Source organism: Oceanispirochaeta sp. M1 (assembly GCF_003346715.1).
Taxonomy (GTDB): Bacteria; Spirochaetota; Spirochaetia; order DSM-2461; family DSM-2461; genus Oceanispirochaeta.
The window spans coordinates 57,672-107,318 of the sequence record NZ_QQPQ01000020.1 but is presented as its reverse complement, the minus strand read 5'-3'; the positions used below and the strand labels follow the sequence as shown (position 1 = coordinate 107,318).

Sequence of the window (49,647 nt, the reverse complement as noted above, 5' to 3'; positions counted from 1 at the left end):
ATTCCGGGAAAACCCACATGAATTTTGCTTTTCCCAAGAAGCATTTTGATGCGATTGGTTTGTATTCGTTTGTTGACAATTTGTTGTTGTATCGTAACGGTCTACGAACCGCCGTGGTACGGAACCGAATGCCCGGTGGTGTGAGAGGACGGAGGGCGTGAGCCCTCCTCCTACTCGATTAAAGCAGAGACGCACTTTATTTCCAGAATTAAAGGGATATTATAAATAAAAAAAGGAATACGTGGAAGTACTCCTTTTGATAGGCGTTGAGGGACTTGAACCCCCGACATCCTGCTTGTAAGGCAGGCGCTCTCCCAACTGAGCTAAACACCCGAAAAATAATAATAAAAAATGGGCGTTGAGGGACTTGAACCCCCGACATCCTGCTTGTAAGGCAGGCGCTCTCCCAACTGAGCTAAACACCCGAAAAATAATAATAAAAAAATGGGCGTTGAGGGACTTGAACCCCCGACATCCTGCTTGTAAGGCAGGCGCTCTCCCAACTGAGCTAAACACCCGTCAACCATCTTTTTAACGTTTGGCAATTTATCATAATGACTTTGTCAGGTCAATAGATTCCTGCAAAAAAAGATAATAAGATTGATCTGCTTAAAACTCTTCGATAAGCAGGACTTCTTCCTTTTTTATATCAAGATCAAAAAGATAGATTTTCCTTCGTTCCTTTGTAAATGCCACCATATCGCAAATTTTAAATACTCCCTGAATCATTACTTCTCTACTCTCCAGAGGCATAAGTACTTCCCCTTCCAGTATCTCCTGACGTTCTGAAGAACTCTGATCTATCAGGTATATCTCTGTAAGTTCCTGATCTGTCTCATTCTGAAGAACTATTATCATACTGTTAAGAACACTGTAATGATCCGTATCATAGAAAACCATAAAGTCTGCTTCCAGAGGAGTCTTCAGAACTTTTGTGAATTTTTTATCATCCGGACCAAGAAGATGTATTTTGTATGATTTTCCCTCTTCCAGAGGGAGAGGGAGTGTACGGCTTTCCGAAGGAAGGAGAACACCTTCTGTGAGATAATTATCCTCAAGAACGGTTCCGTCACTCTCAAGATAGATACGGAAGACAGGTGAATTGGTATAGTTGAATATCTCCATATCCACCAGCCCCCTTGGTTCAAAGGAGTCTTCGTTTACAAGTTCTGGTGGATCTGAAAAATGATCATCCCTGCTGAAAGGCTGAGCACCGTATACGGCATCGGGATCCGTTAAATCAGAATAAGCGTCAGGGAACTCAATATAATGTTCAGGTAGTATATAGACTATGCTGTTCTGCTCAATGGCTACATTTTCGATAATGTAGCTTTCCTGTGAAATACCGTAGAAATAAAAGCTGCAAAAAAGGATTTCATCGGGACAGTAAATATGAATATTATGCCGGGCTCCAGGTTCAAGACCGAGAACACCGAAATTATGGTAATAACTGTTTCCCTCGTCTTCTGTCTCAATAAATATTTCCTGAAATATTATCTCACCCTTGTTGATGATCGAAAAATCAAGAGATGAAAGCCCCATGGGTATGAGGAGCATGAGTAAGAAGATGTAAATCAGCAGTTTTCGAGAGATATACATGCCCTCTTTTTAATTAATCGAAAGGCCCCATAATTTGGGGCCTTATAAAACATCAGCCCGGAGGCCAGCTCATTTTTCTGTCGCCCAATATATGGGCATGAAGATACTCAACGGTCTGCTGACCATCTTCACCACAGTTCAGAACAATACGGTATCCATTCTTATCAAGCTCCAGAATAGTAGCTACTTTAGATACTGCCTTGAAAAAAAGACCTGTTTTGCAGGCATCGCTGTCCTGTAGAGCAGTAAAATCTTTCACTTTTACCTTAGGAACAACCAGTACATGAACCGGTGCCTGAGGATTGATGTCCCGGAATGCCAGAACATGTTCATCCTCATAAACCTTGTCAGAGGGTAGTTCTCCGGCAATTATTTTGTCAAAAATTGTTTCTTCTTCCATAGAGAGTGACCTCCGAATTAAAGCATATTTGTTGAAAATAATAGCCTGTATCCCGAAGGCCGTCCACCCTTTATGAACATTTACTCCAGCCGCACTCAGGACATGTCACACAACCATCACGGAAAATGAGCTTTCCTTCACATTCAGCACATTTATTTTCGCCGGCAATAACCTCTTCTCCATCAATAATATAGCGTTTAAGGACCCTGGACAGAGCTCTTTCAAAGTCTTCAAAGTTGGTATCTTTATTCAACTGGTCGATAATAAACTGCAGAGGAGTTCCGTGGCGGAGTGCCATTGAAAGAAATCTGGACAGTGATCCATTGGGAGAATCAAAGGTTCTGGTGAAGTCTTTGATTGTAGCCTCTACAGGACCGGATTCAACATGCAGATCATATCGGCCTTTTCCAGCCTTTTTGACCAGACCGCCAGAATATTTTTTAAGATCAATATGATTTTCCGGATCATCAATGGCAAACACTTCATAAAGACTCCCGTTCAGAATCCCTACCAGAATAATATATTTCTGCCCCTTCACTTTTATCTGATGAATCTCACAGGGCAGTTCCGAAGGACGCTCTGGTCCCAGAACTCTTTTTATTGTCTGATTATCTTTCTTCTCGGAGTATTCCAGTATACCTTTCATACTTCCATCGGGATTAAAGGTGGTAAAACCCTTCAGCCCCTGCTTGTATGCATACATATAGAGGTCTTTATACTCTTCAAATGTAGTCCCGGGGGGAAGGTTCAGTGTTTTTGAGATGCTGTGGTCAATATATTTCTGGAATACCGCCTGCATATCTACAGCTCTTCTGGGATCAATATCGACGGTTGTCACAAAATAATCAGGAGCATCTGCTACGGCAATATCTTCATCCTGAAGAGCAAGATACTCCATCCAGGAATAATCATAGACTGTTTCAGATCTTGTTTCATCATCCACACCGGTACGTACATTTCTATCGTACTGCAGGGCAAACATCGGTTCGATCCCTGAAGAGCAGTTCTGGCCTACAGAGAGTGAGGTAGTTCCTGTGGGAGCCACTGTATTGAGCTGTATGTTTCGCATACCGTTCTTTTCAATTTTCTTTCTGATATCCGCAGGAAGTTCTTTAATGAAATTTGCTTTAATCAGTTTTTGAATATCGCAGGCAGGAAAAGGCCCTTTCTCAGCAGCCAGATCAGCACTGGCACTATAGGAATTATCTCTCAGGGCCTTAGCGATTTTCTCACCCAGTTTAAGGGATTCATCACTTCCGTATTTGGTTTTCATCATGGCGAATGTATTGCCCAGAGCGGTAAACCCGAGTCCTATACGTCTCCACTGTTTTGAAAATTTTTCAATTTTATCCAGAGGATAATCTGTTTTATCAAGAACATTATCCAGAAAGCGAATACCAAGACGAACAGTCTTTTCAAATTCGGGAAAATCAAATTCAGCCTTGTCTGTAAAAGGTTCTTTAACGAACTTGGAGAGATTTATGGCAGACAGACAACAAAGTGAATAAGGAGGCATAACAAGTTCACCACAGGGATTCACACGGTCCATTTTAAATGCCCAGTAACCATTGTTATATTTTTCAATAAGATCCTGGTTGAAAATTCCCGGCTCATTATGAATAAAAGAGTTGCGCGAAACCAGATCGTTGAGATAACGGGCCTTTACGGTTTTGTAAACAATACCATTAAAAACCAGATCCCAGTCTGCGTCATCTTCAACGGCCTTGATAAAGGCATCAGTGATTTTGACTGAAATGTTAAACTGTGTCAGTTCCTTGTTATGATCACCCTGTTTTACAGTGATAAACTCCTCGATATCGGGATGGGATATATCAAGAAGAGCAATATGTGCTGATCTTCTATGACCCCCGGTAATTATGGTTTTAGCTGACTGATCAAAAATCCGCAGGAAGGATATTACTCCAGATGCCTGCCCGCCTTTGGAAAGAGCTGTGCTTTTAGGACGTAGTTTGGAGATATCAAAACCGACCCCTCCACCCATCTTACTGATCATTGCATCTTCTTTGAGTGAGTCGTAAATACCTTCCATGGAGTCTTCAACATCAATAGTGAAGCAGTTGTTATAGTTTTTCATGGGGCTTTCAGGCCGTGCATTTGCCAGGATACGACCGGCGGGAATCAATTTACCGCTAGTGAGCTGTTCAAAGATTTCCTCTTCAATTTTTTTCTTCTTATCCGCTTTTTCTGTTGATGCAATTTCCTTGGAAATACCTTTAAATACTTCTTCCGGTGTTTTTTCACCATGAAGCATATATTTCGCCTTAAATATCTCTTCACTCAATTTCTGATTCCACTTGAATTCGCTCATTAACCTTCTCCTGACATATATATGCTTGTTCGTTTTGATATCTTTTATTAAGTTATACAGCGCTGTTCCTGAAAAAGACTGTGCTGTTGTTTACAAATATATAATGCATAGAAGCGTTAATGACAAGGCATGTACACCACATATTGTGTGATATTTGATCAAAAGTGCAAAAGACTACTATTCGAGTGTTTAATAATATTTCTTCTTTTTAGATATTACGATTGATACCGGAGAGGGCTTTATGATAAAATCACGCGGAATTTGACAGGAGTAATGATATGTCCAGCCAGAAAATAAGAAATATCGGTATTATGGCCCACATTGATGCCGGAAAAACGACAACTACAGAAAGAGTCCTCTATTATACAGGTAAAAGCCATAGAATCGGTGAGGTGGACGATGGAAGCGCCACCATGGACTGGATGGAACAGGAACAGAACCGCGGTATAACAATCGTCTCTGCGGCAACCACATGTTTCTGGAAAGATCATCAGATCAATATTATCGATACTCCGGGTCATGTAGACTTTACCGCTGAGGTTGAGCGTTCGCTACGCGTCCTTGACGGTGCAGTGGCAGTGTTCTGTGCTGTAGGCGGTGTGGAGCCCCAGTCTGAAACAGTATGGCATCAGGCCGATAAATATAAGGTTCCCAGAATCGGTTTTATCAACAAGATGGACCGCATCGGAGCCGATTACTTTGAAGTAGTCAAGGAGATAGAGGAGAAGCTTAAAGCCTCTCCCCTTCCTGTTCAATTCCCCATCGGAGCAGAATCCGATTATGAGGGAAATATTGATGTAATTCAGATGAAAGAGATTCACTGGAATACAGCTGACAACGGTACGACTTTTGAAACCAGAGAGATCCGGCAGGAACTTCTGGGGCTTGCCGAAAAGTGGCGGGAAAACCTGATTGATAAACTTTCTGCATTTTCTGATGAAATGACAGAGCTTTATCTCGAGGGTGAAGATATTCCAGAAGAACTGATTCATTCAGTAATGAGAACAGAAACAATAAGTCAGAATATTCTTCCCATATTTGTTGGCTCCTCACTGAAGAACAAGGGTGTTCAACCCGTTCTTGATGCGGTGCTCTCCTATCTTCCAGCTCCTGAAGATCTACAGGACATTGAAGCGATATCAGTTAAGAAAGAAGAGCCGGTAACACTGAAACGTAGTATAAATGAAAAACCTTCGGGGCTGATCTTTAAGATTCAGCAGGACAAGGAAGCCGGACCCCTATGCTTTATAAGGGTCTACTCAGGAGAATTTAAATCCGGAACTCCTGTTATGAATGCCAATAAGAGAAAAAGGGAGAGGATCAACCGTCTCCTTAGAATGCATTCAAATCATCCAGAACAGATAAGCTCTGTTGCCGCAGGTGATATCGCCGTTATCGTAGGTTTGAAAATGGCACAGACAGGAGATACCATCTGCAGTGAAGGTTATCCAGTGATTCTTGAAAACGTGGATTTCCCTGAGCCTGTTATCTCTGTGGCCATTGAGCCAAAGACAATGAGTGACCAGGATAAACTACGGGGTGTTCTGGATACTCTCCAGAAGGAAGACCCTACATTCAAAGTAAAAGAGAATGATGAAACAGGACAGCTGATCATTTCAGGAATGGGTGAACTTCATCTGGATGTTCTGGTTACAAGAATTACCAATGACTACAAAGTTGAAGCCAATGTGGGTAAACCACAGGTTTCCTACCGTGAATCTGTGACAGAAACAGTATCTCACAATGAATTATTCAGCAAAGTCCTTGCAGGGAAGGAAAATCAGGCAAATATAACTCTTAAGGTTGAATCTCTTAAGAGAGGCTCAGGTAATAAGTTCACAAATGAAGTTCCCAAGAACAAGCTTCCCAAGGCAATGGTAGCTGCCGTTGAACGAGGTGTACTTAATGCAATGCAGTCGGGAACACTTATGGGTTATGCCACTATTGATATGGGTGTCACACTGACTGCAGCCGTTTATGATGAACTAAATTCAAGTGAACTGGCTTTTGAGACAGCCGGGGCTCTTGGATTTGACAATGCATGCCGTAAGGCCTCTCCAGTACTTCTGGAGCCGGTTATGGAAGTTGATGTTATGTGTCCACCAGAGTATGTGGGGGATGTCATCAGCCAGCTTACACAACGGGGAGGAATGGTCAGTTCAATGGAATCCAGACCGGCATTTGAGCTTGTAAAAGCCCAGGCTCCCATGGTTAAAATGTTTGGATATACGACCTCATTACGGAGTCAGACACAGGGAAGAGGAACATTCTCTATGGAATTTTCCCATTTTTCTGCAAAAATTGATTGATTTAATACAAAAATAACAGTTTTTAAAACAAACTGCTGCTGTAAAAGAGTTTAATAACAAATTTTCAGCAGCAGTTTCTTTTTTATCTCCTCATTACAGCTCTAAAAGCACAGAAAAGATTCAAATAACATTTGACGGCCCTTGATTACGGGATCTATGATAAAAGTATCATTATCCGAATTAAGGAGGACTAAGGTGGCTTTTACAACCGATACCATCAGAAACATTGCAGTTTGCGGGCACGGTGACACCGGTAAGACGACTCTGGTTGAACAGATTCTATTCAATGCCGGTGTAATTGCTAAAGCGGAGACAGTAGATTCAGGTCGTACTGTCAGTGATTTTACAGAAGAAGAAATTGAAAAAAAGATTTCTATTCATACTTCCCTAACCAATGTTATTTGGAAAGATACAAAAATCAACATCTTTGATACTCCCGGTGCTTCTGACTTTGTAGGAGAGGTCGTCTCTTCTTTCAGAGCCGCAGAATCGGCAGTTATGCTCATAGGAGCCAGATCAGGTGTACAGATTGAAACCGTAAAATTATGGCGACGTCTGAATGCCCGTGATATGCCGAGAATTGCGTTTGTAAATAAAATGGAAAAAACAAGAGCCGATTTTTATAAGGTTCTTGATGATTTGAAGGAATTTAAGATTACGGCAATTCCACTGACTATCCCCATGGGACAGGCTGAAGATTATCAGGGTGTTATTAACCTGATGACCATGAAAGCCTACAAGAAAGACGGGGGCGGAAAAGAAGAGAATGCCATTGATATTCCTGAAGAATATAAGGAAATTGCAGAAGAATATCATCTGAAGATGATTGAAATGGCCGCTGAAGGTGATGATGGTCTGACTGAAAAATACTTTGATGAAGGAACTCTCTCAATAGAAGATGCGATCAAGGGACTCCGTGAGGGGCTGTTTTATAACAGATTTGTTCCGGTATTTTGCGGAAGTGCTGTTTATAATTCAGGAATAACCCCCATGATGGACTTTATCGCCATGGAATCACCGGCTCCCGGCCGTGTGGAAGAACCCTGTATCAGCGGTGAGAAATCAAAGATGGTCTCCATTGAAGGCAGTACATCCGGTGTTATTTTCAAGACTATGATTGATAAGTTTGCCGGTAAAATGTCCTATGTTAAGGTTATTACCGGAAAACTGACTTCAGGTTCAGATATTTATAATGCACGAGAGGAGAAAAAAGAGAGAATCAATAAACTCTTCCTCTGTGAAGGCAAAGATCTTAAAGAGACAAATGAAGTACATGCCGGTGATATTGCCGTTCTGACTAAAATTGAATCTCTTCAGACTAATGACAGTATCTGTGCATCAGATGATATCATTCATTACAAATCATTGTCCCTTCCCCACCCTGTATACAGCCTGGCAATCAATGCAGAGAATCAGAAAGAGGAAGACAAGATGTCTGCACAGCTGCATAAAGTGGCAGAAGAAGACCTTACTTTCACTATCAAATATAACGAAGAGACTAAAGAAACTGTAATTTCCGGTATGGGTGAACTACATATAAACATCATTCTTGAAAAACTTCTTAAGAACTTCAAGATCAATGTAAACAGAAGAACACCCAGGGTTCCCTACAGAGAAACCATCACGGGATCTTCCGATGCTGAATACACTCATAAGAAACAGTCCGGCGGTCATGGTCAGTACGGTAAAGTCTGCATCAGGATCAAACCACTTGAACGTGGAAAACACTTTGAGCTGAGCAACGATATCAAGGGAGGATCTATCAGTAAGGGTTATATGCCCGGCATTGAGAAAGGTCTACTTGAGAGTATGGATGAAGGCTTCCTTGCGGGTTACCCTCTTATGGATATAGCTGTATCCGTATATGACGGAAAAGAGCATCCTGTAGATTCATCTGAAATGGCTTTTAAACTGGCAGCAAAACATGCCCTGAAGGAAGCTGTTGAAAAGGCAAAACCAACCCTGCTTGAACCTGTTATGAATCTGACCGTCTTTATTGAAGATCAGTATATGGGTGATGTACTTTCCGATCTTTCTACAAAGAGAGGCCGGGTACAGGACCAGCAGCCTGTAGGCGGAGGAATTCAGTCAATTCAGGCTCAGGTTCCACAGGGAGAACTGATGCGTTACAGTATCGATCTGAAATCAATGACCTCCGGTACAGGAGCATTTGAGGTTGAGTTCAGTCATTATGATTCTGTGGGAGGAAAGATTGCACAGGATATTATAAAATCTTCTCACCCAATGTAATTCTGGAATAAAAGTTTAATTATTACGGTCGGGAATCTTCATGATTTCCGGCCGTATTTTTTTTCAAGAAGTGTTTCCATGCCCTCTACGGCATAACCTCTCTCCAGAATAATATTATCTAAAAGATCAGGCAGCATAAATGCGGTGCTCTCCAGCTCATGCAGTAGAAGAACACCTCCGTTTTCCTGTTCAGAAAAAAGAGTTTCCATCCTCTCAAAAAGAGTCTCTTTGTTCCAGTAACCCGTCTCTTTATAGGCGTAGTCGTAACTGTCAAACTGCAGTGATATAAGATACTGCTTTTCAGATATAAGCCAATTATCCAGATCTTCCGTACGTCCGGGTTCCGCATAGGGAGGACGCACCAGTATCAGAGGATATACGAAATCCAGCAGATTGTTCATGCTTTCCTGAGTGAGAATAAATTCACTTGCTATATCATCCTGATCATGTTCTCCGTCTGAATACAGACCCTTAGCCAGGTTATGGTGACTGTAGCTGTGATTACCGATCAGATGACCCTCATTTATCATTCTGAAAATTATTCTGCGGAGTTCGTTTTTTTCAGCAGGATTAGAGTATTCCAGATTTTTACCATTTATAAAAAATACTGCCTTGAGATTTCTCTCCATAAGAATATCTAGAATAGTGTCGCTGACAGTTTCTGAATTCAGGGGAGACATATTCGGACCGTCATCAAAACTCAGATATACTGTGGAAGCAAAATCCTGTTCTCTCCAGAAAACTCCATGAAGTTTTTGATCTGAATAATCAAGATTGAGAATGGAAATTACTTTTCTGAGATCTGGATCCGGCTTTTTGGAAACAATGGTATTAAGAACTTCGGGGGTCTCGGATTCTACTGTCTGTTCAACCGCTATTCCCGAAGGGGCAGTACTGCAGTAAACAAAGAGGAAACCGGAAATAATTACAAAGACCGAAATACTTATGGATTTGTTATGTCTGATAATAAAGGAGAGAAAATTATAATTATGTCTCTTTTTATTTACTTTCCCCGGAGCTGAAGGCTTAATTTTAAACCCAAATGAGCCTCCGGGGTATATTTTATGATTTATCTTTGCCATCTTCTCCCATAATAACGGGAGAAGAGAAATCATCCTAGTCTCTATTCTCTACTTTCCAGAGCTGAATATGGCATTCGAGGGCTTACATTCTTATAAGCAGGACGAATGATTCTTCCTCCGCTGACAATTTCTTCAACCCTGTGTGCACACCATCCGGGAATACGGGCGATGGCAAAAATAGGAGTATAAAGATCTTCGGGGATATTCAGAATGCTGTAAACAAAGCCTGAATAGAAATCCACGTTGGCACAGAGGGGTTTATCATTATTTTTGATCTTCTGGAATATTCCGGGAGTCAGGCGTTCAATGATTTCATAAAGAGTAAACTCATCCATTCTGCCGGCTTCCTCAGCAAGCTCTCTGGCCTTTTCCTTAAGAACTTCCGCCCTGGGATCCGAGAGTGTATATACAGCATGTCCCATTCCGTAGATTAGTCCCTTCTTATCAAAGGCATCTTTCAACAAAATCTTTGAAATATGGTCTGCAACCTCTTTTTCACTGTTCCAATCTTTAACATTTTCCTTGATGTTATCCATCATTCTGGCTACCTGGATATTTGCACCGCCATGGAGGGGACCTTTCAATGAACCGATTGCCGCTGCGATTGCGCTGTAGGTATCGGTACCTGATGATGAAACCACATGTGTTGAAAACGCTGAGTTATTACCACCACCGTGTTCAGCATGCAGTACAAGTGAAAGGTCGAGAATTTCAGCTTCTATAGCCGTATATTTTTTATTATGACGTATCATGCGCAGCAGGTTTTCCGCAGTGCTGAGCGTGGGGTCCGGCTTATGAATAAACAGACTCTTTCCTTTATAGTAGTGAGCCTTTGCCTGATAGGCATAAGCAGCCATCACAGGGAGCTGAGAAATAAGTTCAACACTCTGCCTGAGAATATTCATTACCGAAGTATCTTCGGCATCATTATCAAAGGAATAGCTGGCGAGTACACTACGGGCCAGTTTATTCATGATATTATTACTGGGAGCCTTAAGAATCATATCCTCTGTAAACTGATCGGGAAGATCTCTGTAATCACCTATTTTTTCATTAAAACTCAAAAGCTCTGATTTACTGGGCAGATAACCGAATAAGAGTAGAAATACTGTCTCTTCAAAACCGAATCTTTTTTCTTTCTGAAATCCTGTACAAAGATCCTTAACATCAATTCCGCGGTATCTGAGAATACCCTTTACCGGAACCTTGTCTCCCTCTTCCATGATATAGCCATGAACATCTCCAATTTCTGTCAGGCCTACAAGAACCCCTGTGCCGTCACGATGACGCAGTCCTCTTTTTACATTGTATTTTTCATACAAATCCAAAGGAATCCTGTTATGAGTATCCATGATTCCAGAATACTTTTTCAGGAACTGATCGTGATGTTCATTCTTTACCATTTTGTTCTCCGCTTCTTCTCATTTTTTAATATATACAAGCTCAAAAATCTGATGCGATTTTTCCTTACCCTTTCTCTCAAACTTCGTGAAAGGCCTCCATTGCTGAGGTTCTGCGAAGCCCGAATATTTATTCATCAAGGCTTTTTGATCCTCAAATACGGTGAGCATCTGCTCAGCATAATCTTCCCAGTCTGTTACGGCGTAAATATATCCGCCCTTTTTAATCTTATCTTTTAAAAGCGATACAAAATCAGGTTTTAGAATTCGCCTTTTATGATGTTTCGTCTTTGGCCAGGGATCCGGAAAAAATATATGAAAACCCTCTACTGATTCATCGGGAATCATAAATTTAAGAACTTCAACCGCATCATGCTCAATAACTCTGAGATTAGTGATTTCGTTCTGTTCTATACGATCCAGCAGCTTTCCGATACCTGGTTTGTAAACTTCGATTCCCAGATAATCCTTATCAGGATTTTCCATGGCTATTTTATAGGTTGCATCACCCATACCAAAACCGATTTCAATTACAAATTCCTTATGTGAAGATTTTTCTTCTCTTTGCAGAATTTTATTGGCAAAAGGATAGGAAAAAGTATCGTATAATCGTATATAGGCAGACTGTTGTGCCGGGCTCATCCGTCCTGCTCTGAGGACATAACTTTTAATAGTTCTTAATTTTTTATCCATAGTGGAATTGTAATGATCTGTGCATCATTTATCAAGATTCAAATTAAAAAGAAATGATGAATAAATATACAACTATATGTTATTATATCGTATTATTATTCATCAATAAAAAGGTATTGTCAAGTAGTGGCCTCATAGACATTTATGTTGTGAGAAATGCGGTAAAAAGAGTATAATTCATATCATGAAAGGCCATTTATTTCTGCTGTTCCTGCTGCTGATTACAATAATGAATATATATTCAAGTGATGATCTTATTCTAGGCAGTTTCAGTTCATATGCTCCCTATGTTGAAAGCGGCGCACAGGGTGATCTAAGAGGAATAGAAAAGGATATTGCAGAACTTATTTCTGAAAAACTCGGAGAGACTGTGGGGTACAGAAATGACAGCTGGCAGAATATCCTCTCTCAGTGGAATGATAATGAGTTATCCGGGATATTCATTTTTTCTAATACACCCTCCCAGGTAAACGATTTTAAGAGAAGCCGTGAAATTTTTGATCTGCCCCTGGCTGTTTTCAGCTTAAATCCTGATATTGGATTTAGAGATTTTCAAAAATATAAGGATATAAGAGTTGCCGTACCCGAACAGTTTGGAAATTTGATTGATAATCTGGAATCTCAGAATATCAAAATTGAAACTTTTTCAGATGAAGCTGAAGGTCTGAAAATGGTCTATTCATCAAAGGCAGATATAATCATTGGAGATCTTTACAGGCTTGATTATCTGACAAGAAAAAATTCTGAAGAAAAACTGTATCTTATGGAGATCCTCGACAGTTACAAGTCGACATACACACTGGCTGTGAGTGATGAGAATAAAAAGCTGTTTCAGCGTCTTAATGAGGCTATATCAGAAATTTCTCAGAATGAAAAAGACCGACTGCGGAGGAAGTGGGCAGAACTACCGTTGACAATGAGTGAAAAGCAGCAGGACTTTGATGATAATGAGCTGCTGTGGATAGAAGATCACAGGAATATAAGCTATGCAGCAGACTTCAAACTGCCTCCCCTTTTTATTGACAGTGATTCAGAATCAGCAACAGGAATAATTCCTGATATATTCAGCCTTATTTCCCAAAAGACCGGAATCAGCTTTATTTCATCCTCCACAGATTCTGTACTTCACCCCCTGGGTATCGGCTCAAACATTGAATTTAAAGACTATCTGCTGACAGAACCATATTTTTCTGTTCCGAATCTTATCCTGGCAAGAAACCCCAAGCGGACATACTTTAACAATCCTTCAGAACTTGCAGGACATACTGTGATTCTTGTTGATACTCATCCTGTCAGATTTTATATGGAAAATACTTATCCTGACCTGGATTATCTAATTGTAGACAGCGTCGAAACAGCATATAAATCTCTGCTCCTTTCCCGGGCCGATTTTTTTATATGCGATATGATAACTGCAGGATATTACGGGAGCAGTTCCGGCTTCAATCAGCTTGATATGGTTGGTGAAATTGAGGAAAATTCTCAATTTCAAATTGCTGTTCCTCCTGAATATGCTGAGCTTGTAAGTATTCTGAATAAGGCGTTGAGTGAAATCCAGTTATCTGAGCTCTCCTCAATTATGCAGAGATGGACAGTGGTTCGTGAGAAGAGAATAGTGGATTACAGGCTTCTAGGACAGATTCTTACCGTCTTTATTGTAATTATACTGGTGATCCTGATCTGGAATCAGAAACTGAAACAGGAAATTCAGGTCCGGATGGAATCAGAGATAGCATTAAAACTGAGTGAACACAAATCCAGAGAGGCAGAAGAGCATTCAAGGTCAGCCAGAAAGAGAGCCGAAAAACTTGCAGTGTTAGCAGAGTCCGCCAGTCAGGCAAAATCCCAGTTCCTGGCTAATATGTCGCATGAGATAAGAACGCCCCTCAACTCTATAATAGGTTTTACAGAACTGCTGGAAAGCAGCACTATGGATGATTCACAAAACCAGTATCTGACTTCTGTTAAGACTTCAGCAGAGGTACTTTTGATGCTGATAAATGACATCCTTGATCTCTCAAAAATTGAAGCGGGGAAAATGGAACTCGACAGTTCTCCTGTCTCTATAAAAAAGATACTTAATGATATGAAAGTTATTTTCAGTCAGAAGGCCGAGGAGAAAAAACTGGATCTGATCATAGATGCGGATTCCTTACCCGAAACAGAATTTATTCTTGATGCTCTGCGTCTTGAGCAGGTGCTGATAAATCTAATAGCAAATGCACTGAAATTCACCGAAAAAGGCTCCATACAGGTCAGGGCGTCAGTTCTGAACCGTGAAAGCTCTCCATGCGGCCTTGTTTTCGTGGTTGAAGACAGTGGCATCGGTATTGTACAGGACCAGATAGACAGAATTTTCAACATGTTTGAGCAATCAGAAAACCAGGATACAAGAAAGTTTGGAGGTACCGGTCTGGGACTTGGTATCAGCAGCAGGCTGGTTCATCTGATGGGGGGGACACTTTCCGTAGAAAGTAAACCCGGACTGGGTTCCCGCTTTATGGTAAATCTGCCAAATGCTGAGTGTACTGGCAGTTCTATTGCATCTTCTGAAGGAGAGAGTTCTCTGCCTGAAAAAGCTTCTTTGATGGAGAAGTATCCCTTTTCGGATAAAACCTGCACCCTTTGGAATGAAGTACGTGACAGCGGGGATCCCGATGCGATTGGGCAGTTCTGCACTTTTATACTGGAAAATGATTATTCCAATGGCGATGAAAGTCTTATGAGCATTTTAAAAAAGCTTAAAAATGCTGCTGAAAGTTTTGATCTCTCTAAAATTATTGATTTATCTTCAGTTCTGGATAACTATTTTCAGGAAGAGACACACAATGAATAAACGCAATACAATTCTTATCGTTGATGATATTCCTCAGAATATTCAGCTGGCTGCACAGCATCTGAAGTCTCTAAATTTAAAATTACTCTATGCTACATCGGGTAAAAAAGCGCTGCAGCTTCTGACAAAGAATGGGGTAGATCTGATTTTACTTGATGTGATGATGCCTGAATTGAACGGCTATGACTGCTGTCGACAGATCCGGACAAATCCCCAATGGAGGGATATACCTGTAATTTTCCTGACTGCCCGGAATGAGGTAAATGATATTATCAAGGGCTTTGAGGCCGGTGGTTCTGATTATATTACAAAACCGTTTTACGGACAGGAACTTGTAGCCAGAGTCAGGACACATCTGGATTTAAAGAATCACAGGGACCTTCTTGAACGACGTGAGGTTCAGTTAAAAGAACTTCTTCATATACTGTCTCATGATCTGAGAAACAGTCTGTCGGGAATTACCATGACCATGGATCTGGCAGAAATTGAAAAGGCTGAGCTTGAACGGTACAGAGGAAGATTGAGAGATCTGAGTACAAACGGTCTGGATATATTGGATCTTGTCCGGACGATGCTGCTCCTCGAAGAGAAACCGCTGCAGCTTAACCCTGTACTGCTCAATGATTGTATTCACCATTGTCTCCATCTACTCAGTACAAAAATTAAGGAAAAAAAGATAAATATTGTTCTGGATTTGAAAAATGATTACCGTGTAATGGCTGAAGAGACTTCATTGATCAATTCGGTTGTGATGAATATTCTGACGAATGCCCTTAAATTCTCATACAGCGGTGGGACTGTCCGGATAAATCTTAAAGAAAATAAGGATAAGATAGAACTGATTGTTATGGATGAGGGAACTGGTATTCCCGACACTCTTCTCCCCCATCTTTTTGATGTGAGAAAAGGACATAGTCTCAGGGGTACAGAGGGAGAAAAAGGAAGCGGTTTCGGACTCCCCCTGGTTAAAAAATTCATGACTGCCTACGGAGCTGAGCTGCAGGTGGAGAGCAGTGAAGCGGGAACAGCCATACATCTGCTGTTCCCGGCTATAGATCCTCTTCAGGGATCAGAGTAAAACGCTCAGTTTCTCTTTCAGAAATTCTGATTTCTCCTCCAGTCCGATTTTACCTGTTTCAATAATCATTCTCTCCGGATGAGCCGGAGAGAGTTTCACAATGCCCCGTGAAGTAGTGATCAGTTTCATCACCTTATCTACTGAGATCACAGCAACCTTGCCGAAATCTATATAAACCAGACCTTTCCGTTCTTTAAGATTTGATATCCAGAGCTGCTTACAGATAATCCTTATTTCAGACATGGCCATAAGACTCTGTACTTCTGAAGGGAGAGGACCGAAACGGTCATAGAGTTCAGCGAAAATCTTCTCCTGTTCACTCTTATCAGTAATTGAGGCTATCTTCTTATAGACTTCCATTTTTTCGGTGGGATCATTGATATATGTCTCAGGAATAAATCCTGTGTAATCCAGCTCCAGATAAACATCGGGAGCTTCTTCTTCCTTTTCACCTTCGCTGCGCTCTTTAACTGCATCTTCCAGAAGTCTCAGATACATATCAAAACCGACTGCCATGATCTCACCTGACTGTTCACTTCCAAGCAGATTACCCGCACCCCGGACTTCCATATCCTTCATGGCGATCTTAAAACCCGATCCCAGGTCGGTGAAATCCGAGATAATCTGCAGCCGTTTCATAGCCAGGTCGGTAAGGGCCTTACTTTCCGGATACAGCAGATAGGCATAAGCCAGCCTTTCACTGCGCCCTACACGTCCTCTCAGCTGGTAAAGCTGGGATATACCGTACATATCTGCACGGTCGATGATAATTGTATTTACATTAGGAATATCAATTCCATTCTCTATAATCGTAGTGGAGACGAGAACCTGGAATGCTCCGCTGATAAAACGGTGCATTATCTCTTCAAGTTCACGGGATGACATCTTTCCGTGAGCGATCTCGACGAACACTTCGGGTACAAGATCCTGTAGAAAGACCTGGATACTCTCAAGACTTTCAACACGGTTATGCAGGAAGAAAACCTGACCGCCCCGTTCTATTTCTCTGCGAATGGCACGGGAGACGGTACCGGGATCAAATTCCTGAATAAGAGTTTCAATGGGCTGTCTGTTTTTAGGTGCGGTTTTTAATACTGACATGTCCCTGATCTTAACCATGGACATATGAAGAGTCCTGGGAATAGGAGTTGCTGATAGTGTCAGACAGTCAATATTTGTCTTTATCTCCTTCAGTTTCTCTTTGTCTTTAACACCGAAACGCTGCTCTTCATCGATGATCATAAGACCCAGGTTCTTGAATCTGATGTCCTTTGACAGAATCCTGTGTGTTCCGATCAAAAGATCAATCTCACCCGCCTCCAGTCTCTTGAGCACCCCTTTCTGATCTGCCTTTTTAACAAATCGTGAAAGCATTGCAATACGGATGGGAAAACGTTTGAAGCGTTCCAGAAAATTTTCATAATGCTGTTCGGCAAGAATGGTTGTTGGACAGAGAAAGGCGACCTGTCTCCCCCCCATAACACCCTTGAAGGCGGCTCTCATGGCAATTTCGGTCTTTCCATAGCCCACATCACCGCAGACAAGACGGTCCATGGGACGGGGTGATTCCATATCACCCTTGATCTCTTCAACGGCTTGAAGCTGATCCTTTGTCTCCTGATAGGGAAATGAAGCTTCAAACTCGACCTGAAAATCATCATCCCTGGGAAAACTGTAACCCTGAGCAGTCTGACGGCCCGCATAAAGTGTTATCAGTCTGTCCGCAAGATCTTCGACAGATTTTCTTACCTTCTTCTTCTTATTATCCCAGGTTTTTCCGCCTATTTTGTCGAGTCTTGGATTACGGCTCTCCTGACCTATATACCTCTGAACAAGGTTCACCTGTTCGATAGGAACAAAAATCGTATCACCCGCGGCATATTTCAAGGCAATATAATCCCGTTCATTGCCGGCGGCACGAATTCTTTCAATCCCCTTAAAGAGGCCGATTCCGTAATTGACATGTACCACATAGTCACCGGGGTTCAGCTCTACAAAAGAATCGATGACTTCACTTTTTGATTTCTTTACAGAGCTGGGAACCTTCTTACGGCGTCCGAATATCTCATTTTCCTGAATTACAATGATATTATTATCCGGTAGAGCAAATCCTGATGAGATGCTATGGGGGATCATTACAGGTTCATATTCCCTGAGCATATAGCCTATTCTGTCAGACTGGGACTCGGATTCAGCAAATATATAAATCTGCATATTCCGGTCTCTGTATTCCTGCATCTCCTCTTTAAGATAATTGATATTACCGAAGAAGGAGTGTCCGGGATCACAGTTGAACAGTATGCTCTCTTTATTTTCATCCTGTGTCAGGTTATGGATTTTAAAAAGCTTTCTATGGAGTGGAAGTATATTGTCCAGGCTGTTATGTATTCTTCCAGGCTCAGGAACAGTAAGCTCCTGATCAACTGCCTGCAGATAGAGCTCATCATATTCGTTGATAAGATGCTTCTCACCGGATGAGAGGCTCTCTGTATCCACCATAAAGACAAGATCATCATCACTGAAGTAATCCAGCAGAGTAGCCGGTTTATCAAATGCCAGGGGATAGAAAAGCTCCTCCCCTCTGAACTCACCTGTTGTTCTTAATATCTCACAGGCTTCAAGAGCTTCTTCGAAGTTGTTTTCAAGAGTGGATATAAGCTCTTCATCCCATATGACCTCTTTTGTCGGATAGAGGGTAAGATTCTTCTTCTTATCCCCTGAACTCTGAGAGACGGGATCGAAATATTTGATCACTTCTATATCTTCAAACTCAAAAACGACCCTTACGGCATCTTTATCTCCCGGCATAAAGACATCCAGAACTTCACCTCTTAAGGCGAATTCACCGGCCACAGTGACCCTCGGGACCCTGAGGTATCCGAATTCCTGAAGTTTCTTTTCCAGAAAGACAGGATCCAGAGAATCACCGATCCTCAGATCAATCTTCAGATCCTCAAGATATTTTCTTGGAGGGAGATATGAAAGAAATGAGCGCAGAGAGGCCACATAGAGGGTCTCCTTCTCCTCCATAATAGAGAAAAGGGTATTTACCCTGTTTCCGAACACAGAGGCCTGAGGGGACACACCCTTGTAGACCATGGTTCCCCACCAGGGGAAAAGGAGTACATTGTCGTGAAAGATAGAGAGGTCAGTCACCATTTCGGCGGCTTCAGCCTCTGTTCCGGTGATAATCAGGCCATTACGGCTGCCAAGTTCCTGTATTTTTCTAATAAATCCGGCAAGATAGTTGCCCCGGATTCCTGAGATATTCACAGGATAGCTGCCATTGTTCATACTGTCTAAAACAGCCTGATACGAAGTGTTCTTAGTAAAATGTTCTCTGATGGTATTTTGGTATAATGTTATCATTTAAAAAAACCGAAACTTATAATAAAGATTATTCGGGAGATCCAATGGCCAGACAGCGTATGTGCTTATTAATTCTGATCACATTTTTCACAACCCTATCAGCTTGGTCTGCTGATCCGGTATTCAGCATAAGGTATTATAATAAGAAAATCTATTACCCTGACAGTCCTATACAGGTGAAAGTTCTTCTTTCAAACCCCGGATCTGAATCTTTATCATTTAGAATTGCCGAGAACAGAACCTATAACTTTCTGTTTACACTCAAAACAATGAAGAACGAATTTCTCCCTGCTTCCAGGGAATATCTTGTAAATTTTGACCGTAATGAACCTGCTTTTTATAGGATGATAACCTTGGAGCCCGGTGAAGAATTCGGGTTTATTCTTGAACTGGATGATTTTGTGATTGCCGATGATCCGGGAGTCTATGTTCTTGACGGAATGTTTTTTCCCGAACTTAAAAATAGAGATCAGGGTTCGGGTATTCAATCCAATCAGCTCTCTCTCACTGTACGCCCCGGAATGTATGAAGGTGAATACAAGGATATGATTGATCTGGAAACAGGCAGTATTCTTGCCTCCTCGAATATGGCTCCCGATGAAGTTGTGGAGTATACACTCAAGGCACGGCAGAAAAATCAGTGGAATAAATTCTTTCTATATCTTGATTTAAAAGAGATCCTTCTCCAGAGCAACATGACAAGACGTCAGTTTGAAAAAATGTCTCAGGAAGAACAGACTGCTTCAGTTGAGGCCTACAGGTTGGATCTTGAACTTAATCGTGTTCCTGAAAATCAGGGCATTGTCGATATCCCCGTAGAATATGAAATCCTTCAGACAAGCTATACAAGCAATGAAGCAAAAGTAATTGTAAGAGAAGTCTTCCAAAATACAGGCTTCAGGGAAATTAAAAAATATACTTATTATCTGAACAGATTTGAGAATATCTGGAAGATATATCGCTACGAAGTCAAAAACATAGGAACTGAATAATGAAAATAGTGCTTATTTCCGGAGACAGTGCTGCTGCATCCCGTATAAACAGATATTTCACACCCGCAGGTTACGGATTTATTCACTATGTGAATCCTCTTAAAGCCATGGATAATTTTTCAGAAATAAAACCCGATGTTGTTTTATTTCATGAAAGTGAGTATCCAAGGCATTGGAAATTGGCTGTAAAATTCCTCAGAGAGAATTTTTCCAGGGAATCCTCCCCTTTCATTCTTCTGGTGGATCCACTTTTCAATGAAGAGGATGCCCATAAGGCTCATTTTCTTGGAGTAAACGGATTATTCAGTATTGAAGATACAATTGAGAACCTGGAGTCCATGATTCTACGCTATAAAGTGGCACCTGAAGTTAGAAAATCACATCAGCTGATACCGGTTGGAGAAACACGCATGGATTTCATGTTTATGAATCCTACCAATCTGCAGCTGATTAACACTCATGTACTGGAACTCTCTACATTCGCTGCGGTTCTCAAGGTTGAAGAAGCCTATAAAACAGCAGATCTTGAAAAAGGGACAATATTGAAGAACTGCTCTCTCAAGACTCAGGACGGTATCATCAATGTGAATGCAAAGATTGAGCAGACTGGTGTGATTCTTGAAATTACTTTCCTTGACGGAACAGGGAACTGGCAGAGGGATGTTCAGGAATCTATTGAGGCGTTACAGTAACAGAACTGCTTAACATAAATCCTCTAAAAGATTACAATGTAACCTCTTTTATCTGGAGGTTAGAATGAATTCTCGAAAAAAATATCAATTTACATCCGAAAGTGTGGGCGAAGGACATCCGGACAAGGTCTGTGACCTTATCTCCGATGCCGTGCTGGATAAGGCGCTTGAGCTTGATAAAGAATCAAGAGTAGCCTGCGAATGCTTTGCATCTACCGGAATGATACTGGTTGGTGGTGAAATCACTACCAGCGGTTATATAGATTTTATACAGATAGCCAGAGATACCCTTAAGGATATCGGCTATGATGATCCCAACTTCGGCATCGACTATCACTCATTTTCCGTACTCTCTGCAATTAAACCCCAGTCTACAGATATCAGTCAGGGTGTTACAGCCGGTCTGGGACTCCACAAGGAGCAGGGAGCAGGCGACCAGGGACTTATGTTCGGATACGCCTGCCGTGATACGGAAGAGCTTATGCCCGCCCCTATTCAGTTTTCACATCAGATAATGCGCAAAGCCGCTGAAGTAAGAAAGAGCAAGGTTCTGGATTTCCTGAGACCCGATGGAAAATGTCAGGTTACCGTTGATTATATTGATGGAAAACCCGCTCATATTTCAACTGTTGTACTGTCTCATCAGCATAATGAGATTGCCCACTCTGTTATTGAAGCAGGATTAATCGAAGAGGTAATTAAAAAAGCTCTTCCCCCGGAACTTCTTACATCTGATACTGTTTATCATATCAACCCAACAGGTAACTTCGTAATCGGTGGACCCGAAGGAGATGCCGGACTTACAGGAAGAAAAATTATTGTTGATACCTATGGTGGAGCAGCGGCTCACGGTGGTGGAGCATTCTCCGGTAAGGACCCTTCAAAGGTTGACCGCTCTGCAGCCTATCTGGCCCGTTATATTGCTAAAAACCTTGTTGCAGCGGGTTATGCTGACAACTGTCAGGTACAGCTGGCCTATGCCATAGGTGTTGCAGAACCTGTATCTCTCTATGTAAATACATTTAATACAGGTAAAATTGCAGAAGATAGAATCGAAGAGATCGTACGAAAAGAGTTTAATCTGACTCCTGCAGGAATAATCACCCAGTTTGATCTTAAACGGCCTATTTATTATCCTACAGCAGCCTACGGTCACTTTGGACGTCCCGAATTCCCATGGGAAGCGGTAGACAAGATAAAAATTCTTCAGAAACATCTCTGATATGAGTGTTGAGCTGTTCAGGTCCCGGGAATCCCGGGACTTTGAATGTCTTTTATGTCCCCATCACTGCATTCTAAAACCAGGAATGCAGGGGATATGCCGCGTCAGAAAAGCAGACAACAGCTCTATTTTTTCTGATCTGAATCCGGTAACAGTTATTGCAGAAGACCCCATTGAAAAGAAACCATTTTATCATTTCCATCCTGGAAGTCAGACTCTATCCATAGGGTTTTCAGGGTGTAATATGCGCTGTCCCTTCTGCCAGAACCATGAACTGGTTGACAGCAGAAGAACGAACGAAATATGGACTCCTGAATTTATTGTAAAAACTGCTTTAGACAGAAACAGCAGTTCCGTTTGTTTTACATATTCCGAACCCACTATGCATTATGAATTTCTTATTGAATGCTCAACCCTGCTCAAAAAAGTTGGAATTCCGGCACTTCTTGTTACAAACGGATGTATAAATCCTGAACCCGCAGGATGGCTTCTGAAACATTTAAGCGCCGTGAAGGTAGATCTGAAGAGTTTTAATAGAGACTGGTATAAAAATGAGTTAAAAGGCGATCTTGATACGGTATGCAGCTTTATCGAGACTGCATACGATTTATGCCACCTCGAGGTGGTTTCCCTTATTATTCCCGGTATGAACGACAGTATTGATGAAATTGCAGCATCTTCTGATTTCCTCTCCGGGATATCAGAAGACATACCCTTTCACCTGACGGCCTACTATCCACAGCATAAATACAGCATTCCCTCTACATCCTTTTCCCTGTTGAACAAACTCCAGGATAAGGCATTAGAAAAACTAAATTATGTTTACACCGGTAATACAGGACAGATTGAAAATACATACTGTCCTGAATGCGGCTCTGTAGTTATATCCAGAAATCTCAGAGATTCCCAGAGTCTGCATACACCCAGATGCCGGCAATGCGGCTGTATTATCTATGGATGCTTTTCAGACACTATTCATAGATTAGGTTGATAGATTTCTTCCTCCTGTGTATATTTTTTTCATTGAAATATTCCCCTGTAGCTCAGTTGGTAGAGCGGATGGCTGTTAACCATCATGTCAGCAGTTCGAGTCTGTTCGAAATAACTTCGGACAGTCCATTTATTATTGCCCTTTAATTTTCATATTGCAATTTGAGTTGTAATATATTCCTGCGGGGCGCTCTGAATCCCTGCTTGCTGATACTGTAATAAACAGGAACAACAACAGATTTATTTTAAAATCAAAAACAGGCTCTATCCCCAATAATATAAAAAGAAGTGTGAAGGATATGTTTATTAAAGGGAGAAACAGACTGTGTTTTAACGATACCTGCTCTATCCTGCATAGAAGAAAGAAAAACGGTAGATAGAGAAACAAAAAAATAGTAAAACTCATTGTTTCCAGAATCTGTGGCAAAACAACAACAGGGTTAATACTCATTGTCCTATTCATTATGAATTTTACCGGAGATAAGAGAATTTTCTTTCCTGTGATATGGCTTAATACTTCCGGTGGAATATATGGATTGAACCATAATATCACGGCTAATCCGATTAATACGGGAGTATAAATAATATAAATGAATGGATCCAGACCTATTATCATTTTTAGACAGGCGGCCCTGTACATTGTTTTTATTTTTTCTTTGTAGATTTTTTTTCTCTTTAAAAAATTTTTCTTAAATATACTGATAATTCCTGAAAAAATTAGAGTCCCCAGACTGAGATAAAGAAAATTCCTGAATTGTTTTACTAAAGCAAATCGCTGGTTTATATTGAGATTTTTCTGAGCTTTTACATCTAAATAAGTATAAAGATCATTTACATCAATTTTAGAATCTGATCGTATCTGAAGCAGATTGATACCGGTTTTTTTTAAAGCTGTATTATTTAAAGAGATCAAAATATCGGGTGATGGAATACCCAGCTCTTTTATCAGTGGTGAAACTTCAAATATCCCTGATATCAGATGGAGTTCACCGTTAAAAATAATCTGCTCACCCACTACATCATCGCTGTTGAAGAGATTGTAAGCTGTTTCTCTCCTGATGATGACAGCCCGGTCTATATCGAATGCTCCTCTTATCATGTGGATTGGGTTGTAACTCATATAATAAGAGGATACGGCCAAAACTGAAACAGCCTGGTTCTTCTCTAAACTCAATACCCCGGTAGTTTCGAAAACAGCAATGACATCCCAATCAGGATTTTCCTTTGTAATAATGTTAAGCTTCTCTTTCAGCAATATGCCCTGCTTATTATATAGATCAATCCTGTCGGGGATGGGCAGTCTATTTTCTATCCACACATTTTCCAGAATACACAGCAGAGTGATGCTTAACCACATTAGAGCCAGAGGGACCAGTTTTTTCACTCTATCAGTACCCTGTCGTTTTCATTCAGGGGAATACGGTCTTCATCCAGTACGACAGCGGAATCTGAGATAATTTCTCCAGAAACAGCAACACTGGTATCGCTGCTCTCCAGTACTTTTATTCTGATTTTCTTAATTATATAGGATTTTGAAAGGGCTCCTTGTTTTTCCACCGCATGATAAATGAATTTTTCTCTTCCCGTTCCCCTTATAGACCGTTTTGGTACTATGAAATTGTAAAATCCTGATCTTTTTCGCAGGATAAAATAACCTGTCTCATTTCCCGTTAAACTATCATCGTTAACTGAAAAAGTCAGAGTCGCAGTTGAGCCGTTATTATTTGAATAGATGGATTCCAATCGACTTTCAATCTCTTTATCTCCATTTAAATAGATGCTCGCATAATCCCCCGGACTGGCATCCTTTATCTGATCCAAATCTGTTTCTGCCTCAAAAATATAACTATTATTACTGCTGTTTATCATTGATAGGACGGGATCTTCCCGGGAGATTTTTTCCCCTTCTTCACAGTATATTGTCAAGATTTCTCCCTCTATTGTTGATCGAAAAACGGACTGGCTTTTCAGGTCAGTCAAAATATCAACTTTCCGCTTCAGAACTTTTAATTCCATTTCCAGGGTTGAGATCCTTCTCTGTACATTTCTTATTCGAGTTGCCTCATTCTGCTTGTCTGTCTCCTCTCTATTGAGAGACTGCAGGTATTTGGATTGTATCTGTTCCAGGACAATATCGGCCTCATCGAGAGCTCGTTTAGAAATGGAGCCAGAATCATACATCATCATTTTTGTGTTTTTGTCCTCAGTGACGAATTTCAATTGTTTTTCCAGTTCCCGGATATTGTATAAAATGATCTCTTTGCTCTGTAATTCCTCTTTTAACTGATCTAGCTCCAATTTTGTTTTGTGATATTTAATATATTCCTGTTCGTAAGTATTATTGATCATAGTCGAGTTCAATTGAAATAATTCTGTCCCCTCCTCTATTTTATCACCGGGATTTACAAGAACTCTATCAATGATCAGTGTAGTAGGAAGGTAAAGCCTGGTGCAGACTTCCGGCTTGATTTGCCCTTGTCCACGGATTATCTTTACTAGATGTCCCTCCCTGGGTTTGACTGTTTTAATCCTTGGTGTATTGAGATTATTAATAGTCTTGGAGAAAAAAGTAAAAAACAAAATCATTGCTATAAAGAGATAAGTCGACTTTTTTAAAAAGGTTTTATAGATCATTCTTTAACCCCTGTGCTGGTAATACCTGTCACCAGTGATTGTTCCTTATGTAAAAACAGGAGAAGAAAAGGGATCATATAAATTGAAGAAGCAGCAAAGCCGATACCAACCTCCTGTAAGTTGATCCTGCTCAGGATCAATGATAGAGGATACAATCTGCTGTCTTTGAGAAATATGAGAGGCTGTTCCACCATATTCCAGTTATCCACTCCTAAAAGTAGCATCAGGGCCGCAATCCCCGGTTTCAGAAGGGGTAGGCATATGTGAATATAGATCATAAAATCGTTAACTCCCTCCAGCCTGGCCGATTCGATATAGGATCTAGGAATAGTCGACATAAACTGGCGGAGAAGAAAAACTCCGAAGGCAGAAAATATACCCGGAAGAATAAGGGCTCCCCAGTTGTTCAGAAGCCCCAGCTTACTGGAAATTATATAATTGGGAACAAGAGTCACCTGAAATGGCATCATCATAACGACAACATAGAGAAAAAAAAGCTTTTCCCGTCCTTTAAAAACATAAACCGTAAAGCCAAATGCAGCCATTGAAGCTATTATTACCTGACCCGTAAGAATTACTGATGTAATAATCACCGAATTCCAAAAATAAGAGAGATATTTTGTTTCTTTGACCAGAATCTTTAAATACTGATCAAAAGAGACATTCTGGGGAATCAGGACGAGATTAGGCAATTCTTTATCGGCATAGTAGGTCATCAGAATCTCCTCTTCCGACATAAAAGAGTTCGACAATATCATAATAAGTGGAAAAACAAGAACAGCGGTTATCGGGAGAAGGACGACAGCCCTTATCTTTTTTTTATCCATAAGAAAGGTCCTTTTTTCCTCTGTTAAACAGATAATAAACCAGAATAAAAATGAGAAACGCCATAATAACGCTGGCTGATGACAGTTTTTGAAGATCCAGTTTTACAAAGGTATTATTGATATAATGCTGAATCATGTATAAACGCTTATCAGGGTAATAACCCGTCAGAAGAAATATCTCCCTGAATACTTTAAATGAGTTGATTATTGATATAATGACTACAAAGATTGTTACAGGAGCCAGATATGCCAGTGTGATTCTGAAAAAAATGAACAATGAACCGGCACCATAGCATCTGGCCACATCAAAATATGACTTGGGTATGCTGTTTAATCCGGCTAGAAAAAGGATCATATTGTACCCCAGGTTTTTCCATATAAAGAGAGAGATAATTACCAGCAGGGAATACTCGGAATTCAGCCAGTCAATGGGAGGAAAATCCATCCAGAGAAGGAAAGAGTTGAGGAGTCCGAACCTCTTGAACAGTATCTGCCAGACAATGACTATGGAGGCCGTTGGACAGACCAGCGGAGTTATAGCCAGAGTTCTGAATAATCCCCTCTTATACGTCGCTTTGTTCAGGCGCAGTGCAAGGGCCAGTGACAAAAAAACAAGCAGAGGGACAGATAATCCCGTAAAAAGAACAGAGTTGATAAGTGCTCTTTGAAAAACAGGATTCTGTATCAGATCGATATAATTCCTTAATCCTGCAAACTCCCTGTTAAATGGAGAATCGATTAACGAGTTATAGACGCTCATAATAAAAGGAATCAGGTAAAAAAGGGAAAAACCGGCCAGGCTTGGGCCTATAAAAAGGAATATCCAGCCGGTTTCTTTGTTTGGTAAGTTCATTCGTTTATATAGGTGTTTACCCGTTCTTTGACCATGGAGGCAGTCTCATCTCTAGAAATTGTCCCTTCCAGAAATGGATCTAGCTGTTCGAAAACTATTTTATCCAGGGCTCTGATCCGATACGGAATATGTCTGAACTTTTCATTTATTCTGTAATAATTATTTATATCCTCTTCTGTATATTTTGCCAGACCATCGTATCTCATTGTTCCGGAGTCATCAGAAAAACTGCAATGGAATTGTTCCGAGTTTTTTAATGATGCGATGGTTCTCTCTTTAAGAAGTTCCTTATGTACAGGCGTTGAATGAATAAACATCTTCTCCTGATATTCTTTTGTAAATACGGTTTTCAGGAAGTCCCAGGCTTCATCCTTGTATTCCGAATGGCTGTTGATCCCGAGCAGAGTGGTTCTGAAGTGTAGATCATTGTTAGCTAAAATCGGGTGTACGATCATAACCGGTTCATCATTAAAAATATGCTTTTTATGAATAAGATCAGTCCAGAATTCCTGTATTCGATTACTGAGGAAGACTGTGGACCCTTCTTCCATAGAGTTATACATTCCAACCGCTCCGGAGATACCCGATTTTACAATATCTCCATTTTTAATTGTATCTATTATCTCCAGATAGCTTTTGAAACCATATTCATCGAATTCTTCGCTCTCTCTGTTCAGAAAGTAATTGTTCATGATTAGAATCTTTCCTAAAAAGAACATACTGTGCTCATCAAATTCTGGGATACCGAAGGGGTAGATTTCCATCCCGTTACTGTCCGTTCTTCTCTCTTTTTTTGCTATTTCAAGCAGTTCTTCCCATGGTATATCAATATAGGAACCGGAATAACCATATTTTTTCATAACTGATTCTTTAACGGAGAAGGTTATATCATCATCCCATATATCTGTTGCGAGTCCATAAAGCCCCCTGTCAGTTTCAGCCGCTGTCAGGGCCGGCAGATAATCGTCTCTATTAAAGGAATCATCCTCAAGATAGGGATTCAAATTTTCCAGAACTCCTTTTGCCATATACTCTTTATAGGGCAGATATGAGAGATAGATAATGTCCGGTCCATTTCCTGCCAGTATTTCGGTGCTTAATTTCTGAGTATATGCTTCCCAGTTTTCATTGTTGTTCTCATATTGGGAGACGACAATTTTAACGTTTGCTGACGTCTGATTATATTTTTTTGCTGCATATTCCATAGAAGAGTGAAGATAGGGCGGCATCCGAATCGTCATTGACGGTCTGTTATCTGCGTCTCTTTCTTTATCTGTAATTTTCAACTGATGTAAAAAGAGCTCCCCGGAATTGGAATTCCATGACGTTATATAAATTGAATTATCAATCTTGATGAAATCAGTACTGAACAGTGTCATCAGCTCCGGATAGTCTTCACTGTTTGCTATGTAGCCTTTAAAGCTGGAATCATCATACTCCTTAATCCCCTTGGTATCCATTATCAGCAATCTATCGTCATGGAAGCTTATTACAGAGTTTTCATAAGCTGTCTCAAACTGCCTAATTTCACTGGTCTCACTATTCATGATATTAATCTGTTTCAGATTGTCCCAGGAGATATAATATAATGCTCCATCGGGGGATATCGTCATGGAACGAATGGGTACCTCTCCAATTTTCATCACCCTTTTACCATTTTTGTAAACTTCCAGCATATCTTCATTTTTGACATACAGAGTCCCACTACCATCAACTTCTATTTTAATTCCGGGCCAGATTTGAACATCCTTAAGACTCATTATTTCCTCGATGGAATCATCATCAAGGTACTTTATCAAGCGTCCAGAGTTCCTTTCAGAGTCATAGATAAAAACAAAAAGATCCCCGAGATGATCTACTGCAAAGGAGAAAATATCATCCCGATTTGCCTCTATGGATATCTGATTACTAATTTCACCTGACTGATTGTAATAGCTAAAACGTATACTTTTATCATCTCTTAGAGCCAGTACGATCTCGTCCTCAGGTGTTGAATAAATGATACTGTCATTAAAAGAATCTTTATTTTCACCATTTTCACCGAGAACCAGATTGAAGCTTTCATTTATAACACTCAATTCAGATATTTTTACATAGGAAAAATCATTTGGATCAATGATTTCCTTTGCTTCTGAACAGCCGATCAATACTGTTAAAACAAGAGGAATAAAAATCGCTGCCAGACCGGCTATTTTTATAGCTTTAGTCGCTTTTTGAGTAATGGGGTTCATCATGTTGCTAATCCTTTCTTTTATTATTCGTTTTTTAATAAAGCCCGTTGCTAGGTATTGATGATTATGATTTTTCAAAGATTCAAGTTCTTCAATTATTAATCTACTGTATTCAATGACATCTTTTTTATTGGTAACACTCTGATCTGCCAGTAATTCTTTTAATAATTCACCACAATTTTTGTATAGATACCACAGAGGATTGTACCAGTTCAGGCAGATAACAAGGCTTTCCAAAAGTGTCCATAGATTATGATTCCCTTCAATATGAGCCAGTTCATGGATTAAAATAGACATGGTCTTTTTTTTATTTAAATAACTGTAGGGAACAAATATTTTTTTGGAGAAAAATCCCGTTGAGAATGGAGAATGAACTTTTTTTGAATAATAGACCGGATAATTTCTGTATACCCTTCTGCTGCTGGTTTTAATTATTTTTCTTTCTTCCACACTCTGTATTAGAACTGTTATGAAAAGCAGAAGGATAAGAAAACAGGGGATAAATGGGAGCAGGTTTAATAGTTTAATACCATACGGATAGATCCTTCTCTTTGGCTCTATCTGTTTCGGAATACTGTATTTTATTATTGGTTCTATTCCATTCTGTTCGACTTCATTATCAATTACATCAGCAGTAAAATTCTCGATAGGGGCAGAAGTAGACTCATTTTGTTCAGGACTCTCCTGAAATTCGGGAGTCCATTCTCTATTGATGTCTATCTCAGGAGCGATCTCCAGACGATCTGTGACAAAACTCAATGAAAAGTGCATCAGGATAAACAGGACTGGCAATCCCAAAAACATTACTGTTGCCCCTCTATGAACAATCCATCTGAAAGATGGGGATAGTTTTTTGATAAAGCAAATCAGATAGAAAATTATTAATGGGCTAAAAAGAATCTGAGTCTTCAGTGATGTAATCAGCATTGACCTGACAAAATCACTCATCCTTCAATTCCTGTTCTTTTTTATCAATGAGTGCTTTTAATTCATTGATTTCCTCTTTATTCAATTTTTCATAGTTGATGAGGGTTGTTGCCATGGCGACTTTATTATTCCCGAAAAAAATGGAGACAAGATTTTTAATCTGATTAATAGAGAGCTCATTTTTCGAAACGAGTGGGAAATATGTGTAGGATCTACCATTTTTCTCATGATCGATGAGTTTCTTCTGCTCCATTATCTGAAGTGTTTTGAGGATGGTTGTGTATTGGGGGGTTTTATCTTCTTCCCAGGATTCCAGTATCTGGTTGACTGTTGCCCGGGAGCCCAGTTTCCAGATTATTTTTAATATTTTTGATTCCAGCTCTGTCAATCTCTTCATGATTACCTCAAAATGAGACTATTACGAAATCTTTCGTATGTCAATGGTGAATTTGTATTCATCTTGGTGACACTAAGGATAATAATGTTGTAAATGTAATGCTTGAACATAATCGGTTTTCAGGAATTCTCAAAAACTGACTCAAGACAGTAGAAATGACACATCTTCAGTAAATTCTGTTTTTTTTCTTTTCACCTTCTTTTGGTTTAGTGTAAAAGGACATGTTAAGCCGGTATTCATGGACTTCACGATAGGTATTCGTCTGTACCGCAGAATCCTCTGCTTTTCCGAGGATGACATACGGATATTGAAACAGAAAATGATAAACAGTGACGGATTCCTTCTCAGACTTTCTGCCTAAACGTGTCCTATAGGATCAGTCCCTTCAAGGATAGGAACCTCACATGTTTTTCATTTTAAGCAAGTATATCGGAAGATTTATGATAATAAAACGGAGAGAGCATTTCATCAGACAGCTTATTCCCTGCAAAATGAATAGAATATTCCCGGGATCCCGCATTTAACTCTAAGCAGACTGTAGAAGGACGCTCGTAAATCTGTTTATCATGTGCATGTAGGAAATTCAGGATAGTTGAAAAATATGTACTGTCCTGAATGCGCTTGTCTCTATGGTTGTTTTTTAGACTCTATTCACAGTTTCGGTTGACAGTTTTCTGCCTCCTGTGTATATTTTTTTCATTGAAATATTCCCCTGTAGCTCAGTTGGTAGAGCGGATGGCTGTTAACCATCATGTCAGCAGTTCGAGTCTGTTCGGGGGAGTAATTTTAAGAGACAGGCTCAGCTTGTCTCTTTTTTTTCTTTTCGCCTTTCCAAAGGTATACTAAACTAGATATCAGGTAGGTAGATAATCGATGAAAGAATTCAAAGTAATATATGATGATACAACTCATTTTTTAAAATCTGATGAAACTCTGGCCCAGGTTTTTAAAAACCAGGAGGGTGAAGAAAGTTATCCTCTGGTAGCAGCCTATTTCAACAATGAACTATACTCCCTCAACTCATGTATTGAAGTAAATGGGGCTGTAAAGCCTGTCTACCTTGATACAACCGTAGGGATACGCCTCTACCGCAGAACTCTATGCTTTGTGCTTGAGATGGCCGCACGGGAACTTTTTCCTTCACACAGGCTTTTTCTCAGTCATTCTCTTGGACACAGTTACTACTATCACCTTCTTGGTAATCGCTGTTTCTCAGAAGAGGATCTTGATCTGATTAAAAAGAGGATGAAGGCTATTATCAATGAAGATCATCCCATCATTCCTGATCTCCGCTCCTGGAAGGAGGCACGAAATTATTTTGAACAGATGAATCAGAACGATACAGTTCTTCTTCTTAAGTCTTCCAATTCATCTAAAGTAAGAATAAACCGCTCTGATAAATACATGGCATTGAGGCATGAAATACTTCTGCCCTCAACAGGGTTTCTGAAATTTTTTGATATAATGCCCTATTCCGACGGATTTCTTTTAAGATATCCACCGTCAAAAACGCCGGATAAACTGAGTCCATTCAAAGATGAACCTCTTCTTTTTTCAATCTACAGCGAGTACAAGGCCTGGGGTAAAATTCTGAATGCCGACACTGTGGGCAAGATGAACAGCATGGTTGCTGATAAAAAACAGAGCGAGCATTTTATCAGGGTCTGTGAATCACTGCATAATAAAAAGATTGCTAAAATTGCTGACAGCATTCTTGAGCGGAAGGGAGATGTTAAGGTCATCCTTATTGCCGGTCCTTCATCATCGGGTAAAACAACATTCACAAAAAAATTATGTATTCAGCTTCAGGTTGTAGGATTTAATCCTGTGATGGTCTCCCTGGATGACTATTATCTTCCTCCAGATCAGGTGCCCGAGGATGAGTTCGGAAAACCCGATCTGGAAGCCCTGGGTGCACTTGATGTGCCGCTGCTCAATAAAAATCTGCTGCAGCTTTTTAAAGGTGAAGAGACTGAATTCCCAGTATTTGATTTTAAGAAAGGTGGTCGTCAGGAGCAGGGACGAATCCTGAAAATGGATGATAGAAGTATTCTGGTCATGGAGGGAATCCATGGATTGAACAGGGATCTCACCCCTTCAATTGATCCCTCTGCCATATTTAAGGTCTATATTTCGGCTCTCACACAGTTAAATCTGGATGATCATACTAGAATTGCAACTACGGATAACAGACTGATCAGAAGGATGGTAAGAGACCATCAGTTCCGCAACTATGATGCAGAAAAAACAATTTCAATATGGCCCTCTGTCAGGCGGGGAGAAGAGAAGAATATCTTCCCGAACCAGGACAGGGCTGATGCAGCTTTTAATTCCGCTCTGGACTATGAACTGGCAGTTTTAAGAATGTACGCAGAACCTCTTTTGAAAAGTATAAGCCCCGATAGAGAGGTTTATGCAGAGGCACAGAGACTGCTTAACTTTATTAATAATTTTTCACCTCTGCCATCGAATATGGTTCCAACAGATTCAATTCTCCGGGAATTCATAGGCGACAGCAGTTTCAAGTATTGATTTTTTTCTTATAAAACTGAAGCTACTCTTCTTCCATAAGGGGTAGTATGTCTACCGAAGGAGAGAGGGTTTCAAGTTCATCAATCCCATTCATGCCACCTTCTTCGGGACTTTCCTCAATAGCTGATGCGGCCTCTTCTGAAAGTTTTACATTGAGTTCAGAATCAGGGAATGTCTCTTTAAGCATTGCGGCAGTTCTGTTGTAGCTTGCCAGATCTCCCGCTTTTTTATAGGCCAGAGCTGCATCATAAACAGCCCGTTCGACCCATGCCTGCTGATCAGGATAACGATAGCGGATACGGAGGAATGCATCACCTGCCTTCTTCCACTCCTTCAGATCCCCCAGCATCTTTGCTGTATAATACTGAGCTTCTGCGCTGTATACGGAAATATCAGCACTCATAATAGAATCAAATGCTGAAGCAGCTTCAAGGCTGTTTCCAGCCCAGTAATTCCATATCCCCTTGTATAGATTTATCTTCTCCTGTTCACTGTTTGTCAGATTCTCAAGAGCAGAGAGTTTATTCAGTTTCTGCAGGGTCTCTTTTTCTTTAAGCAGAGGATAGTACTGCCCCAGAAGAATTACGGCCCTTTCTCTGCCGTCAAGATCCAGTGAAAGGATTTCTGAGCTTAGGGTCTTCTCATTCTCTTTCAGATTACCCTCTTGAAGAATGGATGCAGCCTGTAATGCAGTTTGAAATGCTCTGTCATTACCGGAATAGAGAGATAGAAATTCTTTCATTAAAGCCAGTTTTTCACTGTTGTCCATAGAAAGGGACAGGGCTCTGTAAAGCGCTGTTTCTGAAAGCGGGCTCGAAGTGAACTCATTATATAGAGAGATATAGGCATCAACTGCAGCTTCAGTTTCACCTTTTTCTGTCAGAGCCTCAGCTGCACGAAATAATCCATCTGCAGGTAGAGGACTGGTGGGGAATTCTTTTTCAAGCTGTTTTAGATACGAGAGGGCATCATCAAAGTTCATCAGCATGAAATGGGACCATGCTGTCTGATACAACAGTTCTTCACGAAGAGTGAAGTACTCTATCAGCTCCAGAGCCTTTGTGAAGCGCTCCAGAGACTCTGTCCAGAGTTCCAGATAACTCAGAGCAGTTCCGGAGCGGTACAGGCTGTCACCGGCCAGGGAGTGCTCAGGGGCTATGCTGTATAGTTTGTCAAAAGCGTCTGATGCCTCTTTAAAAGAAGCTGTTCTCATAAGACTCCATCCCAATTGATAAAGGGATTGAACCTTGCGCTCTGTGTCCTCACTGTTTTCTGCGGCCAGTTTATAATAGGATGTGGCTTCTTTATAATGTCCCCTGTCCATCTGGATTTTACCAAGATAAAAAAAGGCATCACCCGTCCACAGGGTGGGAGGATCTGCTTCTGCAAGTTCTTTAAAACGAGGTTCGGCCTGATCGTTATCTTTTACATTCAGATAACAGATACCCAGTGACAGGAGGGATCTGTAATACAGTTCATCCCTTGACTGTGATGTCAGGACCTCCTTGAAGTAATCCGCCGCTCTGTAAAATTCTTTTCGAACTGTATAGATATAAGCGATACGATAACGAGTTTCATTGAGTATAAGAATATCATCCCGCTCCACGTTGATAATATTCTGGTAATAGCGGAGAGCTTCGTTATGTTTACCGTCTCTGTAGGAAATATTTCCTCTCATATAGAGATAGAGAGTTCTTTTTTCACTATTTTCATACTCATTGAGCATTCTATCCAGATGGTTTTTAAGCGCCAGATCCTGTTCGTTATCTTCGTAGTAGAGAACAATCCAGTCACCCACCTCTTCACGATAGGGGCTGGATTTATACTGATTAAAGAGTCTTTCAAAGAGAAGAACAGCTCTGGCTGCTTCTCCTCTGCTGTCATACAGAACCGCTGAACGGTAGAGACTCTCGCTGGAGATATCCGGATCAAGTCCTCTTGATGCCAGGATATACCATTTAAGGGATTCATCGGCATCATCTTCGTAAGTACGGGCCATATTGAACTGAAGTTTCTGTATCTCTACAGGATCCTTCTCATTTTCAAGTAGTTTTGACAGTGATTTTCTGGCTTCCTTCATGTTTCCGTCAGACATATAGCTCTCTGCCAGAATAATATGAGCATCCATGATATAGGCACTGTCGGGATATTCGTCGGTGAGGAGACTCATATACTCTTTGGCTGAATCCTGATTATTCAGACCTGCATATAGAGTTCCCATGCGGAATACAGCCTTCTCACGGTTTACAGAATTGCTGTAGAGAGTAAGAAAGGTCTCAAATTTCTTCAAACTGTTATCATAATCTTCCAGCTGGTAGTAACACTCACCCTGATAAAAGGGGATTTCCTTCTGGACCTGAGCTACTCCGCTGTATTCAACGGTGACAGTGTCAAAAAAATCGAGAGCATCTTCATAGTTTTTAAGTTTCAGCTGAATATAACCCTGCCGTTCAAGGGCCAGTGCAGAGAGTTCTTTACCCGGATCAGATTCAAAAAGCTCTTTATAGGACTCACCGGCCTTTTCAAACTGATCTGTTTTCTCATATGAATATCCCAGCAGCTGGAGACTTTTCTGTCTGAAATAGATCTCTTCTATTATTTGGGACTGTTTATTAAGTTCTCCGATTGCCGAGCGGTAATTCTGCTGTCCATAATAGGAGAGTCCCTTCCAGTAATGGATTCTTCTATTATAGGCAGAACCCGGATAATTCTCTTCATAACGCTGAAAATGACTGATGGTATTAGTAAATTTTCTCTGATAAAAGAGAGAGACACCTATCATGTAATCCGCCTGATCAACACGTGGATCCGAAGGATACTGCTGAATAAATTCTTTAAAGCTCTCGATAGATCTTGAGAATAGCTTGTCCGAGAAGGAGTCTCTACCCTCCTGAAAGAGCTGCGAAGCGGATTGGGCATGCAGGTTTGTGCATATAAGTAGGGCTGCAAGTATTACCAGATATATTCTTTTCAAAAGGAATCTCTCCTCAGGATTTTAATGCTTTTGCTTTCTTCTTTCTGAAACTGATTTTATCGTTTCTCAGCTCGGCACAGACCGTCGATCCAGAATCAAATCGTCCGCTGAGTATGCCCATGGAAAGGGGATCTTCAATCTCCTTCTGCACTGCCCGTCTCAGGGGTCTGGCACCATAGGTTACATCATACCACTTGTCAATCAAATATTCCTTAACTTTAAGGGATATTTCAAGTTGTATCTCCTTCTGCTGCAGTCTCAGAGTCACCTCATGAATAGTCAAATTCAGAATATTCATAATTTCTTTGTCTTCTAAGGCATGGAAGGTGCAAATTTCATCTACACGGTTGAGAAATTCGGGGCGGAACAGCCGTTTGAGTTCGCTCATGGCCGTTGAACTGTGGTCATTGGGAGAAGTTCCTTTGCCAATCTGAAATCCCGGTAAAGTCCTGGCCATGTCTCTGGCACCCACATTGGATGTCATGATAACAACACAGTTTTTAAAAGAAACGCGATGTCCAAGATTATCCTGCAGTTCACCCTCTTCCAGAACCTGAAGCAGAAGATTATAGACATCAAGGTGGGCCTTTTCTATCTCATCCAGGAGGATAACACTATAAGGCTGCCTTCTGATTTTTTCAGTCAGTACTCCACCCTCTTCATATCCCACATAACCGGGAGGAGAACCTACCAGACGGGACACATTGTGCTTCTCCATATAATCTGACATATCTATTCTAACCAGGGACTCCGCGTCTCCGAAAAGAAAACTGGCAAGAGTCTTTGCAAGCAGTGTTTTACCTACACCTGTGGGACCCAGAAAGATAAAAGAGCCAATGGGACGTTCAGGTGAATTTAGTCCTGTCCTTGAACGGCGAATCGCACTTGCTACGGTCTGTATGGCTTCATTCTGTCCGATAACGGTCTTATGAAGCTCCTTTTCGATTTGAAGGAGTTTATCAGATTCGCTGCGGATCATTCTGTAGAGGGGAATACCAGTGTTTTCAGAAACTACATTCTGAATATCTTCGACATAAATAATATTTTGCTCTTCTCTCAGAGTCTTTTTCCACTCATCCTTAAGATTTTCAATCTGATTCCTGAGACTTCTGACACTGTCTCTTACGGAAGCCGCTTTTTCATAATTCTGGGCATTTACAAAGGATATTTTTTCGGCTGTCAATTCGGCAATTTTTGTTTCCAGGTCGGATATTTCACCAGGCTGTACGGCATTGCTCATCCTCTTTCCCGCACCAGCCTCATCAAGTAGGTCAATGGCCTTATCCGGGAGGCATCGGTCAGAAATATAGCGTGAAGAGAGCTCTACGGCAGCCATGATTGCCTCATCACTATAGGAAACATTGTGGTGATCCTCATAGCGCTGCTGGATTCCCTTGAGGATTGTAACTGTCTCTTCCTGACTTGGTTCATTAATCATGATGCTCTGAAAGCGCCGCTCAAGAGCCGGATCTTTTTCTATGTGTTTCTTGTATTCATTTAATGTGGTGGCTCCGACGCATTGAAGTTCACCCCTTGAGAGTGCAGGTTTCATCATATTAGAGGCATCGATGGCACCTTCGGCTCCACCGGCTCCTATGATTGTATGGAGTTCATCTATAAAGAGGATTATATTGCCGCTCTGTTCAATCTCTTTCAGTATTTTTTTGAGACGCTCTTCAAATTCACCGCGGTATTTTGTTCCGGCAACAATCGAGGCCAGATCGAGGCTGATAACTTTCTTACCAAGAAAAAAGTCAGGAGCAATCCCAGCCTGTATCCTGATGGCAAGTCCCTCAACAACAGCGGTTTTACCCACCCCCGGTTCTCCGATAAGAACCGGATTATTTTTTGTCCGTCTCGCAAGAATTCGAAGTACCCTGTTTATCTCCCGTTCCCGGCCGATAACAGGATCCAGAAGATTTTCGGCAGCCATGGCTGTAAGGTCTCTGGAATACTCTTTCAGCAGACCTGTCACTTCCCTTGGTATATTCATCCTGGGGCGTTGTTTGGGTGCTGAGGCATCCTGGGCTGAAGATCCGGATGACTGTATGTTTTTCTGTCGTTTTCTGTTTATATCAAAAAGAACAGAACGGAGGATTTCTATTGTGACATTATAGGCAGAGAGATAGAGAGCCACAGTACTGCCGGGCTCTGCAGCAGCGGAAATCACAAAATGTTCCGTTCCGATAAACTCATGATGTAATGCCGTAGCTTCATTGGCTGAATTCTCAAGGAGAAACCTGAGCCTTCCCGAGGGAGGAACTTCACCACTCGTAAGATTATGAAGTTCATTGGGAGGAATAGCCTTTTCAAGCTCTTCTCTCATCTCATGAGTATTTACACCCAGCTTTTTCAGCAGACTGAATCCGCTGCCCTCTTTATCTTTAAGAACAGCCATGATGACATGTTCGGGGAGTAATTTTCCAGAACGAAGTCTTCTAGCCTCATCCTGTGCCAGAATTGATAAAACTCTCTGGGCTTCTCGGCTTAAACCTTTCAACATGATTACCTCATTTTGAGTCTGTTAATAATATTCTATACCAATTATCCGATACAGTAACAGTCTTTTCAAAATATAAAAGAGAGAAAGTCAATTTCCCTTTCTCCCATATATCTTATACTATCGGTAATCAATGTTTTCTCAGGATGTCCAAAGCTGTAATTTTTCCAATATTTCTAATAGGAATAAGGGCGGCCAGCATTGAGAGAAGGAGTGTTGATAAAAAAATGATGCCCAGAATATGGAAATCAAGTGATATGCTGAAATCTTCCAGGTAGTACTGACTGTTTAAGAGGGAGACCGGTGCTGTCTCGATCTGCGCACTCAGAGTGTGCCATAGGGAAATAAAGAAGTTAATGACAGTGTCCAGGAAAGAGATAATCTGATTGAAACGGACGACAATCAGAGAACCCAGAGTAATTCCAATAATGCTCCCGGTTCCGCCGGCCAGCCCCGCAGTAAAGACATATTGAAGGGAAAGAAATCTGTTATTCATCCCCATGCTTTTGAGAATTCCTATTTCCTGCTCATTCTCCATTACCAGCATTATCATTGATGATGAGATATTCATTACAGCCACAAGAACAATAAGAGCCATTATCAGTATAAGAAGCAGTTTTGTGGTCTGATAATTACTCTGCTGTGAACGATTCAGAGAGTGCCAGCTGTAAATACCCCAGCGCCCTTTATCCAGAACCTTACGGACATCGGCGATTACAGGATTGAGATCATCATAGGGATCAATAACTTTAACTGCCATCTTGCTGCTTGATTCACTGTCCTGAAGAATCCGGAGGCCCTTCTCAAGAGGGATAAATACCCACATCTTATCAAGATCCTGATAACCTGTTGTAAATATCCCCTGAACCTTAAACTTACTGACTTTTGGTATGTATTTACCACTGGAAAGGGTTTTACCCGTGAGAATCCTGATTGTATCCCCGGTTTTCAGATTCAGAGATGCTGCAATCTCCCGCCCGATAACAATATTATTCTTGTCTGTCAGATCAAAACTGCCCTCAAGAATCTCAACATATCTGCTGAAACCCTCATCCTCAAGAAAGAGCTCTTTCTCCACGGCTCTTACAGATACTGCAGACTGGAGATCACCCTTATATGCCAGGCCTGTACCGCTGTGTTCACGCCTTACAGAGATCAGCTGTTCAAGTTCATTTAGATTGTTCTGAATTTCTATCCACTCATCATCAGAGAGAGACTCATGGGGTCTCAGCTGAAGATGAAAGGTTCCGGTTTCTATATAGCGCTCTGTAATACCTCTGATCATACCGTCGGAAAGGAAGATCACAACCACCAGAGGAATTATACTGAGAGCAATTCCTGTTATGGAACCGAAGATAGGACGGGATTCCCTCTTACGGGGACCTTTGAAGAGCCTGTAGGACATATCAAGGAGGAGAGATTTCATATCTGGTGGAGACTGCCTCCCTGCAGCTGGTAGCGCAGAGGACTGCGGGATGCCAGAGATCTGTCATGGGTGACAAGAATCATAGTCACATCTTCATCATCTGTAAGGCTGAAAAGCATATCCTCCACAAGAGCGGAATTTTTTTCATCCAGGCTTCCAGTGGGTTCATCGGCCAGTATGAGTTCGGGAGAATTGATAAGAGCTCTGGCAAGGGCAATTCTCTGCCTCTCTCCTCCTGAGAGTTGTCCCGGATAGTGATGTCCCCTATCCTCAAGATTTACTGCTTCAAGGAGATGTTCCGCTCTGGATTTCAATTCTCCGGGATTACACCTCATGATCCTTCCGGGGAGCATGATATTTTCCAGAGCAGTAAAATCCTTTAGTAGATAGTGAAACTGAAAGATAAAACCTGTATTCCTGTTACGGTACACAGCCATCTCTGCTTCACCTGCCTCTGAAAGATTCAGACCGCATGAGTGGAGGATTCCTGAATCCGCTTTATCCAGAGCACCAACCAGATTAAGAAAGGTACTCTTGCCGCAGCCGCTCTCTCCGGTAAGGGCCATGGAATCACCTTTTTCCAGAGAGAAATCTATCTGATCCAAAATAAGAAGATCATCATCCCCGGAGCGGTAGGTTTTACTTATCTGATTCAATTCCAATATTTTCATTTACTCATTCCTGAATATCTCCGCAGGGAGAACTTTTGATGCCGTATATACGGAGGAGACTGCTGCAAAAAGGACGGATACAAAGGCCGATATATTTATGATCAGTATATCCTTGAGAAAAAACTGTACCGGTATAGCTGTAAAATAGAACTGTCCCGGTGCCGGTATATTTATAAAAGGTATTCTGATCAGTAGAAGATAAATATTCTGCTGAAGAGATATCAAAAACGAGATTATCTCATTCACATTCAGAGAAAGGGCTATCCCTGCAGCCGTACCGCTGATCATACTTATGAGAGCTATCATTATTCCCTGATTGATATAAATCCTTCTGATATCGGTCGCCCTGCCGCCTACAGCTTTCAACAGCGCCAATTCAAGGATTCTCTCTTTTACATTTCTTTTCATAGAGTGGTAGATATTAACAGCCACTACAATAAAGATAAGAGCCACAATGAGAAACATAAAAACTTTTTCAATTTTCAGAGCATTATAAAAAGCAGAGTTGTACTCTCTCCAGGATTCAACTCGCCCCTCCGGAAATTCGCTGCGCAGAAATGTGAGCACCTTCTTATCCCTGAAATGATTATCCAGCTTTACTCCCCTGGTCAGGGATGCTTCATAATCCGAAGGCAGTGATGCAAAACACATGTTTCTGTCATATTCATAGAAACCGGTGCTGAAAATACCGCTTACAGTGTAATCCGTATTCCGGAATGAACTGCTTCGGGGATCAAGACGGGAAAAGGAGATATTTTCTCCGGTCTGAACACCCAGGTATCTGGCAAGACTGCTTCCAAGGAGTATTTCATACTCTTTTTCAGGTATGCTTCCGGCAGTAATTTCAAGTTCCTTAAAAAACTTTTTATCTTCAAGGGCCGCTTCAAAGTCAATAAACCTCATCTGTGCACCAGAACTGTAGGATTGTCTGCTGGTCAGTATCCCCTGGAGATCTGAGAAGGCAACAACGGCTCTAATACCCGGCTGATCCTTCAAATATGAGAGATCTTCATCATTATCCACACCACTGATCCTGATGTGATAGGAATAGACCTCGTTGATACTGGTGATAAAACTCTGCTGAAATCCATTCATCACAGTGAGTACTGTAATAAGTGTCATTATGCCGATACAGAGTCCCAATACGGCCAGTGTATTCCCCAGATGACCTCTGCGTCCATTATGGGTAAAGAGATATCGAATAGACAGATAACGGGTCCAGTTAAACATCATGAATCCACTCCGTCTTCTTCTGACTTATTTTCTATAATATTGGTCATTACAACTTCATTATTCCTGTAAAGGGTCTCAATGGTTTTATCTTCAAGAATTTCTGTTTCCTTAAGAAGCTGACCGTTTCTGTACTGACGAATCATACAGGGTTCTGAATCTTTTACTGTAGAATCACAGTATTCATAGACCCATATGTTTCTGACAGAAGAGCTGCGTTCCTGTCTACGGATCAGAAGACCGTCTTTCAATGTATTGATCAGGGAGTAGTAAAGTTCGTCTTCCAGATAGATGTTTTCTACCAGGAGTCTCCCTTCCTTATCGAAAAAACGTTCGGTTCTCCGCTTATCATCACTCTCAGAGAGAATCTCCTTCTCAATAATTCCATCATCAGAATATGAAAAAACAGACTCTTCAAGTATCTGCTCCTCATTTCGAATTACCTTGCTCTCCAGATTGCCATCATTATACCGTAAAAAAGTGGAGATTGAGTCTTCTACAAGATATAGAGTATCCAGGTACTGCCTGCTGAAATCGCCGGAACGCCACTCTATTCGATCTCCCCTATCCGACTGAATACTGACCAGAGAACCTTTATCCCTATACTTCAGGCTGAAATCGGAATAATCCGAGTCAGATTCTCTGATAATCCGGCTTAGTATGCCTCTGTCACCGTATTCATATTTTTTATGAACCAGAAGACTCCCCTTTGAATCGTAAAGGAGCTCTTCCAGTATCCGGTCTTTTCCGTTAAAAATTGTTTCTGTACGAAGGGATTCACCGTAGAAATATTTCTCACTGTTTCTGTGCTCTCCCTCTTCAAGATAACTCAGGATGAGCCAGCGTTTATGGGGTGCCTGTTCTTTAAAAAGAATACGTTCCTCTTCAAGTCCATTCTGTTCTATACTGAGAACCCACTTGGCATCTTCAATCCCGAGGGTGCTCTGCATCTTTGTCCCAAGACTGTCTGAGAGAAAAAAATCCTGAGCGGCCAGGGGGCTGCTCAAAATAAGAAACAGTATGAGAACAAGCATTTCTACAGTGCCAGCAGATCGTCCAGATAGCTTTCAGGATCAAATACGGAAAGATCATCAAGACCTTCACCATGACCTATAAACGCTACAGGAATATTGAGTTTTCTGCTGATGGCAACAATCAGCCCGCCTCTTGCTGTGGCATCATATTTTGTCAGAACCACACAGTCCACATCTATGGCATCATTAAAGACTTCCGCCTGCTGCAGACCATTCTGACCGGTTGTTGCATCCAGAATAAGAATTTTTCTGTATGAACCTTTTTCATCTATATTGGAGTTTACTATCTTGTCAATTTTTTTGAGTTCTTTGATAAGGTTTGATTTATTATGCATTCGGCCTGCTGTGTCGGCAAGAATCAGCTCTTCACCCTGACTTTTTGCAGAAACTATACTGTCATAAATAACCGCACCGGGATCGGATCCATGACTCTGGGCAATGACCCTGCATCCTGTTCTCTCCCCCTGGATTTTCAGTTGATCAATGGCCGCTGCCCGGAAGGTGTCTCCTGCGGAAAAAACAATCTTTGAAGATCCTTCCTTTTTAAAATAAGTGGCTAATTTTGCAATTGTCGTAGTTTTACCTACACCGTTAACCCCTAAAACGAGATAGACATTCAGTGATCCTTTTACAGGATGGATCTGTTTTGTCTTAAGATTTTCAGAAATAATAGATCTCAGTTCGGCAAGAATAGTATCTTTATCCTTGATCTTATCTTTTTTTACACGTTCTTTGAGTTCGTCAACTATTTCCATGGTGACGGATCCGCCCATATCACCGCTTATCAGCATCTCTTCAAGCTCTTCATAGAAGTCATCAAGAGAGCTGCTTTTGCCAAATAAATCGGCAATCCTCCGTCCAAGATTCATATCTTTAGCTTTTTTTACATTATTTTTTTTCTTTTTCCAGAACATTCTAATCCTCTGTGGATTTCTCCGCCGCACGGATATAATCCCTTAATTTAAATATAGTATTAACCAGCAGACCGCCACTAATTGCCACTCCGCCCCAGAGACTGTAATACGCTATGTCAGCCTTTTTCTGATATTCAATAGCCTTATCATAACTTGCAGGGTCAAAAGTACTATTATAGTCCATAGCGTAATTATAATAGCGGTTGTTAAGATTTTGGTAAACGCCCGACAGAATCAGAGGTACAGCTATAGACATACTGAACCATCCCAGGGATCTGTAGAATTTGCTTTTACTTATTTTAAGTGCCTTCTGTTTATCAAAAAGATCTGCTCCCAGCTCAACTGTCAGACTGTTTCCATCTATTGCATCACTGTCAGCATAAAAGGGCATGTACTCATTCTTGCTGATCTTTATCTGACTCTGCTGACCCGGTTTTTCAGTAAAGAGCGGAGTTTGACCCACCCATGTTGCTCCAAAGTAGACATCAGCACCCGGAGGTTCTGAAAAAAGTGACAGCCCAGTGCTGTTTCCTTTTACAAGCTCAATTTCTATACTCTGGGAGGCTCCTGATGTCAGATAAATTTGCCTGATATCACTTTTAAATCCCGTTGATATGACCGACAGAGTAACAAATCCGGGTTCAAGATCATATAAGTGCATGTTCCCTACCCCGCGACTGTCACCATCTATAAGAAGCAGAGCATTCGAGGGAAGAGCCGTGACTGTCAGGTCAGACCAGCTGCGGCCCAGAACAACGGTTCTCAGTTCTACTGCTCCTTCACTTACGACCTCGTTAATCTCCTCTTCAGTGACAACCTTATTAAGAGAAAACACAGGCTTTCCGCTATGCTGCATTATTCCCTCTATATTAAGAAAAAACATGTTATCAAGTTTTTCTACAGTCCCGCTGATAAGGAGATCAAGATCTTCGGACTCCATAAAACGCTGAACCTGAACCCGGGGAGACAGGAGACGTGCATCAGAGTCAGTAAATTTCTGAATATGAACAGGTAGAGTCTTTTCGATCTGGATATCCTCTATTGTAAGATCCTTCCAGAATTGTAATAATTCTTCTTTCTCTTTTATCTTTTCTGAATAATCATCATATTTTTCTTTAATTTCCCCTTCTTCAAGTTCAGAAAATAAGAGTGCATCACGCTGTGCATGTATGCTGCTTTTCTCTTTTTCCAGAGCAATGGTTTTCTCTTTTAGAAAAATAGTCTGTAAATGTACAATCTCGTCTTCTGAAAGAATATGTTCGGAAAGATTTGATATCTCTTCATGTACAAGGAGAGGAAGGGCATTTAAAAGATACTCATAACGTAGATCAAGATTGAGTCCACTGTAGCTGCTTACACCGATATTCCATGTCTTTTTTGTTAGCTTCAAGTCATCATAACTTAGACTTTCCGGAAGAGTAACAGGCTCTGAGAAAAGAGAAATTGTTAGAAATAGAAAAACTATAACTGTGAATCTTCTAATCATTTACACTGCAGGCTCTGTTTATCGCGGAAACAAGCCGCTTCCTTTGAAAAGGTTTGACAATATAGTCCGAGGCCCCCAGTCGGATGGCCTGTATAATTTTTTCCTGATCACTCAACGATGAGCACATAATAACTTTTGAATCAGGATAAACTTTTTTCAGACTTTTAAGAGCCTCCACCCCGTTCATACGGGGCATGACAATATCCAGCAGGACAAGATCCGGCAGGAGAGCCTTGTAACGGGAAAGGCATTCAATCCCGTCACCCGCTTCTCCAATGACAATATGCCCGGTTTCAGTAACGATATCCGAGATGATAGATCGCATAAAAGGCAAATCGTCAACTACCAGTATTCTCATTCTAGCTTATTTCCCGACCATAAATATTTGAGATAAGCATCGATAAACTGATCAATATCTCCGTCCATAACATTCTGAATATTGCCTGTCTCCTGCCGGGTACGTAGGTCCTTCACCATGGTATAAGGGTGGAAAACATAGGAGCGGATCTGGGAACCCCAACCTATATCTTTTTTTTCGGCGGCATTCTGAGACTTCTCTTCTTCCTGTTTCTGCTTTAAATACTCGTAGAGTCTGGACTTCAGCATTTTCATGGCGGAGTCCCTGTTTTTCAGCTGACTTCTCTGATTCTGACACTGTACTACGATTCCAGTTTCAATATGGGTCATACGGACGGCAGAACTGGTCTTGTTTACATGCTGTCCACCGGAACCTGATGCCCTATAGGTATCTACACGGATATCATCGGGTTTAATATCAACATCTATGGAGTCGTCAATAACAGGAGAAACATAAACCGATGCAAAGGATGTATGTCTTCTTGCATTTGAATCAAATGGTGAGATTCTCACAAGACGGTGAATCCCGCCTTCGCCTTTCAGATAACCGTAGGAGTAATCACCATCCACCTGGAATGAGATTGACTTGATCCCGCCTTCGGCTTCAACAGTATCCATAATAGTTATTTTGTATTTTTTTCGTTCAATCCATCTGCTGTACATACGGTAGAGCATGCTGGTCCAGTCACAGGCTTCTGTTCCACCTGCTCCTGAATGTATGGTGATGAAGGCCGAAAGAACATCTGTCTCTTCACTCAGCAATTCAAGTGAATTGAGATTTGAAAAACTATCTGCAATTTTAGTCAATTGTTCCTGGATTTCAGATTCTAGGGATTCATCCCCCTCCTCTACAGCCAGTTCGAACAGCTCTTTTACATCTGAAAGATCCTGGACAAGTTTTTCCCAGGGTTCAAATTTATTCTTGAGTCTTTTAAGCTGGGCGAGCTTTGTCTCTGCATTTTCGCGGTCATTCCAGAAATTGGGATCTCCCGACTCCTTTTCGAGTTCAACAGCCTGATTCTTTAATTCAGCCGTGTCAAAGTCGCCTCCAGGTATCAAGGATATCCCCGTCAAGGGATTTTAATTTCGTAGATATATCACTAAGCATTTGCGCCTCCGGTGTTTTTTTCTTTAATAATATTCCTGCGCCATCGTTTCTCGGTTAATGATGTAATAACCAGAGTACCCTTAATAGGGTACTGGTATATACGTATCGAGTCATAAAAATCAGTGGAACGGTCCAGGTCCAGCTTCAGACGAGACAGATTATTTTCGTTAATTGATAACGATTCAAATGTATTATTCTGAATCTGCTTAAATCCATAACGAAATAAAAGATTTTGAACAATTTTCTGACTGTCTTCATTACCCAGGTCAACAATGATGGAAACAAACATAAATATACTCTATTTGGCTGTGACCATGCTGTCAATAGAAAGTTCAGAACAAAGTGATTTCACCACTGCTGGCTCCTTCACCATCCATATCAAGAGAACCCTCTGAATCAACTTTCTTTTTATGGATATAGATTGTGAATTTATCGATTAACTGTCTAATCTCATCACCCCTTAGTTCCCAGCTGTCCAGTCCTTCACTTTCAAGGAGCAATTTCAGCCTTCTTTCAAATTCTTCTTTTTCAATTTCAATAATATTAATAATGCTCTTAATTTCGCCAACAAGTTTATCCATGCGGTCCAGATCGCTATTTGCCATCTTGTAGAATTCCAGGAACTGATCTCCTGTATCGATGAGTTCACTCATTTTTTCTTTAATATTAAGGCTGTAATCATTTACTTCATCCAGACTCTTCTTAAGATCTGTACCAAAATTATCAACCTGAACAGCATCCTTATTTGACTGTGCAAAAAAATCCTTTATTAGGACATCTGAATTTTTCTTGAATTCTGTAATGGATTTGATAACCAGATCTACAGATTCTTCAATTGAATCTGTCCGGGATGTGATGTTTTCGATTATATATGACATATTTTCGAGATGCGGCAGCTTGGCAGCCTCAACCCGGCTTGAAATATTTATGGTCTTTACCCAGTTTATTATTCTAGAAAACCCGCTGTATGACTCCTCCAAACTGGCAATATCATGATAGATTCCGTCAAGATTCTTCTGCATGTTTGCCTGAATACTGCCCTTTTTCAGGTGATTCAGGGAAGTCTCTATCTTTCTCTGGATTTCTTCAATCTGGACATCATAAGATACATAAGATCTTCCGCCTTTGATAGAATCTCCAGATTCCTGGATAAAATTGATAAGAGTATTCAGGCTCTCAGATTTAACCTTGAATGTATTGTAATTACCTTCCAGTTCACCATGAATCTCATTCAGTATTTCGTAACAGAATCCAAAAACACGGCTGCCGTAGGACAGAGCATCCAGTTGTTTTTCCAACTCTTTTTCCGGACTATCTTTTATATGCTCAAGAGCCAGGATCACATGATCTACCGACTGTCTGATGATATCATGCTTCTGAACTTCCGAAATAATCTGGTAAAGAGGAGCCTTAATTGAACCAACCTGATTTCTAACGTCTCCCAGAACTTTATCAGATTTAGACTGAAAATCTCTGGTCATTCCTGTGAGTGATGTAAATTCGGAAGCAATGGATTTTATCAGTTCAGATATCTGGCTCTTGTCGTCATTGATGGAATTTATAAAGCTGGAGAATATCTTACTAAGATCATTACCTTTGGTTTTGAGATTCATACTGAGCCGGGCTGAGCTCTTAGAGACTTTCTGCAGCTCTTCCGTTATATAGGGAAAGGCGCCGCCGTTTTTTCCGGCTTTCAGGGCTGTGACCATGGCATTAAGAGAGATAAGTTCAAGTTCTGCCGAATCATCTTCTATCTGGTCAATATAGCTGTCCAGTCTTTTAATCTCTTCAAGCTCTTCGGTCATCATGTCAAGAAATACGGAATCACTTTCGCTCAGACGTTCTAAAAAAACTGTCTGTTTGTGAACTGAAGAGTCAATATCCTGAACCAGATAGTCAAGATTATTGTTTCCGTCAGTATTCAGATTATTGAGTTTAGCATCTAGAGCACGAAACAGATCAGGATAGTTATCCGCCATATTAAGATACACGTCCCCAAGTGAGGTCACAATTTTTTTAAGCTCATCAATTATGGGTAAGACCTTATCCATTAGTTCTCCTGATCACTTCTTCGGCAATTTTCTGCAGTGGGAGAACATTATCTACTCCACCTCTTTTAATTGCTTCATTGGGCATACCAAAAACAACACAGGTCTTTTCATCCTGCGCAATATTATAGGCTCCCGCTTCCTTCATTTCCTTCATTCCTCTGGCTCCATCATCTCCCATACCTGTCATAATGACACCAACTGTATTGGGACCTGAGTAACGTGCGGCTGAACGAAAAAGGACATCAACGGAGGGT

Annotated in this window: 35 protein-coding genes and 4 tRNA genes (1 of these 39 cut by a window edge); 10 read left to right on the top strand and 29 right to left on the bottom strand. The window is 41.0% G+C overall.

The genetic code is table 11. The annotated features are described in order from the left end of the window. Positions 1 to 260: 260 nt before the first annotated feature. The 6 genes from DV872_RS15265 to DV872_RS15240 all read right to left on the bottom strand — a co-directional run bounded on the left by DV872_RS15265 (position 261) and on the right by DV872_RS15240 (position 4,328). Positions 261 to 333, bottom strand: a tRNA-Val gene (locus DV872_RS15265). A gap of 19 nt (positions 334 to 352) precedes the next feature. Next, positions 353 to 425 (bottom strand) — tRNA-Val (locus tag DV872_RS15260). A gap of 20 nt (positions 426 to 445) precedes the next feature. Beyond that, positions 446 to 518, bottom strand: a tRNA-Val gene (locus tag DV872_RS15255). Positions 519 to 609: 91 nt separating this feature from the next. After that, the gene (locus DV872_RS15250; RefSeq protein WP_114630815.1) at positions 610 to 1,599 is read right to left on the bottom strand and encodes a hypothetical protein; all 990 of its coding nucleotides are present in this window, start codon (positions 1,597 to 1,599) and stop codon (positions 610 to 612) included. A gap of 52 nt (positions 1,600 to 1,651) precedes the next feature. Continuing rightward, positions 1,652 to 1,999: an HIT domain-containing protein gene (locus DV872_RS15245; protein ID WP_114630814.1), complete on the bottom strand. Its 348-nt coding sequence runs from the start codon at positions 1,997 to 1,999 to the stop codon at positions 1,652 to 1,654. 70 nt (positions 2,000 to 2,069) lie between these two features. Beyond that, positions 2,070 to 4,328, bottom strand: coding sequence for an adenosylcobalamin-dependent ribonucleoside-diphosphate reductase (locus DV872_RS15240; RefSeq protein ID WP_114630813.1), 2,259 nt, complete (start codon positions 4,326 to 4,328; stop codon positions 2,070 to 2,072). Positions 4,329 to 4,606: 278 nt separating this feature from the next. On the opposite strand from DV872_RS15240, the gene fusA (DV872_RS15235) reads away from it, so the two are divergent. Further along, the gene (gene fusA, locus DV872_RS15235; protein WP_114630812.1) at positions 4,607 to 6,637 is read left to right on the top strand and encodes an elongation factor G; all 2,031 of its coding nucleotides are present in this window, start codon (positions 4,607 to 4,609) and stop codon (positions 6,635 to 6,637) included. A 195-nt stretch (positions 6,638 to 6,832) separates the two neighbouring features. Then, the gene (gene fusA / locus DV872_RS15230) at positions 6,833 to 8,887 is read left to right on the top strand and encodes an elongation factor G (protein WP_114630811.1); all 2,055 of its coding nucleotides are present in this window, start codon (positions 6,833 to 6,835) and stop codon (positions 8,885 to 8,887) included. A 38-nt stretch (positions 8,888 to 8,925) separates the two neighbouring features. Here fusA (DV872_RS15230) and DV872_RS15225 read toward each other — a convergent pair whose 3' ends face one another. The 3 genes from DV872_RS15225 to trmB are packed head-to-tail and all read right to left on the bottom strand — an operon-like array spanning position 8,926 to position 12,062. Beyond that, the gene (locus DV872_RS15225) at positions 8,926 to 9,969 is read right to left on the bottom strand and encodes a polysaccharide deacetylase family protein (RefSeq protein WP_158546996.1); all 1,044 of its coding nucleotides are present in this window, start codon (positions 9,967 to 9,969) and stop codon (positions 8,926 to 8,928) included. Between the two features lie 41 nt (positions 9,970 to 10,010). Continuing rightward, positions 10,011 to 11,372, bottom strand: a complete 1,362-nt coding sequence (locus tag DV872_RS15220; RefSeq protein WP_114630809.1) for a citrate/2-methylcitrate synthase — start codon at positions 11,370 to 11,372, stop codon at positions 10,011 to 10,013. An 18-nt stretch (positions 11,373 to 11,390) separates the two neighbouring features. Beyond that, entirely contained in the window at positions 11,391 to 12,062 is a 672-nt protein-coding gene (gene trmB, locus DV872_RS15215) for a tRNA (guanosine(46)-N7)-methyltransferase TrmB (RefSeq protein WP_114630808.1), read from the bottom strand. A gap of 184 nt (positions 12,063 to 12,246) precedes the next feature. Between trmB and DV872_RS15210 the strand changes: the two genes are divergently transcribed. Then, positions 12,247 to 14,898: a transporter substrate-binding domain-containing protein gene (locus DV872_RS15210; protein WP_114630807.1), complete on the top strand. Its 2,652-nt coding sequence runs from the start codon at positions 12,247 to 12,249 to the stop codon at positions 14,896 to 14,898. Beyond that, positions 14,891 to 15,976 carry a hybrid sensor histidine kinase/response regulator gene (locus tag DV872_RS15205; protein ID WP_158546995.1) on the top strand — a complete coding sequence of 362 codons (1,086 nt, stop codon included), beginning with the start codon at positions 14,891 to 14,893 and terminating at the stop codon, positions 15,974 to 15,976. The genes DV872_RS15210 and DV872_RS15205 overlap by 8 nt, the downstream gene beginning before the upstream one ends. Here DV872_RS15205 and mfd read toward each other — a convergent pair. Beyond that, positions 15,968 to 19,345, bottom strand: a complete 3,378-nt coding sequence (mfd, locus tag DV872_RS15200) for a transcription-repair coupling factor (protein ID WP_114630805.1) — start codon at positions 19,343 to 19,345, stop codon at positions 15,968 to 15,970. The genes DV872_RS15205 and mfd overlap by 9 nt on opposite strands. A gap of 44 nt (positions 19,346 to 19,389) precedes the next feature. Here mfd and DV872_RS15195 point away from each other — a divergent pair, with 44 nt between their 5' ends. The 4 genes from DV872_RS15195 (at position 19,390) to amrS (ending at position 23,242) form a co-directional block, all read left to right on the top strand. Further along, positions 19,390 to 20,337, top strand: a complete 948-nt coding sequence (locus DV872_RS15195) for a hypothetical protein (protein WP_147283181.1) — start codon at positions 19,390 to 19,392, stop codon at positions 20,335 to 20,337. Next, positions 20,337 to 21,029 (top strand): hypothetical protein, encoded by a 693-nt coding sequence (locus DV872_RS15190; RefSeq protein WP_114630803.1) that lies wholly within the window; start codon positions 20,337 to 20,339, stop codon positions 21,027 to 21,029. Before DV872_RS15195 ends, DV872_RS15190 begins: the two co-directional genes overlap by 1 nt. Before the next feature lie 64 nt (positions 21,030 to 21,093). After that, positions 21,094 to 22,251, top strand: a complete 1,158-nt coding sequence (gene metK / locus DV872_RS15185; protein ID WP_114630802.1) for a methionine adenosyltransferase — start codon at positions 21,094 to 21,096, stop codon at positions 22,249 to 22,251. A 1-nt stretch (position 22,252) separates the two neighbouring features. Continuing rightward, entirely contained in the window at positions 22,253 to 23,242 is a 990-nt protein-coding gene (amrS, locus tag DV872_RS15180) for an AmmeMemoRadiSam system radical SAM enzyme (protein ID WP_114630801.1), read from the top strand. Between the two features lie 132 nt (positions 23,243 to 23,374). On the opposite strand, the gene DV872_RS15170 is transcribed toward amrS, so the two are convergent. From DV872_RS15170 to DV872_RS15145, 6 genes are all read right to left on the bottom strand, one after another. Next, complete coding sequence (locus DV872_RS15170) at positions 23,375 to 24,625, bottom strand: ABC transporter permease (RefSeq protein ID WP_114630800.1); 1,251 nt, start codon at positions 24,623 to 24,625, stop codon at positions 23,375 to 23,377. Beyond that, positions 24,622 to 25,875 (bottom strand): HlyD family secretion protein, encoded by a 1,254-nt coding sequence (locus DV872_RS15165; protein ID WP_114630799.1) that lies wholly within the window; start codon positions 25,873 to 25,875, stop codon positions 24,622 to 24,624. Before DV872_RS15165 ends, DV872_RS15170 begins: the two co-directional genes overlap by 4 nt. Further along, positions 25,872 to 26,702, bottom strand: coding sequence for a carbohydrate ABC transporter permease (locus DV872_RS15160; protein WP_114630798.1), 831 nt, complete (start codon positions 26,700 to 26,702; stop codon positions 25,872 to 25,874). The genes DV872_RS15165 and DV872_RS15160 overlap by 4 nt, the downstream gene beginning before the upstream one ends. Then, a complete protein-coding gene (locus DV872_RS15155) occupies positions 26,695 to 27,555 on the bottom strand; it encodes a carbohydrate ABC transporter permease (protein WP_114630797.1) in 861 nt (286 codons plus the stop codon). The genes DV872_RS15160 and DV872_RS15155 overlap by 8 nt, the downstream gene beginning before the upstream one ends. After that, a complete protein-coding gene (locus tag DV872_RS15150) occupies positions 27,552 to 30,590 on the bottom strand; it encodes an extracellular solute-binding protein (protein WP_158546994.1) in 3,039 nt (1,012 codons plus the stop codon). Before DV872_RS15150 ends, DV872_RS15155 begins: the two co-directional genes overlap by 4 nt. 136 nt (positions 30,591 to 30,726) lie before the next feature. Then, the gene (locus tag DV872_RS15145; protein WP_114630795.1) at positions 30,727 to 31,110 is read right to left on the bottom strand and encodes a BlaI/MecI/CopY family transcriptional regulator; all 384 of its coding nucleotides are present in this window, start codon (positions 31,108 to 31,110) and stop codon (positions 30,727 to 30,729) included. A 708-nt stretch (positions 31,111 to 31,818) separates the two neighbouring features. On the opposite strand from DV872_RS15145, the gene DV872_RS15140 reads away from it, so the two are divergent. Both DV872_RS15140 and DV872_RS15135 read left to right on the top strand, forming a co-directional pair. Then, a tRNA-Asn gene (locus DV872_RS15140) sits at positions 31,819 to 31,891 on the top strand. A gap of 92 nt (positions 31,892 to 31,983) precedes the next feature. Then, positions 31,984 to 33,642 carry a nucleoside kinase gene (locus tag DV872_RS15135; RefSeq protein ID WP_114630794.1) on the top strand — a complete coding sequence of 553 codons (1,659 nt, stop codon included), beginning with the start codon at positions 31,984 to 31,986 and terminating at the stop codon, positions 33,640 to 33,642. Positions 33,643 to 33,664: 22 nt separating this feature from the next. On the opposite strand, the gene DV872_RS15130 is transcribed toward DV872_RS15135, so the two are convergent. The 13 genes from DV872_RS15130 to DV872_RS15070 form a co-directional block, all read right to left on the bottom strand. Continuing rightward, entirely contained in the window at positions 33,665 to 36,616 is a 2,952-nt protein-coding gene (locus DV872_RS15130) for a tetratricopeptide repeat protein (RefSeq protein ID WP_114630793.1), read from the bottom strand. Between the two features lie 13 nt (positions 36,617 to 36,629). Then, entirely contained in the window at positions 36,630 to 39,119 is a 2,490-nt protein-coding gene (locus tag DV872_RS15125; RefSeq protein WP_114630792.1) for an ATP-dependent Clp protease ATP-binding subunit, read from the bottom strand. 127 nt (positions 39,120 to 39,246) lie between these two features. Continuing rightward, a complete protein-coding gene (locus DV872_RS15120; RefSeq protein WP_114630791.1) occupies positions 39,247 to 40,542 on the bottom strand; it encodes an ABC transporter permease in 1,296 nt (431 codons plus the stop codon). Further along, positions 40,539 to 41,213 (bottom strand): ABC transporter ATP-binding protein, encoded by a 675-nt coding sequence (locus DV872_RS15115; RefSeq protein ID WP_114630790.1) that lies wholly within the window; start codon positions 41,211 to 41,213, stop codon positions 40,539 to 40,541. Before DV872_RS15115 ends, DV872_RS15120 begins: the two co-directional genes overlap by 4 nt. After that, the gene (locus tag DV872_RS15110; RefSeq protein ID WP_114630789.1) at positions 41,214 to 42,446 is read right to left on the bottom strand and encodes an ABC transporter permease; all 1,233 of its coding nucleotides are present in this window, start codon (positions 42,444 to 42,446) and stop codon (positions 41,214 to 41,216) included. Next, a complete protein-coding gene (locus DV872_RS15105) occupies positions 42,443 to 43,450 on the bottom strand; it encodes a hypothetical protein (RefSeq protein ID WP_158546993.1) in 1,008 nt (335 codons plus the stop codon). The genes DV872_RS15110 and DV872_RS15105 overlap by 4 nt, the downstream gene beginning before the upstream one ends. 29 nt (positions 43,451 to 43,479) lie before the next feature. Further along, positions 43,480 to 44,391 carry a signal recognition particle-docking protein FtsY gene (gene ftsY, locus DV872_RS15100; RefSeq protein WP_114630787.1) on the bottom strand — a complete coding sequence of 304 codons (912 nt, stop codon included), beginning with the start codon at positions 44,389 to 44,391 and terminating at the stop codon, positions 43,480 to 43,482. A gap of 1 nt (position 44,392) precedes the next feature. Beyond that, positions 44,393 to 45,877, bottom strand: coding sequence for a PEGA domain-containing protein (locus DV872_RS15095; protein ID WP_114630786.1), 1,485 nt, complete (start codon positions 45,875 to 45,877; stop codon positions 44,393 to 44,395). Beyond that, a complete protein-coding gene (locus tag DV872_RS15090; protein WP_114630785.1) occupies positions 45,870 to 46,235 on the bottom strand; it encodes a response regulator in 366 nt (121 codons plus the stop codon). Before DV872_RS15090 ends, DV872_RS15095 begins: the two co-directional genes overlap by 8 nt. Then, positions 46,232 to 47,342 (bottom strand): peptide chain release factor 2 gene (gene prfB / locus DV872_RS15085; RefSeq protein WP_114630784.1). Its coding sequence is split into 2 segments (ribosomal slippage): positions 46,232 to 47,272 and positions 47,274 to 47,342, totalling 1,110 coding nucleotides; the frame shifts between segments, so codons are not numbered across the junction. The genes DV872_RS15090 and prfB overlap by 4 nt, the downstream gene beginning before the upstream one ends. Further along, positions 47,335 to 47,631: a CRISPR-associated protein Cas2 gene (locus tag DV872_RS15080; protein WP_114630783.1), complete on the bottom strand. Its 297-nt coding sequence runs from the start codon at positions 47,629 to 47,631 to the stop codon at positions 47,335 to 47,337. Before DV872_RS15080 ends, prfB begins: the two co-directional genes overlap by 8 nt. Before the next feature lie 43 nt (positions 47,632 to 47,674). Beyond that, positions 47,675 to 49,393 (bottom strand): hypothetical protein, encoded by a 1,719-nt coding sequence (locus tag DV872_RS15075; protein WP_114630782.1) that lies wholly within the window; start codon positions 49,391 to 49,393, stop codon positions 47,675 to 47,677. Continuing rightward, positions 49,386 to 49,647 carry the 3' portion of a chemotaxis response regulator protein-glutamate methylesterase gene (locus DV872_RS15070; protein WP_114630781.1) on the bottom strand. Its footprint extends 815 nt past the window's final position, so 262 of the gene's 1,077 nt are visible here — the last part of the coding sequence; the start codon falls outside the window, past its right edge — the gene reads right to left on this strand; the stop codon is at positions 49,386 to 49,388. Before DV872_RS15070 ends, DV872_RS15075 begins: the two co-directional genes overlap by 8 nt.

Coding starts and splice junctions, on each gene's coding strand:
- DV872_RS15250 (WP_114630815.1), bottom strand. CDS start 1,599: ATGTATATCTCTCGAAAACTGCTGATTTACATCTTCTTACTCATGCTC.
- DV872_RS15245 (WP_114630814.1), bottom strand. CDS start 1,999: ATGGAAGAAGAAACAATTTTTGACAAAATAATTGCCGGAGAACTACCC.
- DV872_RS15240 (WP_114630813.1), bottom strand. CDS start 4,328: ATGAGCGAATTCAAGTGGAATCAGAAATTGAGTGAAGAGATATTTAAG.
- fusA (WP_114630812.1), top strand. CDS start 4,607: ATGTCCAGCCAGAAAATAAGAAATATCGGTATTATGGCCCACATTGAT.
- DV872_RS15225 (WP_158546996.1), bottom strand. CDS start 9,969: ATGGCAAAGATAAATCATAAAATATACCCCGGAGGCTCATTTGGGTTT.
- DV872_RS15220 (WP_114630809.1), bottom strand. CDS start 11,372: ATGGTAAAGAATGAACATCACGATCAGTTCCTGAAAAAGTATTCTGGA.
- trmB (WP_114630808.1), bottom strand. CDS start 12,062: ATGGATAAAAAATTAAGAACTATTAAAAGTTATGTCCTCAGAGCAGGA.
- DV872_RS15210 (WP_114630807.1), top strand. CDS start 12,247: ATGAAAGGCCATTTATTTCTGCTGTTCCTGCTGCTGATTACAATAATG.
- DV872_RS15205 (WP_158546995.1), top strand. CDS start 14,891: ATGAATAAACGCAATACAATTCTTATCGTTGATGATATTCCTCAGAAT.
- mfd (WP_114630805.1), bottom strand. CDS start 19,345: ATGATAACATTATACCAAAATACCATCAGAGAACATTTTACTAAGAAC.
- DV872_RS15195 (WP_147283181.1), top strand. CDS start 19,390: ATGGCCAGACAGCGTATGTGCTTATTAATTCTGATCACATTTTTCACA.
- DV872_RS15190 (WP_114630803.1), top strand. CDS start 20,337: ATGAAAATAGTGCTTATTTCCGGAGACAGTGCTGCTGCATCCCGTATA.
- metK (WP_114630802.1), top strand. CDS start 21,094: ATGAATTCTCGAAAAAAATATCAATTTACATCCGAAAGTGTGGGCGAA.
- amrS (WP_114630801.1), top strand. CDS start 22,253: ATGAGTGTTGAGCTGTTCAGGTCCCGGGAATCCCGGGACTTTGAATGT.
- DV872_RS15165 (WP_114630799.1), bottom strand. CDS start 25,875: ATGATCTATAAAACCTTTTTAAAAAAGTCGACTTATCTCTTTATAGCA.
- DV872_RS15160 (WP_114630798.1), bottom strand. CDS start 26,702: ATGGATAAAAAAAAGATAAGGGCTGTCGTCCTTCTCCCGATAACCGCT.
- DV872_RS15155 (WP_114630797.1), bottom strand. CDS start 27,555: ATGAACTTACCAAACAAAGAAACCGGCTGGATATTCCTTTTTATAGGC.
- DV872_RS15150 (WP_158546994.1), bottom strand. CDS start 30,590: ATGTTTTTGGGATTGCCAGTCCTGTTTATCCTGATGCACTTTTCATTG.
- DV872_RS15145 (WP_114630795.1), bottom strand. CDS start 31,110: ATGAAGAGATTGACAGAGCTGGAATCAAAAATATTAAAAATAATCTGG.
- DV872_RS15135 (WP_114630794.1), top strand. CDS start 31,984: ATGAAAGAATTCAAAGTAATATATGATGATACAACTCATTTTTTAAAA.
- DV872_RS15125 (WP_114630792.1), bottom strand. CDS start 39,119: ATGTTGAAAGGTTTAAGCCGAGAAGCCCAGAGAGTTTTATCAATTCTG.
- DV872_RS15120 (WP_114630791.1), bottom strand. CDS start 40,542: ATGAAATCTCTCCTCCTTGATATGTCCTACAGGCTCTTCAAAGGTCCC.
- DV872_RS15115 (WP_114630790.1), bottom strand. CDS start 41,213: ATGAAAATATTGGAATTGAATCAGATAAGTAAAACCTACCGCTCCGGG.
- DV872_RS15110 (WP_114630789.1), bottom strand. CDS start 42,446: ATGATGTTTAACTGGACCCGTTATCTGTCTATTCGATATCTCTTTACC.
- ftsY (WP_114630787.1), bottom strand. CDS start 44,391: ATGTTCTGGAAAAAGAAAAAAAATAATGTAAAAAAAGCTAAAGATATG.
- DV872_RS15095 (WP_114630786.1), bottom strand. CDS start 45,877: ATGATTAGAAGATTCACAGTTATAGTTTTTCTATTTCTAACAATTTCT.
- DV872_RS15090 (WP_114630785.1), bottom strand. CDS start 46,235: ATGAGAATACTGGTAGTTGACGATTTGCCTTTTATGCGATCTATCATC.
- DV872_RS15080 (WP_114630783.1), bottom strand. CDS start 47,631: ATGTTTGTTTCCATCATTGTTGACCTGGGTAATGAAGACAGTCAGAAA.
- DV872_RS15075 (WP_114630782.1), bottom strand. CDS start 49,393: ATGGATAAGGTCTTACCCATAATTGATGAGCTTAAAAAAATTGTGACC.